We start from the raw sequence: 57,671 nt of genomic DNA, 5'->3' as shown, positions 1-57,671 counted from the left end.
GGATGAGTCATTCTGATAAAGTAGAAAATTTACCTCAAGGTTTTGAAGTTTTAGCCACAAGTGAAAATAGCCCTTTTTGTGTTTTTGGAAACGAAGATAAGAAATTCTTTGCTCTACAATTTCACCCAGAAGTACAACACAGCGAATTTGGCAAAAATATCTTAAAAAATTTTGCTAAATATGCTTGCAATTGTGAAAGTGTTTGGAATATGGGTTCTTTTGCAAAAACTCAAGCAGAAAAAATCCGTGAAGAAGTAGGCAATGATAAAGTGCTTTGTGCTGTAAGTGGCGGAGTAGATAGTAGCGTAGTTGCTGCACTTTTAGCTAGCGCTATAAAAGAGCAAGTTATAGTAGTTTTTGTAGATAATGGACTTTTAAGAAGTGGAGAAAAAGAACAAGTTGAATTTATGTTTAAAAACACTTTAGGCATCGATCTCATCAGCATTGATGCAAGTGAAATTTTCTTAAGTCGCTTAGCTAATGTCACAGATCCTGAACAAAAAAGAAAAATCATAGGAAATACCTTTATAGAAGTTTTTGAAGAAGAAGCAAAAAAACATAAAGATGTAAAATATCTTGCCCAAGGCACACTTTATACTGATATCATAGAAAGTTCTGTTGTAGGTGCAAGCAAAACCATTAAAAGCCATCATAATGTAGGGGGCTTACCTGAAAAAATGAATCTTAAACTCATAGAGCCTTTAAAAGAAATTTTTAAAGATGAAGTGCGTGCCTTAGGACTTGAGCTTGGACTTAGCAAAGAAGTAGTTTATCGTCATCCTTTCCCTGGGCCAGGTCTTGCTATACGCATTATGGGAGAAGTAAATCGCGCTAGCTTAGAACTATTACGCAAGGCTGATGTAATTTTACTTGAGGAACTTAAAAGTACAGGTTGGTATGATAAAACTTGGCAAGCATTTTGCGTACTTTTAAATGTTAAAAGCGTTGGAGTTATGGGGGATAACCGCACTTATGATAATGCAGTTTGTATACGCGTTGTAGATGCAAGTGATGGTATGACAGCTACCTTCTCGCATTTACCTTACGAAATTTTAGAAAACATAAGTCGCCGTATCATCAATGAAGTAGAAGGTATAAATCGCGTTGTTTATGATATCTCAAGCAAACCACCTGCAACTATAGAATGGGAATAATCCATTTTTTCTAGCTCTTATTTTTAATATAAAATTTTTATAAAAATAAGGCTAGAATTTATTTAAGAAATTTCAAGGAAGAAATATGCATGGAAAAATAGCTATTTATATGGATTCTACAGGACGTGGAACCGTTACAAACTCAGCAAATACCTTTTTTGACTTTAATCGCCAAATTTGGAATGATAAAAAAAGTATGCCAAGTGTTGGTATGCTTGTGGAATTTAGAACTCTTTCTAGCGAAAAAAAAGCAGAAGACGGCAAACTCGTTCAAACAAGCAAAACCATAACAGGTATAAAACCTTCAAAATTTCAAGAATTCAAAGAAGGGGATTTTATCACTGAGCATGATTTTTGGAAAACTGATAATGATGATGAATTAGAAGACTTGCAAAACTCAAGAAGAAGTGCTTATATAACAGAACTCTATAGAACAACAGACTTTGACACTATAGAAAAAATTCCTCTTTCTTTTACTATACCTCAAGCTATACAAAAATATTTTGCCCATGAAATTTTATCCGTAGAAACGCTTCAAGCCAATCTACAAGATGAAAAGGAAATTCCTTGTATACTTGATTATCTTATACTTAAAAGATTTTTATTTAAAGCTTATGATACTTTAATTTTTATGGATAATAGCATAGACCAAACCCAATTTAGCGCATTAAAAAGCATCATGATGCATTTAGAGAATTCGTATAAGCAAATGATGGCTGATCAAAAACCAAATATCACTAAAATTTTTAACGAAACTTTTTTATCTTTGCAGTGTCATTACCAAGCTTTAGTAGCCACCATAGATACAAGAAAAAATCGTCTAGCCTCACTTGAAGCACAAATGAAAACTTTACAATCTGAAATAAATCTTAAAAGCAATGCGACCGATGCAGACCCTGAAAAACTTAAAGCACGACAAGAAAGATTGGCTAAACTACAAAAAGAAGCAGAATACTACAGAACAACACTAAAAAGACTTGATGCTATAAGGGAAGATTTTTATAAGAAAAATTACAATATTTTCGAAAATGCTTTTAAACTTTCACGAGAAAAACTCTTTAAAAAAATTGTCACAGGTTTAAATCTATGTGCAACCATAATGGATGTCAAAATTTGGCACTTATCTTTAAAATCATCAGGGGTTAAAAATTCTTATTTTACTATGAGTAATATAGAAAATTCTTTCTGTTCTCTTTCTTTTGCAGAACATTACTTAAGTCGCTTAAATAAATCCGCTCTAAATCCTTTTGATCAAAAACTTTTAGTGTATATTCAAAAAATCACAAAAGAACAAAGAAAAAAATTTTTAGTTGTCACATCGGATTTAGATTTATTATGCAAATTAAAAATTGAAAACTTTTCACAAAATCCGTATTATTTAGTAAAATACGCACCTAAAAAAGTAAATTATCAATCTTTAATGCGTGATAACACCTTTGATATAGTCTATATTGATGAAAAACATGTTTGGGAAAATGTTGCCGATATTATTTTACAAGGAAAGCATTTTGACAAATCAGGAAAAACCAAATTTAAATTGATTTAAGACATAGAAATTTAAGCTAAATTAAGTTATAATTTCCTTGCCTAAACAGTTTGTAGTATTTAAAGTGATCCAACACATTTTTATTAACTGCGATTGTGTGATTTACCGTGTTCTGTGGCATCGTTTGAGCTTTGAAAAAAGTGAGAAGTTGCAGCCTTTAAAAATTACCTAGCGGTTTTCTTTGACTTTTTGGGGTCAATCTTTGTTAAACGGCTGTTTGGGTTTAAAAGGAGATATAAATGAAAATAATGATTTTGGGTAGTGGTGCAAGAGAATATTCTATTGCTTTAGCCTTAAGAAGAGTAGACAAAAATTTAGAGTTTTATTTTGCTCCTGGAAATGGCGCTACCGAAAGTCTTGGAACAAATTTAAACCTAAAAGATCCAGTAGTTTTAGCAACCTATGCAAAAGAAAAAGGTTTTGATCTTTGTATAGTAGGAAGTGAAAATTTTTTAGCTGAAGGGGTTGTAGATATTTTTAAACAACAAGGACTTGCTATTTTTGGGCCAAGTAAAGCTGCTGCAATGCTTGAAACCTCAAAATCTTTTATGAAAAGCTTTCTTAAAAAATACCGTATCAAAACAGCCAAATTTTTAAACACAAATGACATTGAAAAAGCAAAAAATTTTATATATAGTTTAACCCCTCCTATAGTAGTAAAAGCCGATGGACTTTGCGCAGGAAAAGGTGTTATCATAGCTAAAACTCATGAAGAAGCCATAGAAGAAACGGCTAAAATGCTGAGCGGAGAAAGCTTTGGAGATGCTGGAAAACTCGTTGTAATTGAAGAATTTTTAGATGGTTATGAATTAAGCATTTTTGCAGTATGTGATGGCAATGATTTTGTTTTACTTCCTGCAGCACAAGATCACAAAAAATTACTCGATAATGATCAAGGGCCAAATACTGGTGGAATGGGTGCTTACGCTCCTAGCTCTTTGGCAAATGAAAGCTTGCTTAGAAAAGTTCAAAAAGATATTATTTTACCAACTTTAGCAGGTATGAAAAAAGAAGGAGCGGAATTTTGTGGTGTTTTATTTATAGGTGCTATGATCGTTGGAAATAAACCTTACGTATTAGAATTTAACGTTCGCTTTGGCGATCCTGAATGTGAAGTTTTAATGCCTTTAATCGAAGATCCTTTAGAACTTATTTTAGCTGCTACTCAAAGACGCTTAAGACACTCAAAAATCAAAATCAAAAAAGAATTTGCAGTAGGGGTTGTATGCGCAAGTGAAAACTATCCTTACAAAAGTTCACCAAAAAGTGAAATTACTGTAAATAACATTCCTGAAAACTCTCATATTTCTTATGCTGGAGTAAGCCTAGAAGATGGCAAATTAATGGCTGATGGTGGAAGAGTTTTAGTTTGCGTTGGCACAGGAAAAAGTATAGAAGAAGCGCAAAAAAATGCTTATAAACTTTGTGATAATGTAAATTTCAAAGGAAAACAATACAGAAAAGACATCGCTCATCAGGTTCTGAAATGAAAGAAAATTTACAAGACCGCTTAGAGCGTGAAAATCTAAAAATAGCAAGTTTTGGAAAAAGAGTTCTAGCTTTTTTAATCGATGATATGGTTATTTCTTTGATTGTGTTTATCATTTTTTATGATCGTCTAATCCAAGCAAAAGATTTATTTGAAACAACTCAAATTGTAGGAAATTTTTACCTTGGCTTCATCTTGCTTCATTTTAGTTATCAAGCAATTTTTACTTATCTTTATGGAGCAAGTTTGGGAAAAATATTATGCAAAATTATCATCTTGGATGAAAATCTTCTTGACAAACCCAATCTCATTCAAAGTTGCATCAGGTCTGCCGTAAGACAAGTTAGTGCTATGGCGTTTATGCTTGGATTTGCTTGGGCTTTAAGCAATGATTTACGCAAAGCTTGGGAGGATTATCTAGCAAGGACAATAGTAGTCGATGTGGCGTAAATTTTCCCTATTGCTAGGAACTAGCATAGCTTTAAATGCAGCACAAGTTGATATTTACGCTCTTGATGCAAAAAAAGAAGGTGATATTCTTACTGCGAACAATGATGTTATTATTTTTTCTGATTTTTATTTCATCACTGCCAATAAAGCAATTTACAATGAAAAAACCGGAGATGTTGAGCTTTTTGGCGATGTTAACATCCTAAGGGGACAAAACGAAAGATCACATTCTGATTATGCTAAAATCAACCTAAATTCCAATCAAGCCGATTTTAGTAATTTTTTCTTTTCCAATAACAATCTTGAAGTATGGTTTCAAAGCAAAACAAGCCATCTAAATGATAAAGTCTTTGAAAGCAAAGTTTCAGCAGTTTCAAGCTGCAATGTTGAAGATCCTGATTGGGAAATTCGTTTTTCAAAAGGCTGGCTTAACCGGGAAACCAATTTTGTTCATCTTTACAATGCAAGATTATATGTTAAAAATACCCCAGTTTTTTATCTACCTTATTTTGGATTTAGCGCTGATACTCATAGACAAAGCGGGCTTTTAATCCCAAAAATCGTTTTAAAAAGTAGCGAAGGCTTATACTATGAACAACCTATTTATATAGCCACTCAAGAAAATTGGGATTTAGAACTTGATCCACAAATTCGAACAAACCGTGGTTTTGGACTTTATTCTACTTTAAGATTTCTTGATTCTCCATATTCAACAGGAGAATTAAATTTTGGTGCTTTTAGGGAAAATAGCTCCTATTTTCACGATGAAAATTTGAAAAATCAAACCCACTATGGAATAGAACTAAAATACTCAAGAGATGATTTAATCAAATCTTTACTCAGTGATAATTTTCAAGAAGGCCTATGGATAGATGCAACCTATCTCAACGATGTGGATTATTTAAATTTAGGAAGTAGGGATTATCGAGATCTTAACTCGCTTGTAACCTCCAAAATCAATTATTTTTTAGCTGATGAAAACAATTTTTATGGAGCTTATGCAAGATATTATATCGACACATCTAAACTTAGCAACAATACAACCTTGCAAGAATATCCAAGCTTTCAATATCATAGATTTTTAAATAACCTTTTTGATGAACGCCTGCGTTATTCATTTGATGCTTCATTTCATAATTTTTACCGACCTGCTGGTTCTTATGCAAATGAGCTAAATTTAGACTTGCCTATCTCGTATCACAACGCTTTTTTTGGAGACTTTTTACACTTTACTTTTACAGAAAGATTTTATGCTTCTTTTGTAAATTATAGCAACGATCCCGAAAGAAACCATGAGCATTATTTCAGAAACACTCATGATTTTAATCTCTACACCGATCTTTCAAAAGCTTATGAAAATTTCTTTCATACTTTAAATTTAGGGGTGAATTACATTTTACCAGGAGCAAAATCAGGTAAAATCACGCAAGATTATCTTGAAGAATACGACAAAGAAAACGAACATACAAGTCTTTATGCTGTGCAATATTTCTATAACAACGAAGGACAAAAAAAACTCAAACACAGAATTTCACTTGACTATCTCAATAAACAAAATGAATTCTATGAACTTGAAAATCTTTTAACTTATTATTTTAATGAAAACATCAATCTCAACAGCGAAGTGCTTTACTCTTATGAGCAAAGTCGCTTTACCAATGTCATCAGCCAAATAGAAGTCAATACAAATTCAAAATTTAATTGGATGTTTTCTCATGCTTATCAAAACGATGAGTATGGAAAATATAGCTTTATTGGTACAAGAGCAAATTATATTGCCACACCTAATTACAATTTATTTGGTGGAATTTGGTTTGATACTCAAAGAGCTCATGCAAACATGTGGGAACTTGGCTATACCTACCAAAGAAAATGTTGGAACTATTCTTTAATGTATAGAGAAAGAATCGATCCACAACTCACAAGTGGTGGCATCACAGCTAAAAATCAAAGCGGAGTTTATTTTATTTTCAACTTCTATCCTTTAGGAGGAGTAAAATACGATTTCTCTTTAGCAGAAAGTGAAAACAAAATTTAAAAAGGATGAAATTTGCTAAATATTTTAAAAAATTTTACGAATTTATTATCTGGTAAAAAAGGAAAAATAATGCAATACAGCATAGAAATTAACAAAAATACAGAAATATTTGATATAGACAAAGTCGCCAAACAAGCTGCCGGTGCTGTTTTAATGAGACAAGGCAAAAGCGTTGTTCTAGCTACAGTTGCAAGAGAAGAAAAACAAGTTGAAGAAGATTTTTTACCTCTAACCGTCCAATACATCGAAAAAGCTTATGCCGCAGGAAAAATCCCTGGTGGTTATGTCAAAAGAGAAACCAAGCCAAGCGATGCAGAAACCTTAACAGCACGCATTATTGATAGAAGCTTACGCCCTCTTTTTCCAAAAGGCTATGCTTATCCGACTCAAATCGTTGTGATGGTTCTCTCAGCTGATCCTAAAGTAGATTTACAAGTAATGAGCTTAAATGCCGCAAGCGTGGCACTTTATCTTAGTGATATACCTATGAAAGCTCCAGTATGTGGTGTGCGTATAGGAAAGATAGATGGAAATTTCATACTCAATCCAAACAATGAAGAGCTTCAAAATAGCACCCTAGATCTCTATGTAGCAGGTGTAAAAGATGAGCTTTTGATGATAGAAATGAGAGCCTTACCTGATCAAAAAGAAAATGAAATCTTTATCGAAGCTCCTTATGCTGATGTTTTAACTCAAACCACTTCACAAAATATGAATGAACTTAGCGAAGATGAAATTTTAGAAGCTCTAAATTTAGCTCAAAAAGCTATATTAAATGGTTCAAATGCTTATGAAGAAGCCTTTAGCAAACACAAAAAAAATTCTCAAATCGAACTAAAAAATGAGATTGAACATCCTGAAATTTTAGCTTTTATAGAAAATAATTTCCAAAAACAAATCAAAGAAGCCATCAATCAAATGGCAAAAAGCGAAAGAGCAAGCGAACTAAATAAAATCGCTAAAGAAATTTTAAATCTTGAAATCACTAAAGACTGGAGCGAAGAAAGTGTCTTAAATACCTTAGCTAAAGTCAAACGCAAACTTATTCGTGAGCAAATTTTAAATGAAGGCAAAAGAGCTGATGGTAGAAGTTTAAACGAGGTTCGTCCTATTAGTATAGAAACCAACATCTTACCAAACGCTCATGGTTCTTGTCTTTTCACTCGTGGACAAACTCAAGCCCTAGTGGTTGCAACCTTAGGCGGAGAAAACGATTCTCAAATGATAGACTTGCTTACAGAAAAAAATCCTATAAGCGAACGCTTTATGGTAAATTATAATTTTCCAGGTTTTTCAGTAGGCGAAGCAAGTCCTATCAAAGCTCCAGGAAGAAGAGAACTAGGACATGGAAATTTAGCCAAAAGAGCACTTTATCCAAGTGTGGATGAAAACTATCCTTATGTAATCCGCTTAGTCAGTGAAATTTTAGAAAGCAATGGCTCAAGTTCCATGGCAACGGTTTGTGGCGGATCTTTAGCCTTAAAAGCAGCAGGAGTGCCAAGCTTAAAACTTGTTGCAGGAGTAGCCATGGGGCTTATCTTTGAAGATAACAAGTATGCTGTTTTAACAGATATCATGGGACTTGAAGATCATGATGGGGATATGGACTTTAAAGTAGCAGGAAGCAAAGACGGCGTTACTGCTCTTCAAATGGATATAAAACTAGGTGGAATCGATCAAGAAATACTAAAACAAGCTTTATATCAAGCCAAAGAAGGAAGAATTCACATTCTAAATATCATGGAAGAAGCCGCCAAAGAAATCATAGTCAATGAAGAAGTTTTACCTAAACTTGAGCTTTTTAGCGTTGATCCTTCAAAAATCGTTGATATCATAGGACAAGCCGGAAAAACCATCAAAGAAATCGTAGAAAAATTTGGCGTTTCTATAGACTTAGATCGCGAAAAAGGTGAAGTAAAAATAGCAGGTAGTCAAAACGAGCAAATCAAAGCCGCAAAAGACTACATCATAAACATCACAAGCTCTCAAAAAGGAACTAAAAAAGGCCCTAAAGACAAAGATATATCAGGCTTTGAACTTGGGCAAGAATTTCAAGGTATTGTTAAAAAAATCGCTCCTTTTGGAGCCTTTGTGGAACTTAAAAATGGTGTTGATGGTTTATTGCATAGTTCAAAAAGCAAGCATCTTAATTTAAGCGAAAACCAAAGCTTAAAAGTTAAAATCAGCGAAATTAAAAACGGAAAAATTTCTGTGGATTTGTGTGAGTGAGTGAATTTCTAACTCATCCTTTTGAGCCTTTTTTTGACAAAGATTCTAAAATCTTAATTTTAGGATCTTTTCCTTCGGTAAAATCAAGACAAGATGGCTTTTATTATCAACACCCAAGAAATCGTTTTTGGCCTATACTAGAAACACTTTTTGATGTAAGATTAGAAAATATCACAGAACAACAAGCCTTTTTAAGAAAAAAACATATCGCTCTTTGGGATGTACTTCAAAGTTGCAAGATAAAAAATTCAGATGATAAAACCATAAGTTATGCAAAAGCCAATGATTTAAACCTAATCCTTTCTCAAACCAAAATTCAAGCCATTTTTACTACAGGACAAAGTGCTTATAGATTTTTTGTTAAATTCCACCCTCACTTAGAAGCCATAGCTCTACCCTCAACTTCTCCTGCAAATTTAAATTTTTCTTTTGAACAGCTTTTGCAAAACTATGAAATAATCAAAAAATTTACAAAATAACAAACTAAGCATTACCCCCAAGTAAAACAAGAAAAAAGCTATTTAATATCTAGCTTTTGCGTGTTATCCTTGAATTCAAATTCCACTCTCTTAGCTCCAAAACCTTTAGCAATAGCTTCTAAAGTATCCTTAGCACTTTTATGAATTTTGCTTTCTAAATTTTGGATAAGATTTAAAGACAAGTCTTTAACCTCATCTTTGGCTTCTTTTATGAGTTTGTTTTTATCACTTTCGCTAAAACTAATCCCCGTACTATTGATAGAATCAGGCAGTAAAAAAGGTAAAAATTTAGCATTTTTTTCATCATAAAATTTCATATCTATGATGCTGTGTTTGTATCTACACTCTGGCATGATGATCTTATAAGCATCGTCCCCTAAAGGCAAAATATCAAAGTTTTTATCCCTTAAATCATACAAGAAAGTGATCTCAAATTCAAAAATCAAAGCAATCTGTCTTTCACTCAAAGACCATCCTAAAAGATTTTTCCAAATTCCATTAAAAGCGCTGTCTTTTTTAGTGACAATCTCTTTACTAAAAACTTGAAAAACACTTAATTCTCCTATGGATTTAAGCTGCATGATATCGCTAAAACTTTGCGTACTTTTTTCTTCTATTTTAGGGCTTTTATACTGCCTAAAAAGCACTACAAACAAAAGCACAAGCAAAATCATCACTAAAACAAATAAAATCATTTCCATTTTAAACCTTTCTAAATTTATAAACCTTGATTTGAAAAGATATATTTTTTCTCAAACGCCAAGAAAATAAAAGCATTAATGATAAAAATCAAACACACAAAAGTAAAAACAAATTCCACGCTAAAATGTGAAGCCATAATCCCTCCGCCAAAAGCTCCACAAAAATTTCCCAAAAATTGACAAGTTTGATTAAAACCAAAAATCACACTTAAATTTTTAGCACTCACACTTTTTTTAAGCAAGGCATTCACACAAGGCAAAAGCCCTCCAAGTCCTACACCTATAAGTAAACGCACGAAAATAAGCGTATAAACATTACTTACTACAGCCTGCAAATAAAAGCAAATTCCACAAAATATCAAAGCTCCAAAAATAATCTTACTAGGCCCTATCTTATCGGCGATTTTTCCAAGTTTTGGTGCGAAAAAAAGATTGCTAATCCCACTTGCAGCCACTACTATACCCGCCCAAAGAGCCAAATTTCCACCTTGATGAATTTGCTCAACATAGATACTTAAAATCGGCATCACTCCAAAAGTACCAAATTGTATCACAAAAGTAGTGATAAAAAGAACGATAATAAGGGTTTTGTTTTCTTTCACTTTTTGAGTATTTTTCTTCGCCTCTTTTTGAATTTTTCTCTCATGGATGAAAAAATAAATCGTCACAAAAGAACAAGCGATCAAAAAAGCCACCATATCAAAAACCGTACTAATACTAAAAAATTCAGTCACAAAGCCACCAAACAAAGGCCCAAGCAAACTTCCACTTATAGAAGCCGTAGAAAGAGTTCCTAAAGCATAAGCGACTTTTTCTTTAGGTGCTATCACAGCAATAAACACAACAGCAGCAGAAGTAAAACCCGAAATTATCCCTGTTAAACCCCGCACAAAAACTACTTCTAAAGCACTATGAGCAAAGCTAAGCCATAAAGTTAAAACCGACATCCCAAAACTTGCACGAAGAAGCATATTTTTATAACCATACTTTGCACCCAAAAAAGCCCACAAAGGTGAAAAAACAGCCATAAAAAGTGGAGTGATCCCAAAAGCAAGCCCTGAGTAAAACGCTATTTCACTCGTATCAACATGTCCTAGTTCTTTGATATAAAAAGGCAAAATCGGAGCGATTTGACTAAGCCCCATACTTGTGGTAAAAACACCAAACCAACACACAAGCAAAGTTCTATTGAAATTTTCCATGGATTTATTGTATGATATTTTTTATAATTTTTAATTAAAACTCAAGGATAAAAATGAAAAAAATACTCTTTATATGCTTAGGCAATATATGCCGTTCGCCTATGGCAGAATTTATCATGAAAGATCTTGTCAAAAAAGCAAATTTAGAAAAAGAATTTTTTATAAGCAGTGCTGGAACTTCAGGAGAACACGATGGAGAAGGTATGCACTATGGCACCAAAAACAAACTTGCTCAACTTAACATAGAACACAAAAACTTCACAAGCAAAAAACTCACTCAAAAGCTTTGCGATGAAAGCGATTTTTTAATCACCATGGACAATTCTAACTTCAAAAATGTTTTAAAAAACTTCACCAACACCCAAAACAAAGTTTTAAAAATCACTGATTTTAGTCCTAGTCTAAACTACGATGAAGTCCCTGATCCTTGGTATAGTGGGAATTTTGATGAAACTTATAAAATTTTATCCCTAGCTTGTAAAAATTTACTTGTTTTTTTATCAAAATAATTTAAAACAACATATATTACTTCTCGTTTACTTTTTAGGCTTATACTTCTAAACGAACCGAAAAACATTCATAAGAAAAACTCCTTAAAATTACACGCCTAGCTTAAATCCCTTTAGCTAGGCTTTTCTTTAGATGTTTTTATCCTTCGGATTTAAAATTTTTACTATTTTAAGTGCTTCTTAAGAAAAAACTCCAAATTTATGTGCTACAATTACAATGTTTTATTAATTTTTGACAAGGAGAATTCTCATGAAACTAGTTAAACTTAGTTTAGTTGCAGCTCTTGCTGCAAGTGCTTTTTCAGCAGCTAACGCTACTCCACTTGAAGAAGCGATCAAAGATATCGATGTATCTGGAGTATTAAGATACAGATATGAAAGTAGCAATCCATGGAGCAATGCAAATTTTGGTTCTGGTATTTCTGGAAAACAAGATCATAAATACAGAGCACAAGTTAACTTCAGCGGTGCTATATCAGACAACTTTAAAGCTTTCGTTCAATTTGACTACAACTCACAAGATGGTGGTTATGGCACAGATAGCATCAGTAACACAAGCGATACTTTAACAGTTCGTCAATTATATTTAACTTATACAAATGAAGATGTTGCTACAAGCGTAATCGCTGGTAAACAACAACTAAACACTATCTGGACTGACAATGGTATCGATGGTTTAGTTGGAACAGGTGTTAAAGTAGTAAACAACAGCATCGATGGTTTAACTCTAGCTGCTTTTGCAATGGATAGCTTCAATGAAGCTTCAGATACTACTGTAACAATTACTCAAGATGGTAGTCAAAAAATTACAGGAGTTCAATTTAATCGTGGAAATCCTAAAGGTGATAGTGATGTAAGTGGTGCTTTAGATTGGAGCAAAAATATTTATGGTGCTGCAGCTATCGGCTCTTATGATATCGCTGGTGGACAATTCAACCCACAATTATGGTTAGCTTATATGAGTGATAATGCATTCTTATATGCTTTAGATGCAGCTTATAGCACAACTATCTTTGATGGAATTAACTGGACTATCGAAGGTGCTTACCTAGGAAATTCTGTAGATAATAAACTTAAAGATAGATTAGATGCAGCAAATGGTAATTTCTTTGCTTTAAGAGGCACTGTTGAGGTAAATGGTTGGGATGCAAGTCTTGGTGGTTTATACTATGGTAAAAAAGATAAAATTACTGTAACTACAATCGAAGATCAAGGTAATCTTGGCTCTTTACTAGCAGGTGAGGAAATTTTCTATACTAGAGGATCTAACCTAAATGGTGATTTAGGTAGAAATATCTTCGGTTATGTAACTGGTGGATATACTTTCAACGAAGCAGTTCGCGTTGGTGCTGATTTTGTATACGGTGGAACAAAAACAAATATAATTGGTCAAGGTGGTAAAAAACTTGAAGCTGTTGCAAGAGTAGATTACAAATACTCTCCAAAACTTAACTTCTCAGCATTCTACTCTTATGTAAATGTTGATACAGATCCTGAAAGCACTCATCATGATGCTGTAAAACTTCAAGCTCTTTACAAATTCTAAGAAGCTTTTAAGTCTAACTTCAAGGCGGGGTTTTGCTCCGCCTTTTTTTATGCCTGATTTTTAAAACTTAAATTTATATAAAAAGATTTTCCCAAGCTAAAAAGCTTTAGGAAAATTAAGACTTAAACCAATTAGCGATTTTTTCAAAAAGTCCTTTTTGCTCTTGATGCATACCATCTTTGATACCAAAACTTTCACTTAGTTTTTCTAAAAGTTCTTTTTGTTCATCGTTTAAAGAAGTTGGGAATTTGATAGAAATTTGAACGATTTGATTTCCCATGCGAAAACTATGAACATCTTTTACCCCTTCTTTTTCAAGAACAAATCTTTGTCCATCTTTAGCACCCTTTGGTAAATTTAAGGTCGCTTCACCGCGTATGGTGGGTACTTTTATACTCTCTCCTAAGATAGCCTGGGTAAAAAACACTGGAAATTCTATATATATATCATCATCATCTCTTATAAAAGTATCATCTTCAGCAGCGATGATCTTAACATACATATCCCCTCTAGTACCATTTTTTAAGATATTGCCTTTAGCATTGACACGAAGCTTCATACCTGTATCTACACCTTCTGGGATATTAAGCTCGACACTATCTTTGCTTTCATTATAACCCAAACCTTTACAATCACTACATTTTTCACTAGCTTTTTCTCCAATTCCTTGACAATCAGGGCAAGTTTGTGCAAAAGTGATAAAACCTTGAGAAACTCCAACTTGTCCTCTACCTTGACACTTTGGACAAGTTTGAAGCTTTCCATCTTTAGCCCCTGTTCCATTACAAGTTTTACAAGAGCATTTATAAGTAAAGTCTATATTTTTCTTACAACCAAAAACCGCTTCTTTAAAACTTAATTTTAAATTAACGATAAAATCTGAAGGGATTTTCTCATCATTTGAACTTTTTCTACGACGCGATGAGCCAAAGCCTTCTCCAAAAAAACTAGAAAATATATCTCCTAAATCCTCAAAACCACCAAAACCTGAGCTACTAGAACCAAATCCACCGCCTTTTAAAGCATCTTTTCCGTATCTATCATAAATAGCTCGCTTTTCATCATTGCTTAAAACTTCATAGGCTTCATTAACAAGCTTGAATTTATCTTCTGCTTCTTTATCACCTTGGTTTCTATCAGGATGATATTTTAAAGCCATTTTTCTATAGGCTTTTTTTATGGTTTCTTTATCAGCATTTTGCGTGATTTCAAGAATTTCATAATAACTTATTTCCACATTATTCCTTTAAAAAATTTAAAATTTTACTAGAATTTTAATTTTAAAAATTCAAAAATATAATTTTAGCAAAAATAAAATCAATAATTTATCAAATTTTAAATAAAATTATGTAAAGATTTTAAAGACTACATAAAAATTTACAAGGACACTAGAATGATTAATGTGTTGATGATAGAAGATGATCCTGACTTTGCACAATTATTATCTGAATATTTAGCGCAATTTAATATTAAAATCACAAATTTTGAAAATCCTAAAAGTGCTTTAAATGTGGGTATTCAAGGCTATGATTGTCTGATTTTAGATTTAACTTTACCTGGAATTGATGGTCTTGAAGTCTGTAGAGAAATCCGACAAAAAAGCAATATTCCTATTATCATCTCATCGGCTAGAGGTGACTTAAGCGATAAAGTTGTGGGGCTTCAAATCGGTGCTGATGATTATCTACCAAAGCCTTACGATCCAAAAGAAATGTATGCAAGGATTATGAGTCTTATTCGTCGCACAAAAAGAGTTGAACACACTAATAATGAAAATATTAACTCTGCTTTCAAAATTGATGAAAGAAGACATGAGATCACCTATGAAGATAAGGTTTTAACACTTACTCCTGCTGAATTTGAAATTTTAGAATACCTTATCCAACAACACGGATATAGTGTTTCAAGAGAACAGCTTGTAAGTCGCTGTAAAAATCTAAAAGATAAAGATTCTAAAAGCCTTGATGTTATCATCGGTCGTTTAAGGGTAAAAATAGGAGATAGTTCAAAATCTCCAAAACATATTTTTTCTGTTAGAGGTATAGGATATAAACTGATAGGATGACAAAAAATTATTCTATTCATACCAAACTGATTATTTTATTTGTTGTTACTTTTTTCTTGGTTTGTGTGCTTTTTATCGTTCTTTTAAAAATAGAAGGGAATACCTATAATGAAGAAGAAAGTTTAAAACAAGAAAATCTTATAAAAAATTTACTCATCTCCTATGAAAACACTTCAGGTGTTGAAATAGGAGCTTATCTTGGAAACAGCGGTTTTAACGCTATACAAAATCCCAATCTTGTAAAAGCTATAAGAAATAATGGACAATCACTTTTTAAAGCAGGCGGAGAGCTTTGTACTCTTTCTTCTTTAAAATATCATAGCAATCTTTATTTTGATGTTCAATGTAAAGATTTTGATGGCTTGTATGAAGAAAATACTAGTGATAGGGTTTATAATCTTTTATTGATAGGATTTTTCTCTTTTTCTTTGTTGGTTGTTTTTATGTATTTTTCTGTATTAAAATCCTTAGAACCTTTAAAAAAATTAAGAAGACAAGTTGCCGAAGTTGCAAATTGGGAACAACCTGATTTTCTAGACTATCAAGAAGATGAAGTAGGCAAGATCGCCTTTGAATTTCAAAAAGCTTTCAAGAAAAACCAAGAATTAATCCAATCAAGACAACTTTTCCTAAGAACAATCATGCATGAGTTAAAAACCCCTATAGGAAAAGGGAGAATCATTTCTGAAATGATCAAAGAAGACAGACAAAAAGAAAGACTTATCGCTATATTTTTACGCATGGATTCTTTGATCAATGAATTTGCCAAAATCGAAAATTTATTTTCAAAAAACTACAACTTACACTTTAAACCTAGTCGTTTTAGCACTATACTTGAAGAAGCTAAAGAACACCTTATGATAGATGATTTTAATAAAGTTGTAAAAGTCGATATAAGATATGACGCTTTAATCAATGTTGATATGGAAATTTTCTCTGTAATTTTAAAAAATCTTATCGATAATGCCTTAAAATACTCAAACAATGGTACTTGTGAGCTTTTTTGTTGTAAAGAATGTTTTACCATTAAAAATCCAGGCAAACCTTTAGCAGAGCCTATAGAGCATTATCTTGAAGCTTTTACAAGAGAAAAACACAATCAAGTCAAAGGTATGGGACTAGGACTTTATATAGTTTCAGAGGTATGTAAACTGCATAATTTTGATTTGATTTATTTTTATGATGATGGAAAGCATTGCTTTAAAATTTTCTTTGGAGATAAAGAAAAATAATGGTAAAAGGCCTGGAAAAATTCAATGAACTTGTTGAAAGTTTTGCAAATTTACCTACCATAGGAAAAAAAACCGCCATAAGGCTTGCTTATCACCTTTGCATAAATAATCAAATTGATGGTATGAAACTCGCACACAATATAGAAAATGCTATCCGCTTTATAAAACCTTGTGAGCAATGCGGTGCTTTAAGCGAAAATGAGCTTTGCGAAATTTGTAGCGATGAAGAAAGAAATAAAAACATTTTATGTATAGTTGAAAGCCCAAAAGATATATTAACACTCGAAGAGAGTCAAAGTTACAATGGGCTATATTTTGTTTTAGATGAGTTAAATGAAGAAAAACTTGAAAAACTAAAGCAAATCATACTTAAGCTAAATATCTCTGAGCTCATTTTTGCATTGACACATAGCATTAATTCTGATGCAACTATCTTTTTTATAGAGGATAAATTTAAAGGCTTAAACCTAACTTTTAGTAAAATCGCTCAAGGAATTCCAAGTGGTGTAAATTTAGAAAATGTGGATTTAATCTCTTTAAATAAAGCTATGAATTTTAGAACAAAAATTTAGTAATTTTTATAAGAAATATCGGCTAATTCTTGCAAAGAAAAATCCGCAATCTTTTCATAAGCAAAACCTTCCTTGCTTAAAAAATCAAGTAAAGTTTTTTCCATGATTTTAGCTCCTTGTATAAGCTCATCTGAAAGCTTAAAACTCATCGCTTCAATACGCTTTGGCACACAAGCTAAGATGTGTGTTTTAGGCAAATCTCCTGCAAGTTCCATGTATTGTAAGGTTTGAAGCATTTCTATTTCATGGGCACTTCCACTCCAGCTAATTTTATTAGGCATAGCATCATAAGGAAAGAAAAATACATCTCCTATACTCGCACCTTGCGCTTCTATACAGTCTAAAACGATAAGTCTATCGTATCGAGCGATGATATAGCTAAGCTGCAAAGCCAAAGTTCCACCATCAACAAAATCTAAAGTAAATTCAGAATGAGTGAATTTGTAGTTTTTTTCAAGTTGTTTGCAAAGATGAACGCCTAAGCCTTCATCCGCAAACATGATATTACCTATTCCAAGGACTAAGAATTTCAATGCTTTTCTTCTTTTACAAATTTATATCCGCTAATAATAGCATCCATAGCACCATCTTTACCTTTTACTGCGTTAAAAATCGCCATGTAAATATGTACTGGCACAAAAATCATAATTACCCACATCAAAATTCTATGATAAGTTCTTACATCGGCCAAACCGCCCATTGCAGCTTCAAGCGGTCTTAAAATATGATATAAAAGCCCACCTAAGCCCTCATGGTAAGTATGAGTATAAAGAATAAGCCCTGTAAGAATGATACCTAATATCACAAGATAAAAGAAAAAATAAGTTACAAATTGCAAAGGATTATAAACCCCTTTTAAATGCGGATGTTTTCCTAAGAAAATGTAAAATTTTACTTGTTCTATCCATAATTTGATATTAAAAATATCCCATACACTTCTGCGTTCTTTTGCGCTTACCTTATCGCAGAAAAACAAATATACTTTAAAAATAATACAAGCGATTAAAACAAAACCCACCGCTTGATGTACTAAGCGGTATTTTGCTTGCATAAAATTTACGGGCTCACCGTTACTAATAGGGCTTTGGAACACATAGGAAAGATAATACCCTGTGCCAATAAGAATCACTATAGCAATAGCTCTTACCCAGTGCGTTAAACGCAAACCTATGCTAAATTCATATTCAGCTTTTCTTTGCAATTTTTCTTCTTTGTTTTGCATGAAAGCCTCCTTATAAATTGACATTCACTTTATATTCACTTAGATTATTGCCCTTAGTATCCATTACATGCACCGCACAAGCAATACAAGGATCATAAGAGTGAATTTTTCTAATGATTTCAAGTGGTTGTTTTACATCAGCGATTTTAAGTCCTATCAAACATTGCTCATAACTTCCACCTACGCCATTTGCGTCTTTTGGACTTGCATTCCAAGTAGAAGGCACCACAGCTTGCCAATTTTCAATAACACCATTTTTAATTCTACACCAATGGCTTAATGTTCCGCGTGGCACATGCCCCATATAGCGTCCTTTGTATTCTTTAGAATTATCGATCACATAAGGAGCACAAGTACTCTGGTCTACTTTTAAATTTTCAACTAAATTATTAAACGCTTTTAAAGCATTATTTGCAACGATTTTTGCTTCAATACAACGAGCAGCTGTTCTTCCAAGTGTGCTAAATACAGCATTTAAAGGAAGTCCTGTTTCTTTTAAGAACTCATCTACCACAGGAACAACATTTTGATTACCTTTAGCATAATTTACAACGATATTTGCTAAAGGTCCTACTTGCATAGGATTTCCTTCATAGCGTGGAGCTTTAATCCAGCTATATTTACCCTTAGTATCAAACACTTTAGAATGGACATTATTTCCATGATGATCTACGCTTTCTCCATCTACAAGTCCTGTATAATTTGGATTTGTTTTGCCATCATAAGGATGTAAAGGTTCATTGTCTGCATACCAAGAATGAGTTGCCTCTTCAGTAATCTTATCTTCTTCTACTTCATAAACCTTGCTTAAATCTCCATTTTTGATAATACCACTTTCAAAAAGCCATTCATCTCTTCCGATTTGGAATTCTTTAAAGGTATAAAGATTATTTACCCCTATATCATTTAAAACACTTGCTTCATGTGCATAAGCTTTTCCTGCCATCACAAGATCAGGATAATACGCACGATTAACAAAGTCTTGCACTTCTTGGAATTTAACCATATATTCACCCATTCTTGCAGGATCGAGTAAATCCATAACGCAAGTTACACCACCAACGGTTAAGCTTTGTGGATGTGGATTTTTAGCTCCAAAAATCGCCATACATTGAGCAATGATTCTTTGAATTCTTAAACATTCTAGATAGTGAGAAAGAACGATTAAATTTTGCTCAGGACTTAAACGATAAGTTGGATGACCATAGTACGCATTAGCAAAAGGTCCTAAATTTCCTTTATCTACAAAAGTTTTAAGTCTTTGTTGCACTTCAAGAAGTTTATCCGAACCTGTTGCATAAGGATTTGGAGTGTATTTAAAAGCTTCATCGCTTGCTTTTTTAACATCAGCATTTAAAGCACTTACCACATCAGCCCAATCAAGCCCATGAAGTTGATAAAAATGCACAATATGATCGTGTAAAAATAAAGCCGCATTCATTAAAGTTCTTGTTAAAAGCGCATTTAAAGGCGGAGTAATACCCAAAGCATTTTCAACAGCAACTATACCTGCTTTATAATGTGAAAAAGTACAAACTCCGCAAATTCTTTGCGTCATAAAACCCGCATCTCTTGGATCACGCCCTTTTACTATGGTTTCAATACCACGCCACAAAGTAGAGCCCGCATAAGCTTCTTTTACCACATTGTTATCATCAACAACAACTTCAACTCTTAAATGCCCTTCAATTCTTGTAATAGGATCTACGATTATTTTTTGACTCATTTTTATTCCTTATCTTTTTGCATGGAAGATATAACTGCGTGTGCTGCTATAGCAACGCCTGTGAGTGTAAGCACACCTATACCGATTTTATCTGAAACACTATCCGCACCCAAACCAAAAACAGTATCAAATTTACGACTAGCCATAGGCTCTTCAAAAGGTCCCATAGTATCCCAAAAATTAGGCTCAGAACAACCTATACAACCATGCCCTGCTTGAATAGGCCAAGAAGTGTGCTGGTTAAATCTCTCTCTTGAGCAGTTATTAAAAGTATAAGGTCCTTTACAACCTACTTTATAAAGACAAAAACCTTGTTTTGCTCCTTCATCTCCAAAAGCATGTACAAATTCACCCGCATCAAAATGTCCGCGTCTTTCACAAAGATCATGAATTCTTAAACCATAAGCCCATTTTGGTCTATTATACACATCAAGTGCTGGTAACTCACCAAATAATAAATAATGAAGTACATTACCCACTATATTTTTTTCACTTGGAGGACAGCCTGGAACATTGATCACAGTTTTACTTGTTACTTTGCTTAAAGGCTGCGCGTTGCTAGGATTTGGTCTTGCGGCTTGAATTCCTCCAAAGCTAGAACAGGTTCCTATAGCAAAAATCGCCAAAGCATTTTCACTTGCCATTTTTGAAAGCTCATAGCCTGTTTTTCCATGTGCACCTATGGTTAAAAAATGCTCCGTATCACCCATAGGGATACCACCTTCAACCATTAAAATGTATTTATTTTTATGCTTTTGAATGGCATTTTCTAAATTTTCTTCAGCTTGCCAACCTGCTGCAGCCATCACTGTTTCGTGATATTCTAAAGAAATATAATCAAAAATCAAACTATCAATCGTTGGAGTATCACTTCTTAACAAACTCTCACTACAGCCTGTACACTCAGCCATATGAAGCCACACAACAGGAAGCCTATCAGCAAGCTCAGCAGCTTTTGCCACCATAGGAGTAAAACTCGCTGGCAAAGCCAAAAATGCCGTCATAGCACCTGCCCATTTCATAAAATCCCTTCTAGAAAAACCTGACTTTTCTAATGCTTTTGTAATACTATCATTGTCTTTCAAAGAAGGAAGCTTTTCAAGAGTCGATAAACGCGACTCTATTTGATGATAATCAATCATTATATTTCCTTTGTAACATGAAATTTATTCTCTATAATAATAAAATAAAGGAAGTTAAAATAAAGTTAAAAACTTACTATCATAAGCAAATATTAGCATCACTCTTAATTAAAGCTTAATCATAAGCCTTTTTTAAGTTTGCGAATCAAAAATCTTGCAGGATGAATAGCGTGGATGTATTTTTTTTCTAAACACAAGGGTTCATTATTTATCAATGCACACAAATACCTTGCCGCTAAAACACTTGTACTAAAACCCCTTGACCCATGAGCAAAATTAAAATACAAATTACAAGACATTTTAGCTGGTTTTTGCTCCTTATTTTTTGTCCATAATAAAGCTTTATATTCTTCTTTATAAAACGCTTCATCATAAGCATTTCCAACTATCATAAAGCGATCACTCGAATAAGATCTAAAACCTACTTTAGAACCTATGATTTCTAATTTTGTATTTTTATCCATAAAATCGGCTATATTTTCTATATTTTGTTTATCATCTTCTTCTTTTGATTCTAAACTTGCATTAAGCCTATCATAACTTGCACCAATTACTTGCAAATCATCTTTTACAGGGCAAATATAAGCCTTAGAAGATAAAGGAAATGGGGTATCTAAAAAAGGTTTTAGATGTGTAACTTGACCTCTTACTTTGCTTAATTTCATCTCATCATAAAAAACAAAATCTTTTGTATCTGCACCCATAGCATAAATCAAAACCGCATAATCACTTTTAACAATATCATTTTTAAATTTTAAAGTAAAACACTCATTTTCAAATTTATAAGCTTGAAATTCATGATTAAAATATATACAAGCTTTACTTTTTTCAAAAAGATTTTTAACCAAATTTTTTGGAAAAATCACTCCACCCTCTTCTAAAAAAGCTTGATTTTTTGAAATTTTAAACAAAACATTTTCTCTTTGTGTGTCAAATCTTTCTTGCATCAAATCATTATGTGCAAACTCCACCACACCCTTAAATTCTAAATCTAAAATTTGTCTATAAAAACGGCTTGCTTCTATAAAAGAAAGCTCTGAAAACTCCCCTAAATTTACCTTAGGTTTTAAGATTAAAGAGCTTAAAATTCCACTTTCATTTCCACTTGCACCCTTGCCTAATTCTAAATATTTTTCAAAAACATCTATCTCAAAACCCCTTAAACTAAGTTCATAAGCTAAAACAGCGCTTGATATACCCGCACCAATAATAGCTACTTTTTTATTTTTTAAAGATGAAAATGTTCTTGAAAAATACGCTTCTTTGTCTTTAAACTCAAGCTCATTTTCCAAATAAGCTTTAATCATTTCTCTTTTTCTAAAACCTTTGGTTTTTTCTACTCTAAAACCATATTTTTTTAAATTTTTTTGCAAAAAACTTGCCGAAGAAAAGGTGCAAATTTGTGTATTTTTTTTAGAAAGTCTTGCCACTTCAAAGATTAAATTTTCATCAAACATTTGCAAGTTTTTATTTGGAGAAAATCCATCTAAATACCAAACATCAGCTTTAAAATCCAATTCTTTTAAAACAGCTATATCTTCAAAAACAAGATCTAAAAAACAATCTTCAAAATAAAAACGATAAATTCCTTCTTTAGCCTTAGGATAAAATTTTAAAAATTGTTCTAAAAGCTCTTTAAACTCTTCATAAAATTCTAGTTTTTGATAAATTTCTCTTAATTGTTCTTTTTCGATATAAAAAGCTTCTACGCTAATATAAAAAAGTTTTTTAGGACGCTTAGAAGGGGTAGTTTCTAAAAGGCGTTTCAAAGTAAGAAAAAAATTTAAACCTATACCAAAACCACTCTCTGCGATAATAAAATTTTCTTGATTTTTCCATTCAAAAGAATGAGTGTAAACAAATTTGCTTTCATTTAAGCCATCTTTGGAATTAAAATAAAAATCATCAAAATCCAAAGAAAAAGGAGTATTATCCTTAAAAATTAGCTTAGCTTTTTTCATCGGTTGTTATAAAAATAACTCTCAACTCCATCGGCAATACCCTTAACCAATAAATCTTGAAAAGCTTTATTGGCGATTCTTTTGCCTTCATTTGGATGTGTAATATAGCCAATTTCAATCAAAATTGCAGGCATTTGTGCACCTACTAAAACCCAAAAAGGTGCTTCTCTTACACCGCCATCTACAATTTTATACTTTTTGCGTGTTTGAGTGAGTATATTTTTTTGTACATCAATGGCTAGTTTATTTGAAGCAACGATTTTTTCACGATTTAAGAAATTTAAAATACTTTGTTTTGAGAAATAATTAATCTCTTCAAAATCCCCTTGATTTTCTTTTTCTGCTGCCTTTTTACTTCTTTCACTTCTTGCAGGACTTAAAAAGAAAGTTTCCACGCCTTCGCTACTTTTGGCTTTTGTGGCATTTGGTGCTGCGTTAGCATGTATAGAAATAAACAAATCCGCTCTTTTATCATTGGCATATTTGGTTCTATCACGAAGATTGATAAATTTATCCGAACTTCTAGTATAAAGCACTTTATAACCGCGTTTTTTAAGTTCATTTCCAAGTTTTAAAGCCGTACTTAAAACTATATCTTTTTCTTTTAAACTTCCTTTTTTATCACTTAAAGCACCGCTATCTTTTCCACCATGCCCCGCATCGATAACCACAAGCTTTCCTGATTTGTAATTTGTATTTAAAGTTTTACTAGAACTTTGAGTTGCTTTTTTGTTTGCATTTTGATTTGTAGTTTGTATATAAAAACCTAAAGTGAGATTATTATTATCCAACTCCTTTAAAAGTTTAAATTCTTTAGGAGCACTCAAAACCACACGAACGGTTTTTGGATTGTATTGAGTAACTGTAATCACATTTTGTCCAAAAGTAAAGCTTTTTCTATTACCTTCTAACACACCCTTAAAACTTACAACATATCGGAATTTTTGATCTTTGGTATCAAATACTGCTATTTCTTTTTCATCTAAATCATCGCTTAAATTTAACACCACAGCATTAGAAATTTTATCCACATCTAAAACATATAAAGGTTTTTGATTTTCTTTTTCATTATTGGTTTTTTTATCTTGTTTTTTTGTTTCTAAAACTTTGGTTTTAATTTCTGTTTTTTGATCTTGCTTTTTCTCTGAAATTTTACTAACTTGCTCAGTCTTTTTTTGACTAGTAGTTTCTTTTGAAAAAATTATTTTTTCTTCTTTAAAAGATATATCAATAGGAATTTTTTCTTTAGCATAAACCACTATGCGTATGGTTTTGGGATTAAACTGTGAAATCACTAAACGATAGTCATCAAATTTAAACTCTTTTTTACCCCCTTCTAAAACCCCATCAAAATCACTAATAAAACGATAGTTTCCTTTTTCGTCTAAAGCAAAACTTTTTAATTGATCCTTATCCAAATCTGCATTTAGTTCAAACTCTACACCTTGGTTTGTTTTACTTGACTTTAAAACATAAATTTTATCATCGCTTTTTGCTTTAGAAACGATACTGCTCTTTGGTGCTTGCGAAGTTTTAGAATTTGTTTTTTCTGTATTTTTTATTTGTTCGTTAGATGATTTTTTTTCATTTTTTTGAACTGTTTTTATAGGTTCAAAAGTTGTTTTTTCAGTGTCTTGAGAAATATTTTGAACCTTAATATCTTTAATAACAGCCTTTCTTAAAGCATTAATACTTGCTTCACTTATACCACTTTCTTTTAACTCATTAGCATATGACTTGTCATCTAAATTTAAAGTATTTGAACTGATGATCAATCTTTTTAAAATTTCAATTTTAGTTTTTTCATCTTCATGAATAACACTTTGTATATAAAGGCTTTTGAGCTGATGGTGAAATTTTACTTGCACTTCACTTTTAGAACCGATAAAATTTTTATCAAAATTTGCAAGTTCATTTTCATAAGCTCCAAAAAGAGTTGTGAAAGCAAATACTAAAAATACAAAAATTTTAGCCATTATTCACCATTAACCAATTTTTCCATAAGTTCTTTAACACTGATAAGCTTATCTAAACGATATCCATTTGCACCTGTAAAGAAAAGTCCTGTTTCTTTTTTGCCTGACCACGCATCAAAAAGCCTATCTGCTATACAATACCCTACTTTAGTCGCCTCTTTTCCACGTCCACAAGGCGCTACACAATTGCTTATACAATTAATCTTTGGACCCATTCTTTTATCTACCAAATTTAAAAGATTGGTTCTAACTCCACGAGCAGGATAGCCCACAGGAGATTTAATAAGCTCTATATCTTCTTCTTTAGAAGCTAGCAAAACGCTTTTAAACTCTTCACTCGCATCACATTCAAAAGTTCCTATGAAACGCGTTCCCATTTGAACACCACTAGCCCCTAAAGAAATAGCATTTTCTATATCTTTTTTATCCCAAATTCCACCTGCAGCAATCACGGGAAAAGACCCCCAATTTTTAGCCTCTTCTACCACAGGAGCGATTAATTTTTCTAGCTGATAATTTGGATCTAAGCACTGCTCATAAGTAAAACCTTGATGACCTCCACTTTTTGGCCCTTCTAAAACCACTGCATCAGGCAAGCGATTGTAACGGCTTTGCCATCTTTTGCAAATAATTTTTAAAGCCTTTGCAGATGAAATGATAGGCACTAAAGCCACATCAGGAAAATCTGCAGTAAATTCAGGTAAATTTGTAGGAAGTCCAGCACCTGAAACAATCACATTAAAACCAACCTCACAAGCATCGCGTGCTATTCTTGCATAATCATTACTTGCACATAAGATATTACACCCCAAAGGTGCATCGCCACAAACTTTTCTTGCATTATTAATCAAAGCTTGCAAACCCTTGCGTGAGTAAAAATTTTCACTTCCATAAGGCTTAGCGTTTAATTCTTTACTTGCATACTTTCTTTCTTCATAATATCCTGTTCCCACAGAAGAAATAATCCCAAGTCCACCATTTAAAGAAACTGCAGAAGCTAATCTATCCCAGCTTATGCCTAGTCCCATTCCCCCTTGAAAAATGGGATATTTTATAGTATGTTTTCCTATTTGTAAGGGTTGTAAATTCATTCTTTTACCTTTAATTTTGCAAATTTTCTTTTACCTATTTGTAAGATGTATTCTCCTTGTTCTAAATACATTTGCTCGTCGCTAACTTTTTGAGAATTTACACTTACTGCATTAGCACTGATGCTTCTTCTTGCCGCAGAAGTAGAACTTTCCAAACCACATTCAACCAAAGCCTTAGCAAGCCAAATTTTTCCTTGTATTTCAAACTCAGCCATATCACTTGGCAAAGCATTTTGAGAATGAATTCTATCAAATTCAGACTTAGCATTATTAGCCTCTTCTTTGGAGTGAAAACGCTCTGTAATCTCTAAAGCCAAATTTTCTTTAGCTTTTTTAGGATGTAAATTGCTTTGTTCTATATCTTTTTTTATTTGCGCAATTTCTTCTAGACTTTTTTGACTTAAAAGTTCATAATATCTAAACATCAATTCATCACTAATACTTAAAATTTTAGCATACATATCATTAGCTTTTTCTGTAACACCAATGTAATTATTTAAACTCTTACTCATTTTGTTTACACCGTCTAAACCTTCGAGTAAAGGCATCATAATCACAGCTTGTTCTTTTCCTATGTTATAAACTCTTTGAAGCTGTCTTCCCATCAAAAGATTAAATTTTTGATCCGTTCCACCCATTTCAATATCGCTTTTTAAAGCCACACTATCATATCCTTGAAGTAAAGGATACAAAAACTCGCAAATCGAAATAGGACTTTGCTCTTTAAATCTCTTGGTAAAATCGTCACGCTCAAGCATTCTAGCTACACTAAAAGTTGAAGTAAGCTCTACTATACCCGCAGCTCCAAGTTCATTAAGCCAAGTAGAATTAAACTTAATCTGTGTTTTTTCTTTATCCAAAACCTTAAAAACCTGCGTTTCATAAGTTTTAGCATTGATTAAAACTTGCTCTTTATCCAGCTTTTTACGCGTTGCACTTTTTCCACTTGGATCGCCAATTTGTCCTGTAAAATCTCCAATCAAAAACTGCACAATAGCTCCATGTTTTTGCAAAAAAGCCATTTTTGTTAAAACCACGCTATGACCTAAATGTAAATCAGGCGCTGTAGGATCAAACCCCGCCTTTATAAAGAAATTTTCACCCTTTTCATAATAATTTTTAATTAATTTTTCTATTCTTTCTTCATCAATAAGCTCTGCACAACCACGCTTAACTTCTGCTAATATTTTTTTTATATCCATAATAAACCTTTTTAACCTTCTTTATAAGCATCATTTAAAGATGTAAAATCTAAAATCTTGCAACGAGATTTTAACCTATCCTTGACACTATCTGGATTAATATTATCAGGAATTTCCATTGTAATCTCAAAATAATCTACCGCCGAATTTAAATCACTTGATAAATTAATTGTTAATAGATTTATCTGCATTTTAGCTAAAAATGCCAAAAATTCCGCTAAAACACCTTTTTTATTTTCCAAAGAAAAAATCAATTTATAAGATTTAGGGATGTTAGAATCCCATTTTATAAATACCATATCTTGATTATTATCTATCATTTTATCAGCTCTATCGCAAAGCTTATGATGGACAATAGCGTTACCACCTTTAACAAAAGCTAAAACAGCATCACCTCTTTTTGGATGGCAGCAAAAATCAAAATCCACATTAGCAATTTTATGGTTACAATATAGAGTAAAATTTCCTATTTTTTGTTCTTTAATCTCATATTTATCAAACCAATATGACTTCTTGGCGTATTTTTTAAGACCATTAACTATATCTTTCAAATAGGCACTATCTGTTGCTGCTTGTCTAATACGTCTGGCTAAATTTTCTTTTTCTATCCAAGTTTCAATTCTGTTTTTATCAACTCCAAAAATAAAACTTAACATATTAATAGAACTTGCTAGATTAATCTCTCTGATTTTTTGCTTGCAAAATTCCCTTATACTTGCTTTTGCTTTTCCTGTTTTAACACTATCTATCCAAGAACAGCGATAAAATTTATCATTGCTAGTAACCACTCGCACAATATCGCCATTTTTAAGCTCGGTTAACAAAGGCACTTTAATACGATTTACATAAGCACTTTTTGCATGAAGCCCTACTTTGGTATGCACTTCATAAGCAAAATCAAGAACCGTTGCACCACGAGGCAAAGTGAAAATTTCTCCCTTAGGAGAATAAACTGCGACATCTTCAACATAAAGACTATCTTTAGCATATTCATAAAGTTCAATAGCATTATAATCTTCTGCATTTTCAAGATTGTTTATACTTTGCATTGAAATATCTGTAAGCCAATCAAGACGAGGCGCAACCACACTGCCATCTTCTTTATATTTCCAATGCGCTGCTATACCAAATTCCGCAATTTTATGCATATCAAAAGTTCGAATTTGTGCTTCTATAATACTTTTAGCATCAAAAAGTGTGGTATGTATGGTTTGATAACCATTTTGTTTAGGCAAGGCTATATAATCCTTAAAACGCGAAACCAAGGGATTAAAATGTGTATGTAAAATTCCCAAAGCTAAATAACAATCACTTACTTTTTCAACCAAAATTCTTACCCCAAGCAAATCAAGAACTTCTTCAATACCAATGCCTTTTCTTTGCATTTTAAGATAAATAGAATAGCTATGTTTAATGCGTTTTTGAATTTCAAAACTACCTTGTCTAAAGCCATTGCTCAAAAATAAAAGTTCGATTTTGGAAATAAATTCATTTAAACCTAATTGCATTTCTTGATTATTAGAGTTGATATAATTGTCAATAAGCTTATACTCATCTGGCATAAGATATTTAAAACTAAGATCTTCCAAATAATTTTTTATGCTTGAAATACCAAGTCTATGGGCTATTGGGGCATATACAACTAAAGTTTCTTCGCTGATTCTTTTTTGCTTATCTTCTCTTAGAATATCAAGAGTAAGCATATTATGCAGCCTATCGCATAACTTCACAATCAAAACCCCAACATCTTCAATACTTGCTAAAAGCATATTTCTGAAAGTCAAGGCTGATTTAGTTAAACTTTTTTTAGATTTTGATGAAATGAGATTATCTTCTCTAATTTCTATAATTTTAGTAAGCCCTAAAACAAGTTTTAAAACCTCAGAACCAAACTGCTCTCTAAGTTCTTCTTCAGTACAGTTTGTATCTTCGATCACATCATGCAATAAAGCAGCTAAAATATTGCTTTTATTTTCACTTAAAAATCCAACCAGTGTTGCTACTAAAAGAGGATGTACCGCATAAGGCTCTCCACTTTTTCTAAACTGCCCTTCATGGCAAAATATACAGTAATCTACCGCTTTTTCAAGAATGGCATCATGGCCACAAATTTCGAAAAGCAAAACCTTAGCAGCTTCTAAATCTTTACAATTTTTTACATTATCGATTAATTGTTCAAGCAATAATTCTTCATCGATTGGTTTCAACTAAACCCTCTAAAGTGATTTTATTTTCTGCAATTTCATATAAAGCTATATCTGCTAGTTTATTTTTATTTTTATCAAAGTCTACCAAAGGGGTTGCTCCATTTGCCAATTGTTCCGCTCTTTTTGCTACCACTAAAGAAAGGCGATATCTATCATTACCCATTTTTTCCAAAGCTTTTGCCGCTACTTCTTCTATTCTTTTATCCATAATTTTCTCCTTAATTATTTTTAACGGTTGAACAAAGGCTAGTATCACCTTGTATGATTTTAAGTAAATTACCCTCTTCAAACATATTACAAACCACAATAGGAAGTTTGTTATCTTTAGCTAAAGCTATAGCTGTATCATCCATCACTTTAATATTATCTTGCATAGCCTCATCATAACTCAAAGTATTTAAAAATACTGCATCATCAAATTGTTTTGGATCTTTATCATAAACTCCATTAACTTTTGTAGCTTTTATTACCATATCTGCATCAATTTCCACAGCTCTTAAAATAGCTGTTGTATCCGTAGTAAAATAAGGGTTTCCAGTACCTGCAGCAAAAACCACAACACGACCCTTTTCTAAGTGTCTTTGCGCTCTTCTCATAATATAAGTTTCACAAAATGCTTCCATCTGAATGGCGCTTTGAACCCTAACTTCAAGTCCAGAGCTTTCCAAAGCTTCTTGTATAGCAATAGCATTGATAACCGTAGCAAGCATCCCCATATGATCTCCACTTGTCCTTTTAATCAATCCGCCCTTAGCAGCACTTACTCCGCGAATAATATTACCACCGCCTATAACTATGCCTACTTCTATTTGATTTTTTATAAGTTCTTTAATCTCTGAAGCTATGAATTTTAAAATAGAATTTTCTATACCAAAGCCATTTTCACCTGCTAAAGCCTCTCCTGAAAATTTTACTAAAACTCTTTTTCTCTCTTGCATTATTTCTCCTTATTTAACTTGAAATTATATTTTAAATTCCATTAAATTTAGCTAATTTAAGCTAATGAGTTCCAAAGGATTGATATGAAAATTTTTTTGAGTTACTTCAAAAGTAAGATCATTTTTTATTCTACCCACTACGGCACCTTTTTTAATATTCTTACCAACTTTAATATTAGGAGCAATCTTATCTAAATGTGCGTATATTGTATGTATGCCATTATCATGTTCAACAATAACAACTCGAGCTAGCATACTAGTATCTTTAGCAAAAACTATTTTTCCATCTAGCACATTTTTAACAACTGCATCGCTTTTATTGCTTCTTAAAACTACATTCTCGTTAAAAATTTTAAGATTGTAAACAGGATCAACATAATTTCCAAATTTTTGCTTCACAGTAAAAGAATCCAATGGAGCTATGGTTTTTTTTCCTGTGTAACGCTTGACTGAACTTCCTTGATAGCTTGAACCTAATTGTCTTATTTTTTGATTATTTTTTACTATTTTAGTATCATTTTTGTTTAAATTTGCACCTTCTTTATTATTAATAATTTTTAATTGATTTAATGTTTTTCTAAGCTCTTCTTGCTGAGCTTGTAAGTCATCGAGTTTTTTTGCATATATGGTTCGATCTGTTTTTTGTTTATTAATTTCGCTAATTTGTTTTTGTTTTAAACTTTGAAGCTTGACTAATTGAGCGTTGTAATCCTTAAGACTATCATTGATTTTCTTAATCTGAGCTTGTTTATCATCAATAAGTCTGCTTATTCCCTCATAATCTTTAGAAATTTTAAAAATTTCTTCATTTAAAACTTTGTTTAAACTCCCTAAAATTTCAAAAGCCACAAAACTTTCTTCACTTTCGATATAGCCTTGAGGAATAGGTAAATCATAGGCAAAATCTTTAGCCATCAAAGATATAAGCTTACTTTCCATATTTGATTTACTTTTAAGCAAATCTTCATTTTGGCTTGCAAGGGTGTTTAACTCTTGATTTTGAGCCTTAGCACTTGCTTCAAGCTTAGAAGTTTGTGAATTTAAGCTTTCAATTTGCAAACTTAAATCTTTCAAACTTTTTTCACCATTTAAAATATCACTAGCCAAATCTTCAAGTTTTTTATTTAGCTGTTCTTGTATGCGTTTATTTTCTTCTAAACTTTTTGTTTTTTCATTTATAGTGTTTGCTAAACTTATATCAACAAACAAAAAAAAACAAAAAAAGATAAGAATATTTTTTCTCATCTTTTAACCTTGAACATAACCGTATTTACACACAACAAGCAAATAAACAAAGTAGCTAAAAAAATTAAAGTCAAATGCAAAATAAAATTAATAGGTGGAAAAATAATATCTACAGCCTTTAAGCTTTCTTGGATAATAGAAAGATCAAAAATTTGGGTAAAAAAGGCAAGTAAAATAACAAAAGCAATAAAACAATCAACCACAACCACCTTATAAAGCATAAAAGATCTAAACCAAAACGGAGCTCCAAATAAACACATAATTTCAATACGATCGGTATGTTCATAAAGCCAAATTCTCATCTGCTTTAAAAACAAAACAAAGGCAAGTAAAATAATGATAAACAAAAATAACCAAAAAACAAATTTCATCAAAATAAGCAAAGAGTATATCTTATCATGGGTTTTGGAAAAAGTTTCAACCTTACTAACACCTACAATATTTAAAAGTTGATTTTTAATCGAATTTAGTTCATTTTGATCGGGCAAAGAATTTAATTTTAAAGTATAAAATTTTGGTAGAGAATCTTTTAAAACTTTCAAATTCTTTTCAGAAACATCATTTTTCAAACGATCAATTAAACCCTTAGGATCTAAAGATTCAAGTCCAGCAAAAAATGGTACTTTTGTTTTTACTACATTCTGATCAAGTTCAGTTTTGCTGACAACTATAATATTATAATCTTTATTAACAAGTTCTTCATAATGCTTTAAAGTTGCATTTGTAACCAAAATAAATTCAAAAGCAAACATCATAAAAAGTAAAGGTAAAATTAAAGATAAATGTGTTTTAAAAAATTTCATTCATTTTTCCATTTTCTATATTAAAACGACGATAATCCACTCTTAAATTACTAGGAATTCTATGTGTTACCACTATAACACAAGTTCCTAAAAGCTCTCTAGCAGACTTTAAAAGAGTCCATATAATATCAGAAGAATACTCGTCCAAATTTCCCGTTGGCTCATCGCAAAGCAAAAGCTTTGGATTATGAGCTAAAGCCCTAGCCATAGCGACGCGTTGTTGCTCACCACCGCTAAGTTGATTAGGCAATTTATCTGCTTTAAAAGTTAAATTTACATGCTTTAAAAGCTTAGCAGCTTGATCATGACATACTTTTTTGCTATAACCTTTAATCATTAAAGGCAACATAACATTTTTTTCAACACTATATTCTTGTACAAGTTTATAATCTTGAAAAATAATCCCTATTCTTTGACGTAATTTTAAAAGTTCTAAATTTCCAATTTTATTCATCAAAGATCCACATACTTCAAGTTTACCAGAAATAGGTTCTAAATCTCCATAAAAAGACTTTAAAAGCGTACTCTTACCACTCCCACTTTTACCCGTAATAAAAACAAAATCATCATCCTTAAAAGCAAAACTCGCTTCTTTAATAACTAGTTCATCATAACCTAAAGTAAGTTTATTTGCTTGGATTAAATTAGGCATCCTTTTTCCTTAATTTCCCTTTTTAAATTTTTAAATTATGCTTTATTTTTACTTAATTTTCAAGAAAAATTATATTTTAAACTGAACTTTTAAAATTTCTTTTAATTCATTTATCGCTTTAATATTTTCTTGAATTTTAAATGGCTCTTTAAAAGCAAAATCAATCGTTTTATCAAGATGCAAATAACAATGTTCAGGCTTATTAAAAGCTCCAAAAGCAACCTTTAAAAGCAAATTCTCATCTTGTTTATAGATGCTTTCAAAATGCAAGAAAAAATCATCTTTTTTTATAGTAATATTTTTAAAGTTCTGCTCTATTTTTTTCAAATCCTCTTTAGAAAATTTAACCGATGAGAGATTAAATTCATTTAACTCATAGTTTTTACACTCTTGGTTAAAATTCCACACCCAAAGATCATATATATTTTTTTCTTGCTTTTTCCATCTATCTTCATATTTGCTTGAAATTTCTAAATTTTCATTTTTTCTAAGGCTAAATTTTGGAGCAGGAAAAGTCAAAAATTGTTCTAGAGTAAAATTAAAATACTCAAAACTATCTGTTCTAAGCTCAAAACGACCATTTTGGGTTAAAACCCTAGCACATTCTTTGCAAAAATCTTTCCCAATAACTCGCCTATGAGGCTTTTTGTCCCAAGGAACAGGAAAATGTAAAAAAATCTTTTCAACTGATTTTGATTTTAATACACTCAATAACAATCTCGCATCACTTTGGATTAGCAAAATATTATTTACATTTTGTGCTTTAGCAAGTTTAGCCACTTGAGTTAAAGCTGGGTTGTAAATTTCCACCCCTAAAATTAAAACATTTGGATTTTCTTTTGCTTGATAAAGCAAATGTCTTCCTGATCCAAAGCCTATTTCTATATAAATTTTACCTTGAAGTCTAGATAAAAGCTCATTAAAATTATCAACAATAAATGGTGTTTTTTCAATTAAAGCATTGTTTTTAAGTCCAAAAGCTTCATTGATAATATCCTCACAAAAACCTTCTTTAAAGATTTTTAAAGCCTTTTGCAAATAACCTATTTTAGAAGGTTTTGTATGTTTATCGCCTTTAATCACAAAACCATTTTGTGCTTTTTTAATCTGCAGAAAAAAACTCTCTTCTTGAACCTTTGTATAAATAAGACTAACATTATCATTCTTAGCAAGCCAAAGAAATTCAACATCATCCTTGCTATAAGGCAGATTTATTTCTTTGATCTTTTTGCTTTTAAAATTTGGCACTACTGAGCCGCCTTAACTTTGCTTGAAGGTTCTGAACGAAGCCCAGCTGAATCAATAGCAATAACTTCATAACTATATTCCACCCCTGGCAAAGCTTTTACATCTTTTAATCGCTTTTCTTTAATGCCTTTAAAAACTGCATTTTGCTCCCCGCCATAGCGTCTTACTTCATACTCAACAGCTCTAGTATCATTATCACTCCATTCTAAATTTATCCCTTCGCTTGTACTTTGAGCCAAAATAATACTAGGAGCCAAAGGGTTGCCTAAAGTTTTACCTTCTACACCATCTTTTGGCATAGGACTTTCAAGACCATCTTTATCCACCATTGTTACTTTATAATATTTGCTTTTACCTGCTCCTTCTACTATATCCTCATAAGAATTTTTATCAGTCTTTGCCAAAACACTAAAAGGAAGGAAGCTTGAGCTCGTAGAATAAACTTTATAATAAGAAAAATCTTCATACGTAGGAGCATCCCAAGTTAAAATGATTTTACTAGAACCATCTGTGCTAGCACTTAAATGCTCAACTTGAGGAGGTAAAGCCTTGCTTGTAGAACTTATAACTTGACTTGACCCACTCTTTATCCCATTAAAACTCACAGCAATAATTCTATAACTTGAATTTTCATTAGGCTTTAAATCACTATCGATGTATTCAGCGTTTAAACGATTTTTTACTTCTGCAATTTTTTTAAATTCTTTATCATCACCTTTGGTTCTTTCAATAATATAAGAATCAACCCTAAAATCAGGATGCGGACGCCAAATAAGTTTAATACGATTAGGCAAATTAGTCACAGCTTGAACAAAAGGAACAGCTTCAAGTCTTGGAGCTGTGCTCACTTCTATAACCTTGCCATCTTCTGAAATTTGTCCTTGCTCATTAAAGCTTTTCATCATATAACGATACTTAGTACCAGGCTCTAATTTAGTATCTACATAATGAGTTTGAAACTTATCTTTAATAGTGCCTACAAGTTTAAAATCAGGATTTTCATCACTAGAACGATACAAATAAAATCCTTTAATATTTTCATTATATAAAGGCTCCCATTCAAAAGCAATATTACTCATATCACTAAGACTTTTTAAACTTTCAACCTTTGGCAAGCTTTCATTTACAGCAGGCTCTTTACTTGAAGCTAGCGAATTCATTTGCGAAACACTACAAGCGCTAAGCAAAAGAGTTAAAAAACTCAAGTAAAAACTCAAGCGAAATCTTTTCATCATTCTCTCCTAAATTAATTTGTTCAAACATAATATTTTTAAAATCTTCCATCAAAGGTGCTTTAACAAAAATTTGTTCTTTGGTTTTTGGATGGATAAAATACAAAAAATAAGCATGTAACATTATCCTACAATCATACTTACCCTTATAACCATACAAACTATCACCTAAAATATAGCGATTTAAACTAGCCAAATGCGCTCTAATTTGATGAGTTCTTCCTGTAAAAAGCTTAGCAGCCATCAAAGTTAAATTTTCAGTTTTTACTACATTTATAAAAGCTGATTTTGCGTTTTTACTGAATTTATTTTCCTTATCTATGGCTATTTTTTTAATAGCATTAGAAGGCGAACGCATTAAAAATTTTTCTACTATAATTTTATCTTCTTTTAGTGGCAAATCAATTAACGCAAGGTAAATTCTTCCCATGCTTTTATCTGCAAGCTGTTCACTTAATTGTTGATGGGTGAAATTATTTTTCGCTATTAGTATAGCTCCGCTTGTATCTTTATCTAATCTATGGACAAGACCAGCTCTTATCTCTCCTCCTAAATTTGATAAAGTATATTTTTTTTCTATTAACCAATCCACCAAAGTGGCATTTTTAACGCTACTTGCTCCATGAACGACTAAATTTGAAGGTTTATTTAAAACAAGCAAGTCTTCATCTTCATATAACACATCAATATCAAAATCCACTTCAAACTGAGGTTTTATCTCATTGCAAAGCTTTAAACTTGCAATAGAAATAATATCACCATTTTTAAGCTTAAATGAATTTTTATCTTGAATTTTATCATTAACCTGTACACAATCTTTTTCTATAAGTAAAGCAACTTGATTGCGACTTTGGTTTAATTTTTTAGCCAAAAATACATCAAGCCTTGAATTTTCATCTACTAAAAAAGTTTGCATTTTTTCCTTAGAGGTTTTGATAAATTTAAAATTTTAGTTTATAATTATAGCTTTATATTACCAACTGAAGGCAAATTTTGTTTAGATTAGATAGAAGAATTTTAACTCATTTTGACTATATGCAACCCATTTTATTTTTACCCATAATTCTTATTTCATTTTTCTTAATCTTTGAAGCTAATCCTTTTTTAGCAGAAAAACAGTTTGTTTATGCCTGTGTGGGATTGTTTGCTTTTATGGTTTTTTTCTTCTTTCCCATAAGGAAATTTATTTGGATTATTCCTGTTGCTTATTGGATTAATATTTTTTTATTGCTAAGCGTAGATATTTTTGGGGTTGAAAAATTAGGTGCTAAAAGATGGCTTGAAATTCCTTTTACTCACTTTACTATACAACCTTCTGAAATTTTTAAACCTAGTTTTATTTTAATGCTTGCCTATCTTATTTATCAAAATCCTCCTCCAAAAAATGGATACAAACTTAAACAATTCATCAAACTTAGCTTTTACATCATCTTGCCTTTTTTGCTAATTGCAAAAGAACCTGATTTAGGAAGTGCTATGGTTTTACTACTTGTTGGTTTTGGAGTGCTTTTTATCATGGGAGTTCATTATAAAATTTGGTTAAGTATTGTTATAGCTATAAGTGTTAGCTCTCCTATTATTTATACACATCTTTTAAAACCCTACCAAAAGCAAAGAATTCATGATTTTATTTCAGAAAAACCAAGTTATCAAGTAGCCCAATCAATGATAGCTATTGGAAATGGTGGTTTAACCGGAAAATCTCAAGATGAAGCTACGCAAACTCATTTTAAATTTTTACCTATTTCAACTAGTGATTTTATTTTCGCTTACATGATAGAAAGATTTGGATTTATTGGGGGATTGACATTAATTATATTTTATATTTTACTTATTTTTCATCTACTTAGTTTAAATTATAAACTTAAAGATGATTATTTTGCTAGAGTTGCTATTAATTGTGTTGCATTATTTATTTTTATTTATGCGGCAGTAAATATTTCAATGACTATAGGTTTTGCACCAGTAGTTGGGATCCCTTTGCCTTTTTTTAGTTATGGTGGAAGTTCTTTTACTATTTTTATGATTTTTTTTGGAATTTTACAGCATTTAATCACTTTTAGATATTTTTGGACGGATATAAAGGCTAAATAAAATATTTTTAAGCATTAATAAGATATAATTTTATCTTTTAATTCAACTTAGGCGGATTTATAGCTCAGTTGGTTAGAGCAACCGGCTCATAACCGGTTGGTCGCAGGTTCGAGTCCTGCTAAATCCACCATTCTACATATAAGCTATAGACTCTTTCTTTAAAAAATAACTTTTAGTTCTTTAAATATTTCAATCTTATATAAAAAAGTATGTGATGTGATTTTTTGAAAGATAAAGTGGTGGTTAGAGGCAGAATCGAACTGCCGACACGCAGATTTTCAGTCTGCTGCTCTACCGACTGAGCTATCCAACCACAATGTTTGATAAAGTAAAAATGTAATTGTATCTTTTTTTCTTTAATTTAAGTTTAAATACAAAAATAAAATTTTATTTCCCTTAAAGTTTTAATAAGATAGAATACCCGCTTTAGATCATTATCAAATGGAAATTTTTTGAAACAATTTGGACTAGATAGACGAACTTTTAAAATTTTACTAGCTGGTTATATTATTATTGCATTGTTTGGGGCTTTATTGCTACATTCAAGCTGGGCACATACAACTCCTATTGATTTTTTGGATGCCTTTTTTACAAGCACATCTGCTGTTAGTATGACAGGATTAGTAGTTAAGAACACTGCGGTTGATTTTACCTTAGCAGGACAAATTATTATCTTAGCTTTGGTGCAAATTGGAGGCTTGGGATATATGGGTATAGGTTTATTTGTTTATATACTCATACGCAAAAAAGTTGGTTTTAGTGCAAGAAATTTACTAAAAGAGTCTTTATTTTATCCATCAATGGATGGTTTATTTAAATTTTTTAAAAAGGTTTTGCTGTTCATTTTTACTATAGAATTGATAGGCGCTATACTTCTCACCATGCGTTTTACCCTTGAAATGAATTTTAAGAAAGCTTTATGGTTTGGAATTTTTCATTCTATTAGCGCTTTTAATAATTCTGGATTTACTATATTTGAACATGGACTTATAGCTTATAAACATGATATAGCAATTAATCTTATTATCACTTCTTTGATTATTATTGGAGGGCTTGGATATTTTGTTTTGGTTGAATTATACTTTTTTCAAAGAAAAAAATTGCAAAATTTAAGCCTACATACAAAAATGGTTGTTGTTGCAAGTATTTTTCTTATTTTCTCTTCAACGCTTATTATTTTTGCTTTTGAATACTCAAATCCTCAAACTATAGGACATTTTTCATTTTTTGATAAAATTTTAAGCTCATATTTTATCGCTATTAATTACCGCACAGCAGGATTTAATACCTTAGATATGGGACATTTGCATGATGCAAGCTTATTTTTTGGATCATTGTTTATGGTTATTGGTGGTGCACCAGGTGGAACAGCTGGGGGTATGAAAGTAACAACTGTAATGGTTTTATTACTCTATGCTTATTGGAGTATCCGCGATGGAAGAGTTAGAATTTTTGGACATGAAATTCCAAGAGAAACTATATCTAAAGCTTTTATTATAGCTGTAGGTTCAGCTGTTTATATAGTAATAGCTGTTATTTTGCTTTCCTTGCTAGAGTCAAAATTTGATTTTATAGCCTTGCTTTTTGAAACTTCTTCGGCTTTTGCAACCGTAGGAATTTCAGTAGGAAATGGTGGAAATTTATCTTTATGCGCTTTGTTTAGTGATCCTAGCAAGGTGATTATCATCATTATGATGCTAAGTGGTAGGATAGGTGTTTTTGCTTTTTTACTCTCGGTATTCAAACAAGACAAAGCTATTCATTTAAAATTCCCTGAAGGAAAGGTTAATTTATAAAGGTAAAATCGTGAAAAATCTTAATTATGGAATCATAGGACTTGGAAAATTTGGATCAGTTGTAGCAGATGAACTCATTGCTGGAGGTCATACTGTTATCGTTGCGGATAAAGATGAGGAAGCTTTAAAAAGTATACAAAATCCTCCAAGCTATGCTTATATTTTAGATTCTACAAATATTTCAGCCCTAAAAGAAGCAGGCTTTCATGATGTTGAAGTTGTTATTGTTAGCATAGGAGAAAATGTTGAAAAATCAATCCTTACTCTTATGGCGCTTAAAGATATAGGTGTTAAAAATATCATTGCTAAAGCAACCTCTAATATCCATGGTCAAATTCTTTCTAAGTTAGGTGCAACAAAGGTTATTTATCCTGAAAAAGAAAGTGCTAAAAGACTAGTAAAAGAATTTTTAACTAAAGATGCTGATTATGAAGTTTTTGATCTTTCAGCAAATACTATACGAGCTATTAAGATCAATATAGATGAAAAATTAGCAGGAAATTCTTTAAAACATGTAGCACAAAATATGAAAGTGATTTCTTATAAAAAATTAAATAGCGACTGGGAAATACTACCTGATTTAGAAACCACGACAGTTTATAGTGGAGATGTTGTAATTCTCCTTGGAACAGTTAAGGAACTTAGAGAATTTGAACACTAAGCAAGATTTAAAGCCTTGCAAGCCTTTACAAAACGCTTTAAGGCTGTTTTTTCTTTGGTAGAAATTTTATGATATATAACTTCATCTAAATAATATCTAACATCTTTTATATCTAAATCCCTTGTTTTGGCATATTTTTGAAGTATATAATAGGGAATTTTAATCTTTGTTTTTGGAAATTTTTTCAAAATTTGTTTATATAAAGCTTTTTTTTGCACACAAGAAAATCTAGCAAAAACAAAAGGCAATCCTGTTTTTTCGTGCCATTTTGCACATAAATCGATATATTTAGAAGGATCTTTTAGATAAAGCTTTAAAGCCTTATCACCTATAATTACTTTTCCATCTTGTTTTAATACTTTAGCCAGAGCGTTTGAAGTTGCTGAACTTGGATCTTTGGCATTTGATGTATTTTTTTCTACTAATACACTTAAAACTCTTTTATTAGCACAAATACCCAAATCTAAATTTTTATATTTTTTTCTAGCACTTTCTATGCTTGAAATGATAGCTGCATCAATTCTTCTATAAAATAAATCTTTATTTAGCTTACTTGGAACTCCTTTTTTATACTCCATACTTGCTTTATAACCATTAGGTAGGGGATATTTCTTAAGATATATATGTAAAGGTAAAAGATTAATATAATCAATTTTTCCAAAAATCATCTCTTTTAAAGAGTGTTAAACACTCTATCTCCTGCATCTCCAAGCCCTGGGATAATATAACCTTTTTCATTTAAACCTTCATCAATACAAGCCACAAAAACTTCTACATCATCATGCATTTGGCTAAATTTTTTCAAACCTTGTGGAGCAGCAAGTATGGATATAAATTTTATTTTTTTAACTCCTTGGCTTTTTAAAAAATTACAAGCCTCTATAGCAGTCCCACCTGTAGCAAACATAGGATCTATAACAATAGCAGTGCGTTTTTTTGCATCTTTGGGAAGTTTTTGAAAATAAAAATCCGCCTTTAAAGTTTCTTCATTTCTCACAAACCCCAAAAACCCAACACTTGCATCAGGAATCATCTTAAAAACACTTTCAAGCGTTCCTAATACAGCTCTTAAAATAGGACAAATCATAATCTTTTCATCAAGTTTTTTTACTGTAGTTTTTTGTATAGGTGTTGAAATTTCAATTTCTTTTAAAGAAAAATCTTTACTCGCTTCAAAAAGCAAAAAAGATGAAATTTCATCGATTAACATACGAAATTGAAAGGGCTTTGTCTCTTTAGCCCTTAAAATTCCTAATTTATGTTCGATCAATGGATGATTGATACAATGAATATTTTTCATTTTAAGCTTTCAAAATAAGCTTTCTCATCAAAATTTTTCACCTTAGCCACACCATCTTTTACCGCAGCTGCTGCTACAGCTGTACTTACTGCAGCTTTTACTCTTTCATCAAAAGGTTTTGGTATAACATAATCTCTTCCAAATTCTAAAGTGCTTAAATTATAAGCTTTTTTAACCGCATCGCTTACAGGAAGTTTTGCAAGATCTGCTAATGCTTTAGCAGCCGCTACTTTCATATTTTCAGTGATTTTACTTGCACGCACATCTAAAGCCCCACGGAAAATAAAAGGAAAACCTAAAACATTATTGATTTGATTTGGATAATCACTTCTTCCTGTTCCTACAATCGCATCTTTTCTAAGTCTAGCTACATCTTCAGGCATCACTTCAGGAATAGGATTTGCCAAAGCAAAAATCACAGGATCTTTTGCCATGCTTAAAACCATTTCATCATCAAGAATTTTTGGTGCACTAAGTCCTAGGAAAACATCAGCTCCTTTTAAAACTTCTTTTAAAGTCTTTTCCTTAGAATCAACAGCAAATTCAAGCTTTTGAGGAGTTAAATCATTTCTATCTTTAGAAATCACTCCTTTGCTATCTACTAAAATAATATTTTCGACCCCTAAATTTCTATACATTTTAGCACTTGCTATACCTGCGGCACCTGCACCACTTACAACTACTTTGATGTCTTTAAATTTTTTACCACTTATTTCCATAGCATTCATAAGTCCTGCAGTTGAAATAATAGCCGTTCCATGTTGATCATCATGCATTACAGGAATTCCTAAATCTTGCAAAGCCGCTTCAATTTCAAAACATTTTGGCGCAGCAATATCTTCTAAATTGATCCCGCCCACAGTTGGAGCCAAAGACTTGCAAAAATTTACAATCTCTTCTATACTATGAACATCAATTTCTATATCATAAGCATTGACATTTGCAAATTTTTTAAACAAACAAGCCTTACCTTCCATAACAGGTTTTGAAGCCTGTGCTCCTATGTTTCCAAGTCCTAAAACAGCAGAACCATCACTAACTATAGCTACTAAATTAGCCTTATTTGTATAAGTATAAGCAAGCTCATTATCTTTAGCGATTTCAAGACAAGGTTCTGCAACTCCTGGGCTATACGCCAAAGATAGATCATGGCTTGTAGCCATTGGCTTACTTGGTACAATATCAATTTTCCCACCTAAATGGTATTTTAAAGCTTCTTCTTTTAAATTCATTTTATTTTCCTCTAACTTTTAAAAAATTTTCTATTCTTTTTTTGCACTCATCAACCTCTAAAAATTCTAATACTTCAAAAATACTAGGACTTACCGCACTCCCTGTTAAAGCTATGCGTATAGGCTGAGCCAAATCTTTTAACTTTGCTTCTTTTTTTTCTAAAAAATCATTTGTAAAATCTTCAAAATCTTTACCTGTTTTTTGATCTTTAAGTGTATTAGCAAATGCTTGGAGCAATTCTAAATTATTTTTGTTAATAAATTTTTGTACTGCATTTTCATCATAATTTTGCGGCGCATTAACTATACTTTTTGCACCATTGATAATATCATGCAAGGTTTTTGCACGCTCTCTTAATAAATCAAGTAAAAATCCTGCCTTTTCATAAACAGATAAATCAAAGCCAAGATCCTTAAGCTGACGGTTAATCTCTTCAAAAGGCAAAGTTTTAATATAATGAGCGTTAAGCCATTCAAGCTTTTTAGCATTATAACAAGATGCGCTTTTATTAATATGATAAGGGTCAAAAAGTTTTTTCAAATCTTCTAATGAAAAAACCTCATCATCACCATGACTCCAACCTAAACGCACAAGAAAATTAAGCAAAGCTTGAGGTAAAATTCCCATTTCTTTGTATTCCATAACATCAGTTGCCCCATGTCTTTTTGAAAGCTTTTTACCATCTTCTCCATGTATCATAGCCACATGAAAAAATTTAGGAATTTTAAAACCCAATGCCTCATAAAGCACAATTTGTTTAGGAGTATTTGAAAGATGATCATCTCCGCGAATCACATCACTTACCCCCATTAAAGCATCATCAATAACAACAGTAAAATTATAAGTTGGAGTTCCATCACTTCTTGCAATGATAAAATCATCCATTATATCCTCTGCTTTAAATCTCACCTCGCCTTTAACCCCATCTTCAAAAACAATCTCACCGCTTTGAGGTGCTTTAATACGCACAACAGGCTCTATACCCTGAGGTGGCGTGCCTGTAAATTCTCTATATCTTCCATCATATCTTGGGCGCTCTTTGGCAGCTTCTTGCTTGGCGCGCAATTCTTCTAATTCTTCTTTACTCATATAACAATAATACGCTTTACTTTCATCTAAAAGCTTTTTAACATATTCTTTATAAAGATCAAAACGCTCTGATTGGTAAGTTACTTCTCCATCATGTTCTAAACCGCACCATTTAAAAGCTTCAATAATTGCTTTAGTAGCTTCTTTGGAATTTCTTTTTAAATCCGTATCTTCAATACGAAGTAAAAAATTTCCACCATTTTTTCTAGCGTATAAATAATTATAAAGAGCTGTTCTAAGTCCACCTATGTGCAAATACCCTGTTGGGCTTGGAGCAAAACGCGTTGTAAGTTTTTCGTGCATTTTTTGCCTTTTCTTAAATTTTTATTGATATAATGCGATATTTATACTTAAATAAAGGTTTGAAATGAAAAAAATTTTATTAAGTTTTGCATTTTTTGCAAGTTTAGCTAGTGCAAATACCATTAATGCTATAGCTGTAGTTGTAGACAAAGAGCCTATCACAACTTATGATATAGATCAAACTATGAAAGCACTTAAAATTGATAGAAATAAAGCTTTAGGCGTACTCATCAATGAAAAAATGGAAATTTCACAAATGAAACAACTAGGTATTGTAGTCAATGATCTAGAGCTTGATGATGCTATAAATAAAATGCTTGCTCAAAACAAAACGACTTTAAATGCTTTCAAAGCAAATTTAAAATCCAAAAATCAAAGCTATGAACAATTTCGTGCAAATTTTAAAAAAGACTTAGAAAAAAGAAAGCTTTATGAAAAAATCGCAAGTATGGCAAAAACTGATTTTAGTGATGATGGAGCAAAAAAATTTTTCGAACAAAATAAAGATAAATTCACTTTTTATACACAAATTAATGCAAATATTTATCTATCAAACAATCCTCAAACTTTAGAAAATATCAAAAATACAAAAAAAACAATCCTTAAACCACAAAATGCATCTTTAAACACAAGTAATGCCGATCCAAGACTTTTAGGGCTTTTATCACAAATTCCTGTTGGAGGCTTTTCCCCTGTTTTAAATGGAAAAAATGGCTATGAACTCTATGAAGTTAAAAGCAGAGATGGGGCACAAACTCCTGAATATGAACAAGTTAAAAATGAAGTTTTAAACGCTTATGTAAGTGAACAAAGACAAAATTTTATACAGGATTATTTTGATAAACTCCGCTCTAAAATCAATATAGAATATTTAAGATAAAAATTACAATTAAAATTTCCCTTTAATAGGGAAATTTTAATGTCTTGCAAGATAATTTGTATCGTAATTATTATTAATAAAATCAGGATTTTCCATCATAGAAAGATGAAAATCTTTGGTTGTTTTTATCCCACTTATAAGCAACTCATCTAAAGCTACTTTCATTTTTGCAATAGCTTTATTGCGATCTTCTGCCCAAACTACAAGTTTGCCTATCATAGAATCATAATAAGGAGGCACGCTATAGTCTTGATAACAATGACTTTCCATTCTGACATTGCGTCCTGCTGGTGGAATGTATTTAGTAATCTTACCTGGACTTGGCAAGAAAGTTTTGGAATCTTCGGCTGTGATTCTACATTCTATAGAATGCCCATTTAATTTAATACTTTCTTGAGATGGTAAAGCATAACCTTCTGCTACTTTAATCATTTGTTCTATGATATCAATCCCACTTACCATTTCACTTACACAGTGTTCAACTTGCAAACGCGTATTCATTTCTATAAAATAAAAATCCAAATTTTTATCTACCAAAAACTCAAAAGTTCCCGCACCTTCATAGCCTATAGCTTTAGCCGCTTTAACAGCAGTTTCATGAAGCCTAGTACGTGTTTTTTCATCAAGTAAAATTGCAGGGGACTCTTCTATAAGTTTTTGATGGCGTCTTTGCATAGAACAATCTCTTTCGCCCACATGGATCACATTACCAAAACTATCTCCTATAACCTGCACTTCTATATGACGTGGATTTTGTATGTATTTTTCCATATACATAGTTCCATCACCAAATGCTGTCATAGCCTCACTTTCAGCCGACCAATACGCTTTTTCAAGATCTTTTTCATTTTCAACCACACGCATACCACGACCACCACCACCTGCGGCTGCTTTTAAAATCACAGGATAGCCTATTTCTTTGGCAAGTTTTTTAGCTGCTTCAGCTCCGGCTAAAGCTCCATCACTTCCTGGGATTACAGGTACGCCTGCTCTTTGCATTACTTGTTTAGCTTTTGATTTATCACTCATTAAATTCATAGCTTCTACAGAAGGACCTATGAATTTAATGTTATGTTTAGCACAAATTTCAACAAAATTTTGATTTTCGCTTAAAAATCCATATCCTGGAAAAATCGCATCTGCTTCAGCAATTTCAGCTGCTGTAATAATAGCTGGGATATTTAAATAGCTTTCAGAACTTCTTGCTTTGCCTATACAAATGCTTGCATCAGCGTATTTTAAATACAAAGCATCTTTATCTGCTTCAGAGTACACACAAATTGCTTTTTTACCCATTTCTTTAATCGTTCTTAAAGCACGCAGTGCTATTTCTCCACGATTAGCAATTAATATGCTTTTAATTTCCATTTTATAATTTCTCCACCGCAAATAAAGGCATTCCAAATTCTACAGGCTGACCATCAGCAACTAAAATTTCAGCGATCCTACAATCAAATTCCGCTTCAATTTCATTCATGATTTTCATCGCTTCGATAATAGCTATAGTATCGCCTTTTTTAACCGTACTACCTACTTTTACAAAAGGTGCTGCACCTGGACTTGGAGCTTGATAGAAAGTTCCTACCATAGGGCTATTTATACTTGGTTTGTTTGATTTTACACTTTGACTAGGTTGAGCTTCGTTTACAACGCTTACATTGATAGGTTGTGGAGCTGGAACTGGAGGACAAACAGGAGCTGGAACATCGCAGCACATATCTCTTTCAAGTTCTATTTCAAAACCATCTTGTTCTTTGATCTTAATTTTACTAATATTTGCTTCAGCAAAAAGGTTTACTAACTCTTTAATTTCTTCTTTTGTCATAAAATTCTCCTACAAAATTTAAGAACTTAACCTTGTATTATATAAAAAAACTTGAAATTTAACTTTAAAAAAGAAAAAAATCATAAAAAATATAGATTTTTTAGGTTATAATCCTTACAAACAATTACAAATATTAAAAGGTTAAAAATGGGCTTAAAAGCGGATAATTGGATAAGAAAAATGGCATTAGAACACAAGATGATCGAACCATTTTGCGAAGCAAATATAGGAAAAGGTGTGGTAAGCTATGGACTTTCAAGCTATGGTTATGATATACGCGTAGGACGTGAGTTTAAAATTTTTACCAATGTTAATTCAACTGTAGTGGATCCAAAAAATTTCGTAGAAGAAAATGTAGTAGATTTTGAAGGTGATGTATGTATAGTTCCTGCAAATTCTTTTACCCTAGCTAGAACTATAGAGTATTTTAAAATGCCTGATGATGTCTTAGCTATTTGTCTTGGCAAAAGCACTTATGCAAGATGTGGTATCATCGTCAATGTTACCCCTTTTGAACCAGGTTTTGAAGGACATATTACTATAGAAATTTCAAATACTACGCCTTTACCTGCAAAAATTTATGCTAATGAAGGCATAGCACAAGTGTTGTTTTTACAAGGTGATGAAAAATGTGACACCACTTATAAAGATAAAAAAGGCAAGTATCAAGCTCAAACGGGCATAACCTTGCCAAGAATTTTAAAATAGGAACACTTGTTGCTTTAATTTTAAAAAACTTAAGCAAAGGAAGGCAAAATGTTTAACAAAAAAAATATCTTAATCACAGGCGGAACAGGCTCTTTTGGAAAAACCTATACTAAGGTTTTGCTAGAAAATTATAAACCTAATAAAATCATCATTTATTCTCGTGATGAGCTTAAACAATTTGAAATGGCAAGCGTTTTTAACGCTTCTTGCATGCGTTATTTCATAGGAGATGTAAGAGACAAAGAGCGTTTAAGCACTGCTATGCGTGATGTGGATTTTGTTATACATGCTGCTGCGATGAAGCATGTGCCTATTGCTGAATATAACCCTATGGAATGTATAAAAACAAACATCCACGGCGCGCAAAATGTCATAGATGCTTGTTTTGAAAATGGGGTTAAAAAATGTATCGCTCTTAGTACGGATAAGGCTTGCAATCCTGTAAATTTATACGGTGCAACCAAACTTGCAAGCGATAAGCTTTTTGTCGCTGCAAACAACATAGCAGGTAACAAGCAAACACGCTTTGGTGTTACAAGATATGGCAATGTTGTAGGTTCAAGAGGTTCAGTGGTGCCTTTCTTTAAAAAACTCATCAGCGAAGGAGCTAAAGAACTTCCTATCACCGATACGAGAATGACTCGTTTTTGGATCAGCCTTGAAGATGGAGTAAAATTTGTACTGAGTAATTTTGAAAGAATGCATGGAGGAGAAATCTTTATCCCTAAAATTCCTTCGATGAAAATCACCGATCTAGCCCATGCTCTAGCTCCTAATTTAAGCCATAAAATCATAGGCATAAGAGCAGGAGAAAAACTACATGAAATCATGATTTCAAGCGATGATAGTCATTTAACCTATGAATTTGAAAACTACTATGCTATAAGCCCGAGTATTAAATTTGTAGATAAAGATAATGACTTTAGTATCAATGCCCTAGGCGAAAAAGGACAAAAAGTAAAAGATGGTTTTTCTTATAGCTCGGATAATAATCCTTTATGGGCAAGCGAAAAAGAACTTTTAGAAATCATCAATCACACCGAAGGTTTTTAAAATGCTTACTTATTCTCATCAAAACATCGATCAAAGCGATATAGATGCGCTTACAAAAGCTTTAAAAGATGAAATTTTAACAGGGGGTAAAAAGGTAGATGAATTTGAAGAAGCCCTTTGTGAATATGTGGGCGTAAAACACGCTTGTGTATTAAACTCAGCCACTTCAGCCCTTCATCTTGCCTATACAGCACTAGGCATCAAAGAAAAAATCGTTTTAACCACTCCTTTAACCTTCGCTGCTACGGCTAATGCGGCTTTAATAGCTGGAGCTAAGGTAGAGTTTATCGACATTAAAAACGATGGCAATATTGATGAAAAAAAACTAGAAGCAAGACTTTTAAAAGATAGTAAAAATATAGGAGCTATTAGCGTGGTGGATTTTGGGGGAAATAGCGTTGAAATAGATGAAATTTCAAGCCTTGCTAAAAAATACAATATCCCTTTAATCGATGATGCAAGCCATGCTTTAGGTGCCTTATATAAAAGTGAAAAAGTAGGAAAAAAAGCCGATCTTTCTATCTTTTCTTTTCATCCTGTTAAACCCATCACTACTTTTGAAGGCGGGGCTGTGGTGAGTGATAATGAAGAGCTTATCACCAAAATCAAGCTTTTAAAAAGCCATGGTATAATTAAAAAAAGGCTTTGGGATAGCGATATGGTAGAACTTGGCTATAATTACCGCTTAAGCGATGTTGCTTGTGCTTTAGGGATAAACCAGCTTAAAAAACTCGATCACAATCTTGAAAAAAGAGAAGAAATCGCAAGTTTTTACGATAAAGAATTTGAAAAAAATCCTTATTTTTCCACGATAAAAATCAAAAATTATAAAAAAAGCTCAAGACATTTATACCCTATCTTGCTTTTTCCTGAATTTTATTGTCAAAAAGAAGAACTTTTTGAAAGCTTACTTCATGCAGGAATTGGCGTACAGGTACATTATAAACCAACTTATGAATTTAGTTTTTATAAAAAACTCTTAGGAGAAATCAGACTCCAAAATGCGGATAATTTTTACAAAGCCGAGCTTAGCATACCTTGTCATCAAGAAATGAATCTAAAGGATGCAAAATTTGTAAAAGATACTTTATTTAGCATTCTTGAAAAAGTTAAAAAGGAATATTGTGGATAAGCTAGACTTTAGAAGTCAAGATTTTAGCCAAACTGGAAAGGCTATGTATGAACTAGCTTGTGAACTTTTTCCCATCCCTCGAAGTATCACAGGGCAAGGTTTTAGAGCTAGCTTAGAAATTTTAAATAAAACTCTGGGCGGGGGGGGGATACTCAAATTTCACTCTATAAAAAGTGGCACAAAGGTTTTTGACTGGATAGTCCCTGATGAATGGAACGCCAAAGAAGCCTATATCATCACTCCAGAAGGAGAAAAAATTTGTGATTTTAAAAAGCATAATTTACACCTTCTAAATTATAGCGAAGCTATCGATAAAGAAATCGAACTTGAAGAACTTCAAAATCATCTTTACTCCATAGAAGAAATGCCCGATGCTATTCCTTATGTAACGAGTTATTACAAAAGACGTTGGGGATTTTGTCTCACGCATAATGAAAGAAAAAAACTCAAAAAAGGCAAATACAAAGTCTATATCAATGCGAAACATGATGAAAATGGGGTTTTGGATTATGCTGATTTTATCCTACCTAGTACGCAAAATTCAAAAGATGAAATTTTAATTTCAACCTATCTTTGTCATCCTTCCATGGCAAATAACGAGCTTAGTGGCCCTGTGGTGGCTATTTTCCTAGCAAAATGGCTTTTGAGTTTAAAAGAAAGAAGATATAATTACCGCTTTGTCATCATCCCTGAAACCATAGGCTCTATAGTCTACCTTAGCAAACATTTAGAACATTTAAAAAAACATGTTAAAGCAGGCTTTGTGCTTTCTTGCTTAGGCGATGATCATACTTACTCACTCATACACACGCCCAAAGAAAACACTCTAAGCGATAAAGTCGCCCTGCATACGCTCAAAAATAAAGAAAATTTCAAAGCTTTTAGTTTTCTAGATCGTGGAAGTGATGAAAGACAATACAATGCTCCACTTGTAAATCTTGGCATAGTAGGGGTATGTCGCACAAGATACGGTGACTATGATGGATATCATAACTCAAAAGACGATCTCAATTTTATCTCTGAAAAAGGTTTAATGGGTGGACTTCAAAGTATGCAAGAAATGATTTTAAATCTAGAAATCAACGCTGTATATGAAAACACCATAGTATGCGAACCCAATCTTGGTAAAAGAGGACTATATCACACCCTTAGCACTGCTAATGACATTCCTTTGGCTTGTAATTTTTTGGCTTACTGTGATGGGGAAAATGATATCATCGATATAGCTAATATCTTAAATATGCAAGCTTATGAATTTAAAGAACTTTTGGAAAAAATAAAATTTTATGGACTGGTAAAATGAAATATTTTTTAGAACACAATGGCAAAAAATACTCCGATAAGGATTTAATAGATGCTTTTTATCAACTAGGTATAAAAAGGGGTGATATTTTATGCGTACATACAGAACTTATGAAATTTGGCAAAGCTTTGCTTACTAAAAATGATTTTTTAAAAACCTTACTTGAATGCTTTTTTAAAGTGCTAGGCAAGGAAGGCACTCTTCTAATGCCAACCTTTACTTATAGTTTTTGCAAAAATGAAGTTTATGATAAAGTGCATTCTAAAGGCAAAGTGGGAGTGCTGAATGAATTTTTTAGAACTAGCGGGGGGGGGGTTAGGCGAACTAGCGACCCTATTTTTTCCTTTGCTGTGAAGGGTGCTAAAGCGGATATTTTTTTAAAAGAAAACTCAAGCTGTTTTGGAAAGGATAGTGTATATGAAATTTTAACTAGGGAAGGTGGGAAATTTATGCTTTTAGGCTTGAATTATGGACACGCCCTAACGCATTATGCTGAAGAGAGAAATACCAGCTTTTGCAGGTATTTTAAGGAATTTAAGGGCTTTGTGATTGACGAGCTAGGACAAAAAAGAGAAAAAAGGATAAATTATTATGTAAGAGACTTGGAAAAAGCCTATGTATGCAGCCTTGATAAGATAAATGAAATCGTGCGGCAAACAAGGTATTACAAAAGCATAAAATTTGCAGGAGATTTTCTAGAAAGCTATGATGCTAAAGAATATGTCAAAGCCATAGGCAACGCCCTTAAGCAGGATAAATTTGCCATATATGAAAAGCTTCTTTTATGAAAAATATTTAAAGGTAGTTTATGAAATATTTACTTGAATTTGAAAATAAAAAATACTCCACTTACGACTTCATAGAAACTTTTTACAAACTAGGACTACAAAAAGGCGATACCTTGTGTGTGCATACTGAACTTTTTAATTTCGGTTTTCCCTTGCTTTCTAGAAATGAATTTTTACAGACTATATTAGATTGTTTTTTTGAAGTTATAGGTAAAGAAGGCACTTTGATCATGCCAACCTTTACTTATAGTTTTTGCAAAAATGAAGTTTATGACAAAATAAATTCCAAAACAAAAATGGGAGCATTAAATGAATATTTTCGCAAACAAACAGGAGTAAAACGCACAAACGATCCTATATTTTCTTTTGCTATAAAAGGAGCAAAAGAAGAATTATTTTTAAAAGATACAACAAGTTGTTTTGGGGAAAATTGTGTTTATGAGGTTTTAACCAAAGAGAATGGAAAATATATGACATTTGGAGGTCAAGGACACACACTAACACATTATGCAGAAGAACAATTTAATGTATTTTACAGATATCATAAAATTTTCTCTGGAATTTTAATTGATGAAAACAATATATCATACAATAAAACCATTAGTTATTATGTTAGAAAACTTGACATATCTTCTGAGCCCAATTTAATTAACATTATCAATATTGTTAATAATACTAAAAATTTTAAAAAAAACAATTTTGCAGGAGATCATATAAATATTTACAACGCTAAAGAATATATAGAAATTTTATGGAAAAAATTAGATATAAACCAAACAATTCTAATAGAAAATTATGATACAATATATTAATTTTCAACATTCTCAAGAAAGTGGTATACAATGGAAAAACAATTTTATGAAATTTTAGAAAATATACTTGAAACCAAAGTAGATGAAAATACAAATTTAAGCATGGAAAACTGCAAGAACTGGACTTCTTTAGCTCATATTGATATCATCATGAGTTTAGAAGAAGAATTTGAAATCAAATTTAACAAAGAAGATTTAAGTCTCTTAAAATCTCAAAGCACTTTACTAGAAAAAATTCAAACCCTAAAGGCAGAAAAATGAAAGAAAATATTGAAAAATTATTTCAAGCCATCGCTCAAAAAAATCCTATCCATTCTAAATATCTTAAAAAAATTGAATTTTCACAAGAAGACGAAGAAGAATTTGATAAATTAATTTCTTATTATATTCAAGATGGTATCAGTATAAAAGAACAATGCGATTGTTATTTATTGATCCTTAACGATACTTTAGAAGAAACAAAATTTTTCATAGAAAATGGGGCTTATCGTTATTCTAGCTTTGATGAAGTTAAGGATAAAGTTTATTTTAATGAAAGCTATATGAAACAATACATGATAGGCCTAGCTCTTTCTTCTTTTGTTTGGATAGCTCATATTAAAGTGAGAAAGTATTTTTCGCAATATTTAAAAAATTTTACTCCAAAAACAACTTATTTTGAAATAGGCCCTGGCCATGGAGAATATTTTGCAAGAGCAGTTAAAAGTGGTAAATTTTCCGCCTTTTATGGACTTGATATCTCTCCAACAAGTTGCGAACTTACTCAAAAAATGGTAAAACAACAAGTAGGGGGATTGATTACAAAATGTGATTTTTTATGTCAAGATTTTTTTACTTATGATTTTAATAAAAAAGCTGATTTGATAGTGATTGGAGAAGTGCTAGAACACGTAGAAAAACCTCTTGAATTCCTTAAAAGATCTAAAGAGCTTCTTAGCGATGGAGGGGAAATTTTTGCAACTATTCCTATCAATGCTCCTGCTATTGATCATATTTATTTATTTTCCCATCCTGATGAAGTTAAAGATTTGATAGAAAAATCAGGCTTAAAATTTAAAGCTTATGAATGTTTTATGGCAAATAATTATAGTTTGGAAAAAGCATTGAAATTTAAAAATGCTATCACTATGGCAGTAGTTTTAAATGCTTAATACAACACTCAATTTACCCCTTCATCATATAGGCGTGGCTTGTAAAAATTTAGAAAAAGAAAGGGAATGTTTTTTTAAACTAGGTTTTTATAAAGAATCAGAATTTATAGATGAAAAACAAGGGGTAAGAGGCGAATTTATCATTCCTTGTAATGAAGCATTTCCACAGTATAGATTTGAACTTTTGCAAAATTTAAACGATAAAGGACCACTAGATAGCTATTTGAAAAATAATACCAAAATGTATCATTTAGCCTATGAAAGTAAAAATATCGCCCAAGATTTAATTCTTTTGGAACAACAAGGAGGCATTTGTATTGTTCCTATTATGCAAGCAAGCTATTTTGCTAAACTTTGTTTTATCATGATGCCAAATAGGCTTTTAATCGAACTTGTGGAGCTAAAATGAATCTTTTTTCACCCCATTTAAAACGCAATGAGCTTATAAAATTCGCCAAAGAATTAGACTTTAGCAAAAGTCAAGATCTTCTTATTAATGTCCATAGAAATCATGCTTTTGAAGGAGTGCAAAGTATCATTGCTCCTTTTTTACATTTTGCCAATTTAAGAGCTGATTTTAATTTCAGCTCTTATGATGATAGCTTGAGTTTTGATAACTTTAAAGAAGCTAGTTTAGAACTTTTATGGCTAGATTTAACCCGCTATAAAAATAATGTGCAAAATTTTATAGAAGAAAGACTTTTAGAACTAAGAAAAATTTCACAAAACCCTATTTTAGTTCTTAGTTTAGGAGAATTTAAAACAGATAAAAAAATTTTAAATTGTGAAATTTTTAACATAGAAAAACTCATAAAAGAGTATTTTGATGAAGAAGATATTTTAGACTTAGCTAAAGAAGAACTTACAGGCTCTAAGCTTAATAATAAAGCCTTGATTTTTTTAGCACAAATTTTAGGACTTAGCCTCATCCCTGCACTCGTAAAACCCGCTCTTAAAGCTCTTGTACTTGATCTTGATAATACCTTGTATCAAGGAATTTTAGGTGAAGAGGGTATAGATAATCTTAATTTAAGTCCTTTGCACAAAACCTTACAAGAAAAAATTAAAACTTTTAAAAAACAAGGGTTTTTACTTGCCCTAGCTTCAAAAAATGAAGAAAAAGACGCAAAAAAACTTTTTGAAATAAGAAAAGATTTCATCTTACAATGGGATGATTTTGATGCTAGAATGATTAATTGGGAGCCAAAGGGTGAAAATATCTTAAAAATTGCTAAAAAATTTAATATAAATACTAACGCTATGCTTTTTATAGATGATAATATCGCCGAGCTTGAAAATACCAAATTTACAGGCGTTAAAACACTTTTATGCGATGAAAATATACTTTATAAAATCAAACTTTTTCCTAATCTTTTAAAACTTTCAAATACCAAAGAAGATCAAATTCGTGCCAAAGATATAGCAGCCAATGCTTTAAGAGAAGAGCTTAAAAGCTTAAGCGATGAAGAATATTTTCAAAATCTTGAAATCAGCTTAAATTTTAGCAAAAATGATCTGCAAAATATCCCTCGCATTAGCGAACTTTTAGGCAAAACCAATCAATTTATCGCTAATTACACACGCTTAAATCAAGAAAAAGTCGCACAACACATGCAAAAAGAACTCATTGTAAGTGTGAGTATGAGTGATAAATTAAGCGATAGTGGGATTATCGCTATTTTTGTTTTTTCTTGTAAAGAAGGAAATTTATTTATCGATGATCTTTGCATTTCTTGTAGGGCTTTAGGTAGAAAACTTGAAACTAGAATGTTTTTTAAAGCCTTTGAACTAGCTTTACATTTCTTTGATCTTAAAAACAATAATGCAAGGCTTTACTATCAAAAAGGCGAAAGAAATATGCCATTTTTGAGCTTTTTAGAACAAATTTCCAAAGAATTTGAAAAAAACTCAGCCCTTATTCCATTTCAAAATTTAAACTTCAAAGGACTTATAATCCATGAAAACTAGATTTGATAAAGCTAAAATTTCAGGCATTTGCGTAAGCGTACCTGAACATAAAATTTGCATTGATGATGAGTTAGAAAGCGTTTTTTCAAACGATATCAAAACCCTTAAAAGAATGAAAAAAGTCATAGGTTTAAACACGCGTTATATTTGCGATGAAAACACTTGCGTAAGCGATCTTGGAAAACACGCAGCCAATACACTTTTACAAGGTTTAAATATAGATAAAAATAGCCTTGATGCACTCATCGTAGTAACTCAAAGTCCTGATTTTTTCATGCCTTCTACGGCTTGTTATTTACACCAACTTTTAAATTTAAGCTCCAAAACTGTAGCTTTTGATTTAGGGCAAGCTTGTGCAGGGTATTTATACGGCTTATTTGTCGCTCATTCTTTAATACAAAGTGGCTTAGGTAAAATTTTACTCATTTGTGGAGATACTTTAAGCAAATTCATCCACCCTAAAAATATGAATTTAGCCCCTATTTTTGGTGATGGAGTAAGTGCAACTTTAATTGAAAAAACGGATTTTAACGAAGCTTTTTTTGAGCTTGGAAGCGATGGAAAATATTTTGATAAACTCATCATTCCAAAAGGTGCGATGAGAATACCTAAAGCAGATATTTTCAACGATGATTCACTCATGCAAACTGAGGAGTTTAGACAATTAGAAAATCTTTATATGGACGGAGCAAATATTTTCAATATGGCTTTGGAATGCGAACCTAAAAGCTTTAAAGAAATTTTAGAATTTTCTAAAGTAGATGAAAAAGACATTGCTTTTCATCTTTTTCATCAATCTAATGCGTATTTGGTTGATTGTATTAAAGAAGAATTAAAACTTAATGATGATAAAGTTCCTAATTTCATCATGAAAAAATACGCTAATTTAAGCGCTTGTTCACTACCTGCTCTACTTTGCGAACTAGATACTCCAAAAGAATTTAAAGCGAGTTTAAGTGCTTTTGGTGCAGGGCTTAGCTGGGGAAGTGCGGTGCTAAATTTCAAAGATTTATACACAAAAGATATTTTAATTTACACAAAGGAGAAATAATGACAAAAACTGAATTTTTAGAAGAGCTTAAAGAAGCTATGCATAGAGATGAAGACTTAAATGAAGATATGCTACTTGATGATATAGACGAGTGGGATAGTTTGGCTTTTGTATCTGTGATGGTGCTTTATAAAAATCTTTTTGCTTTAAAAATCACAGCCGAGGACTTGAAAAATTGTCAAAAAGTGAGTGATTTAATCGATTTAGCAAAGCTTGATTAAAACCTTTAAGGTTTTAATCTTTTATCTCTAATTCAAATTTATCTCCCGCATCTTTAAATATAAACACTTTATTTCCACAAGGATAAGAGATGGAATTTTCTTGCATTAAAGATTTTCTTTTTTGTAATTTTTCAAGCATTAAAGGAAGTTCTTTTCTAAATAAGGCTTTATCAGGTATACCACAACCATGATCTAAATTTTTAATAAATTTTCCATCAATTTTATTTTCATCTATCAAATTTAAGCTTACATCGTAACCTAAAATTTTTAATATTTGCATGGTTTGTTGTTTAAAATTGGCAGGCGTTAGAGGATCTTTATCGCTATGATAACTCACATAAATAATATTTTTATTTTTTTGACTTTGCAAAATCAAATGATCCTTATTTAACAATGTTCTAATAAAATAATTTTCATTATTAAAAAAATAAGGTGAATTTTCTTTA

At 31.8% G+C, this 57,671-nt stretch carries 55 protein-coding genes and 2 tRNA genes (1 of these 57 running past the window's edge); 29 read left to right on the top strand and 28 right to left on the bottom strand.

Features of this window, described 5'->3' with window-relative positions; translation table 11 throughout:
• The 7 genes from guaA to AJ889_RS05880 all read left to right on the top strand — a co-directional run.
• Positions 1-1,154 carry the 3' portion of a glutamine-hydrolyzing GMP synthase gene (guaA, locus tag AJ889_RS05910; protein ID WP_002859310.1) on the top strand. Its footprint begins 382 nt before the window's first position, so the window shows 1,154 of its 1,536 coding nt (coding positions 383-1,536); its start codon lies beyond the left edge, outside the window; its stop codon occupies positions 1,152-1,154.
• Positions 1,155-1,239: 85 nt separating this feature from the next.
• Positions 1,240-2,700 (top strand): hypothetical protein, encoded by a 1,461-nt coding sequence (locus AJ889_RS05905; RefSeq protein WP_002853236.1) that lies wholly within the window; start codon positions 1,240-1,242, stop codon positions 2,698-2,700.
• Positions 2,701-2,939: 239 nt separating this feature from the next.
• Positions 2,940-4,190: a phosphoribosylamine--glycine ligase gene (gene purD / locus AJ889_RS05900; RefSeq protein WP_002898449.1), complete on the top strand. Its 1,251-nt coding sequence runs from the start codon at positions 2,940-2,942 to the stop codon at positions 4,188-4,190.
• Positions 4,187-4,639 carry an RDD family protein gene (locus AJ889_RS05895; protein WP_002853161.1) on the top strand — a complete coding sequence of 151 codons (453 nt, stop codon included), beginning with the start codon at positions 4,187-4,189 and terminating at the stop codon, positions 4,637-4,639. The genes purD and AJ889_RS05895 overlap by 4 nt, the downstream gene beginning before the upstream one ends.
• Entirely contained in the window at positions 4,629-6,677 is a 2,049-nt protein-coding gene (locus tag AJ889_RS05890; RefSeq protein WP_002886025.1) for an LPS-assembly protein LptD, read from the top strand. The genes AJ889_RS05895 and AJ889_RS05890 overlap by 11 nt, the downstream gene beginning before the upstream one ends.
• A gap of 69 nt (positions 6,678-6,746) precedes the next feature.
• A complete protein-coding gene (locus tag AJ889_RS05885) occupies positions 6,747-8,906 on the top strand; it encodes a polyribonucleotide nucleotidyltransferase (RefSeq protein ID WP_002886028.1) in 2,160 nt (719 codons plus the stop codon).
• Complete coding sequence (locus AJ889_RS05880) at positions 8,903-9,385, top strand: DNA-deoxyinosine glycosylase (RefSeq protein ID WP_002860465.1); 483 nt, start codon at positions 8,903-8,905, stop codon at positions 9,383-9,385. Before AJ889_RS05885 ends, AJ889_RS05880 begins: the two co-directional genes overlap by 4 nt.
• A gap of 38 nt (positions 9,386-9,423) precedes the next feature.
• Here the strand turns inward: AJ889_RS05880 and AJ889_RS05875 are convergent, their stop codons facing one another.
• Both AJ889_RS05875 and AJ889_RS05870 read right to left on the bottom strand, forming a co-directional pair.
• Positions 9,424-10,086: a DUF4230 domain-containing protein gene (locus AJ889_RS05875; protein ID WP_002875861.1), complete on the bottom strand. Its 663-nt coding sequence runs from the start codon at positions 10,084-10,086 to the stop codon at positions 9,424-9,426.
• A 17-nt stretch (positions 10,087-10,103) separates the two neighbouring features.
• Positions 10,104-11,288 (bottom strand): MFS transporter, encoded by a 1,185-nt coding sequence (locus AJ889_RS05870; RefSeq protein ID WP_002914237.1) that lies wholly within the window; start codon positions 11,286-11,288, stop codon positions 10,104-10,106.
• Positions 11,289-11,341: 53 nt separating this feature from the next.
• Here AJ889_RS05870 and AJ889_RS05865 point away from each other — a divergent pair, with 53 nt between their 5' ends.
• Together AJ889_RS05865 and porA are read left to right on the top strand one after the other, a co-directional pair.
• Positions 11,342-11,797, top strand: a complete 456-nt coding sequence (locus AJ889_RS05865; RefSeq protein WP_002853170.1) for a low molecular weight protein-tyrosine-phosphatase — start codon at positions 11,342-11,344, stop codon at positions 11,795-11,797.
• A gap of 250 nt (positions 11,798-12,047) precedes the next feature.
• Positions 12,048-13,343 carry a group 2 major outer membrane porin protein PorA gene (gene porA / locus AJ889_RS05860; protein WP_070293302.1) on the top strand — a complete coding sequence of 432 codons (1,296 nt, stop codon included), beginning with the start codon at positions 12,048-12,050 and terminating at the stop codon, positions 13,341-13,343.
• A gap of 115 nt (positions 13,344-13,458) precedes the next feature.
• Here the strand turns inward: porA and dnaJ are convergent, their stop codons facing one another.
• Positions 13,459-14,580: a molecular chaperone DnaJ gene (gene dnaJ, locus AJ889_RS05855; protein ID WP_032585023.1), complete on the bottom strand. Its 1,122-nt coding sequence runs from the start codon at positions 14,578-14,580 to the stop codon at positions 13,459-13,461.
• 156 nt (positions 14,581-14,736) lie between these two features.
• Here dnaJ and AJ889_RS05850 point away from each other — a divergent pair, with 156 nt between their 5' ends.
• Genes AJ889_RS05850 through recR form a run of 3 tightly spaced genes read left to right on the top strand, consistent with a single transcriptional unit; the run spans position 14,737 to position 17,212 of the window.
• Complete coding sequence (locus tag AJ889_RS05850; RefSeq protein WP_002853168.1) at positions 14,737-15,408, top strand: response regulator transcription factor; 672 nt, start codon at positions 14,737-14,739, stop codon at positions 15,406-15,408.
• Entirely contained in the window at positions 15,405-16,640 is a 1,236-nt protein-coding gene (locus AJ889_RS05845) for an ArsS family sensor histidine kinase (RefSeq protein ID WP_032585022.1), read from the top strand. Before AJ889_RS05850 ends, AJ889_RS05845 begins: the two co-directional genes overlap by 4 nt.
• Positions 16,640-17,212 carry a recombination mediator RecR gene (gene recR / locus AJ889_RS05840; RefSeq protein WP_002853446.1) on the top strand — a complete coding sequence of 191 codons (573 nt, stop codon included), beginning with the start codon at positions 16,640-16,642 and terminating at the stop codon, positions 17,210-17,212. Before AJ889_RS05845 ends, recR begins: the two co-directional genes overlap by 1 nt.
• Here the strand turns inward: recR and AJ889_RS05835 are convergent.
• The 17 genes from AJ889_RS05835 to AJ889_RS05755 all read right to left on the bottom strand — a co-directional run bounded on the left by AJ889_RS05835 (position 17,209) and on the right by AJ889_RS05755 (position 36,773).
• A complete protein-coding gene (locus tag AJ889_RS05835; RefSeq protein WP_002859319.1) occupies positions 17,209-17,745 on the bottom strand; it encodes a HyaD/HybD family hydrogenase maturation endopeptidase in 537 nt (178 codons plus the stop codon). The genes recR and AJ889_RS05835 overlap by 4 nt on opposite strands.
• Entirely contained in the window at positions 17,742-18,434 is a 693-nt protein-coding gene (cybH, locus tag AJ889_RS05830) for a Ni/Fe-hydrogenase, b-type cytochrome subunit (RefSeq protein ID WP_002853700.1), read from the bottom strand. The genes AJ889_RS05835 and cybH overlap by 4 nt, the downstream gene beginning before the upstream one ends.
• Positions 18,435-18,444: 10 nt before the next feature.
• On the bottom strand, positions 18,445-20,160 hold the full coding sequence (locus tag AJ889_RS05825; protein ID WP_002875863.1) for a nickel-dependent hydrogenase large subunit: 1,716 nt from the start codon (positions 20,158-20,160) through the stop codon (positions 18,445-18,447).
• Between the two features lie 2 nt (positions 20,161-20,162).
• A complete protein-coding gene (locus tag AJ889_RS05820) occupies positions 20,163-21,302 on the bottom strand; it encodes a hydrogenase small subunit (protein WP_002854042.1) in 1,140 nt (379 codons plus the stop codon).
• Between the two features lie 119 nt (positions 21,303-21,421).
• Positions 21,422-23,263, bottom strand: a complete 1,842-nt coding sequence (gene mnmC, locus AJ889_RS05815) for a bifunctional tRNA (5-methylaminomethyl-2-thiouridine)(34)-methyltransferase MnmD/FAD-dependent 5-carboxymethylaminomethyl-2-thiouridine(34) oxidoreductase MnmC (protein WP_002875864.1) — start codon at positions 23,261-23,263, stop codon at positions 21,422-21,424.
• Positions 23,260-25,239: an N-acetylmuramoyl-L-alanine amidase gene (locus AJ889_RS05810; RefSeq protein ID WP_002860473.1), complete on the bottom strand. Its 1,980-nt coding sequence runs from the start codon at positions 25,237-25,239 to the stop codon at positions 23,260-23,262. Before AJ889_RS05810 ends, mnmC begins: the two co-directional genes overlap by 4 nt.
• A complete protein-coding gene (locus tag AJ889_RS05805) occupies positions 25,239-26,330 on the bottom strand; it encodes a nitronate monooxygenase (protein WP_002857924.1) in 1,092 nt (363 codons plus the stop codon). The genes AJ889_RS05810 and AJ889_RS05805 overlap by 1 nt, the downstream gene beginning before the upstream one ends.
• Positions 26,327-27,532, bottom strand: coding sequence for a tyrosine--tRNA ligase (gene tyrS / locus AJ889_RS05800; protein WP_002859323.1), 1,206 nt, complete (start codon positions 27,530-27,532; stop codon positions 26,327-26,329). Before tyrS ends, AJ889_RS05805 begins: the two co-directional genes overlap by 4 nt.
• Positions 27,533-27,543: 11 nt before the next feature.
• Positions 27,544-29,739, bottom strand: a complete 2,196-nt coding sequence (locus AJ889_RS05795) for a bifunctional (p)ppGpp synthetase/guanosine-3',5'-bis(diphosphate) 3'-pyrophosphohydrolase (protein WP_002869669.1) — start codon at positions 29,737-29,739, stop codon at positions 27,544-27,546.
• Positions 29,723-29,947 (bottom strand): DNA-directed RNA polymerase subunit omega, encoded by a 225-nt coding sequence (locus AJ889_RS05790; protein WP_002853464.1) that lies wholly within the window; start codon positions 29,945-29,947, stop codon positions 29,723-29,725. The genes AJ889_RS05795 and AJ889_RS05790 overlap by 17 nt, the downstream gene beginning before the upstream one ends.
• Positions 29,948-29,957: 10 nt before the next feature.
• Positions 29,958-30,677, bottom strand: a complete 720-nt coding sequence (gene pyrH / locus AJ889_RS05785) for a UMP kinase (RefSeq protein WP_002858454.1) — start codon at positions 30,675-30,677, stop codon at positions 29,958-29,960.
• 51 nt (positions 30,678-30,728) lie between these two features.
• On the bottom strand, positions 30,729-31,922 hold the full coding sequence (locus AJ889_RS05780) for a murein hydrolase activator EnvC (protein WP_002918282.1): 1,194 nt from the start codon (positions 31,920-31,922) through the stop codon (positions 30,729-30,731).
• On the bottom strand, positions 31,919-32,725 hold the full coding sequence (locus AJ889_RS05775) for an ABC transporter permease (RefSeq protein WP_002860478.1): 807 nt from the start codon (positions 32,723-32,725) through the stop codon (positions 31,919-31,921). The genes AJ889_RS05780 and AJ889_RS05775 overlap by 4 nt, the downstream gene beginning before the upstream one ends.
• Entirely contained in the window at positions 32,712-33,377 is a 666-nt protein-coding gene (locus AJ889_RS05770) for a cell division ATP-binding protein FtsE (protein WP_002856386.1), read from the bottom strand. The genes AJ889_RS05775 and AJ889_RS05770 overlap by 14 nt, the downstream gene beginning before the upstream one ends.
• Before the next feature lie 69 nt (positions 33,378-33,446).
• A complete protein-coding gene (trmB, locus tag AJ889_RS05765; RefSeq protein WP_002918273.1) occupies positions 33,447-34,625 on the bottom strand; it encodes a tRNA (guanosine(46)-N7)-methyltransferase TrmB in 1,179 nt (392 codons plus the stop codon).
• Positions 34,625-35,860: a fibronectin type III domain-containing protein gene (locus AJ889_RS05760; RefSeq protein WP_074470783.1), complete on the bottom strand. Its 1,236-nt coding sequence runs from the start codon at positions 35,858-35,860 to the stop codon at positions 34,625-34,627. Before AJ889_RS05760 ends, trmB begins: the two co-directional genes overlap by 1 nt.
• On the bottom strand, positions 35,805-36,773 hold the full coding sequence (locus AJ889_RS05755; RefSeq protein ID WP_002918268.1) for an RluA family pseudouridine synthase: 969 nt from the start codon (positions 36,771-36,773) through the stop codon (positions 35,805-35,807). The genes AJ889_RS05760 and AJ889_RS05755 overlap by 56 nt, the downstream gene beginning before the upstream one ends.
• Positions 36,774-36,850: 77 nt before the next feature.
• On the opposite strand from AJ889_RS05755, the gene AJ889_RS05750 reads away from it, so the two are divergent.
• Together AJ889_RS05750 and AJ889_RS05745 are read left to right on the top strand one after the other, a co-directional pair.
• Positions 36,851-37,951, top strand: coding sequence for an FtsW/RodA/SpoVE family cell cycle protein (locus AJ889_RS05750; RefSeq protein WP_002853654.1), 1,101 nt, complete (start codon positions 36,851-36,853; stop codon positions 37,949-37,951).
• A gap of 53 nt (positions 37,952-38,004) precedes the next feature.
• A tRNA-Ile gene (locus tag AJ889_RS05745) sits at positions 38,005-38,081 on the top strand.
• A gap of 107 nt (positions 38,082-38,188) precedes the next feature.
• Here the strand turns inward: AJ889_RS05745 and AJ889_RS05740 are convergent.
• A tRNA-Phe gene (locus tag AJ889_RS05740) sits at positions 38,189-38,264 on the bottom strand.
• 139 nt (positions 38,265-38,403) lie between these two features.
• On the opposite strand from AJ889_RS05740, the gene AJ889_RS05735 reads away from it, so the two are divergent.
• On the top strand, positions 38,404-39,747 hold the full coding sequence (locus tag AJ889_RS05735) for a TrkH family potassium uptake protein (protein WP_002869974.1): 1,344 nt from the start codon (positions 38,404-38,406) through the stop codon (positions 39,745-39,747).
• Between the two features lie 10 nt (positions 39,748-39,757).
• Positions 39,758-40,408 (top strand): TrkA family potassium uptake protein, encoded by a 651-nt coding sequence (locus tag AJ889_RS05730; protein WP_002853664.1) that lies wholly within the window; start codon positions 39,758-39,760, stop codon positions 40,406-40,408.
• Here the strand turns inward: AJ889_RS05730 and AJ889_RS05725 are convergent.
• From AJ889_RS05725 to gltX, 4 genes are read right to left on the bottom strand one after another with little or no spacing between them, the layout of a single operon-like run.
• The gene (locus AJ889_RS05725) at positions 40,405-41,076 is read right to left on the bottom strand and encodes an MqnA/MqnD/SBP family protein (RefSeq protein WP_002869975.1); all 672 of its coding nucleotides are present in this window, start codon (positions 41,074-41,076) and stop codon (positions 40,405-40,407) included. The two genes, AJ889_RS05730 and AJ889_RS05725, sit on opposite strands and share 4 nt — an antisense overlap.
• A gap of 5 nt (positions 41,077-41,081) precedes the next feature.
• Entirely contained in the window at positions 41,082-41,708 is a 627-nt protein-coding gene (upp, locus tag AJ889_RS05720; RefSeq protein WP_002872453.1) for a uracil phosphoribosyltransferase, read from the bottom strand.
• Positions 41,705-42,940: a malic enzyme-like NAD(P)-binding protein gene (locus tag AJ889_RS05715; RefSeq protein WP_002859330.1), complete on the bottom strand. Its 1,236-nt coding sequence runs from the start codon at positions 42,938-42,940 to the stop codon at positions 41,705-41,707. The genes upp and AJ889_RS05715 overlap by 4 nt, the downstream gene beginning before the upstream one ends.
• Before the next feature lies 1 nt (position 42,941).
• Positions 42,942-44,333 (bottom strand): glutamate--tRNA ligase, encoded by a 1,392-nt coding sequence (gene gltX, locus AJ889_RS05710; RefSeq protein ID WP_002859331.1) that lies wholly within the window; start codon positions 44,331-44,333, stop codon positions 42,942-42,944.
• Positions 44,334-44,397: 64 nt separating this feature from the next.
• Between gltX and salC the strand changes: the two genes are divergently transcribed.
• Entirely contained in the window at positions 44,398-45,213 is an 816-nt protein-coding gene (gene salC / locus AJ889_RS05705) for a peptidylprolyl isomerase SalC (RefSeq protein WP_002859332.1), read from the top strand.
• Between the two features lie 36 nt (positions 45,214-45,249).
• Here the strand turns inward: salC and AJ889_RS05700 are convergent, their stop codons facing one another.
• Positions 45,250-46,581 carry an acetyl-CoA carboxylase biotin carboxylase subunit gene (locus AJ889_RS05700; protein WP_002860484.1) on the bottom strand — a complete coding sequence of 444 codons (1,332 nt, stop codon included), beginning with the start codon at positions 46,579-46,581 and terminating at the stop codon, positions 45,250-45,252.
• Position 46,582: 1 nt separating this feature from the next.
• A complete protein-coding gene (accB, locus tag AJ889_RS05695) occupies positions 46,583-47,038 on the bottom strand; it encodes an acetyl-CoA carboxylase biotin carboxyl carrier protein (RefSeq protein WP_002853623.1) in 456 nt (151 codons plus the stop codon).
• A 147-nt stretch (positions 47,039-47,185) separates the two neighbouring features.
• Here accB and dcd point away from each other — a divergent pair, with 147 nt between their 5' ends.
• From dcd to AJ889_RS05635, 12 genes are read left to right on the top strand one after another with little or no spacing between them, the layout of a single operon-like run.
• Entirely contained in the window at positions 47,186-47,746 is a 561-nt protein-coding gene (gene dcd / locus AJ889_RS05690; RefSeq protein WP_002859334.1) for a dCTP deaminase, read from the top strand.
• Between the two features lie 48 nt (positions 47,747-47,794).
• On the top strand, positions 47,795-48,799 hold the full coding sequence (gene pseB / locus AJ889_RS05685) for a UDP-N-acetylglucosamine 4,6-dehydratase (inverting) (RefSeq protein ID WP_002872451.1): 1,005 nt from the start codon (positions 47,795-47,797) through the stop codon (positions 48,797-48,799).
• Position 48,800: 1 nt separating this feature from the next.
• Positions 48,801-49,931 (top strand): UDP-4-amino-4,6-dideoxy-N-acetyl-beta-L-altrosamine transaminase, encoded by a 1,131-nt coding sequence (gene pseC, locus AJ889_RS05680; protein ID WP_002872450.1) that lies wholly within the window; start codon positions 48,801-48,803, stop codon positions 49,929-49,931.
• Positions 49,924-51,234, top strand: coding sequence for a DUF4910 domain-containing protein (locus tag AJ889_RS05675; RefSeq protein ID WP_052796933.1), 1,311 nt, complete (start codon positions 49,924-49,926; stop codon positions 51,232-51,234). Before pseC ends, AJ889_RS05675 begins: the two co-directional genes overlap by 8 nt.
• A complete protein-coding gene (locus tag AJ889_RS05670) occupies positions 51,231-52,022 on the top strand; it encodes an AAC(3) family N-acetyltransferase (protein ID WP_002855993.1) in 792 nt (263 codons plus the stop codon). Before AJ889_RS05675 ends, AJ889_RS05670 begins: the two co-directional genes overlap by 4 nt.
• A 20-nt stretch (positions 52,023-52,042) precedes the next feature.
• Positions 52,043-52,834 (top strand): N-acetyltransferase LegH, encoded by a 792-nt coding sequence (gene legH / locus AJ889_RS05665; RefSeq protein WP_002856586.1) that lies wholly within the window; start codon positions 52,043-52,045, stop codon positions 52,832-52,834.
• 30 nt (positions 52,835-52,864) lie between these two features.
• Positions 52,865-53,095: an acyl carrier protein gene (locus AJ889_RS05660; protein ID WP_002803470.1), complete on the top strand. Its 231-nt coding sequence runs from the start codon at positions 52,865-52,867 to the stop codon at positions 53,093-53,095.
• Entirely contained in the window at positions 53,092-53,985 is an 894-nt protein-coding gene (locus AJ889_RS05655) for a class I SAM-dependent methyltransferase (RefSeq protein ID WP_070293300.1), read from the top strand. The genes AJ889_RS05660 and AJ889_RS05655 overlap by 4 nt, the downstream gene beginning before the upstream one ends.
• Positions 53,978-54,394: a VOC family protein gene (locus tag AJ889_RS05650; protein WP_002791673.1), complete on the top strand. Its 417-nt coding sequence runs from the start codon at positions 53,978-53,980 to the stop codon at positions 54,392-54,394. The genes AJ889_RS05655 and AJ889_RS05650 overlap by 8 nt, the downstream gene beginning before the upstream one ends.
• Entirely contained in the window at positions 54,391-55,953 is a 1,563-nt protein-coding gene (locus tag AJ889_RS05645; RefSeq protein WP_002873091.1) for an HAD family hydrolase, read from the top strand. Before AJ889_RS05650 ends, AJ889_RS05645 begins: the two co-directional genes overlap by 4 nt.
• Complete coding sequence (locus AJ889_RS05640; RefSeq protein WP_002873090.1) at positions 55,943-57,004, top strand: beta-ketoacyl-ACP synthase III; 1,062 nt, start codon at positions 55,943-55,945, stop codon at positions 57,002-57,004. Before AJ889_RS05645 ends, AJ889_RS05640 begins: the two co-directional genes overlap by 11 nt.
• Positions 57,004-57,225 (top strand): acyl carrier protein, encoded by a 222-nt coding sequence (locus tag AJ889_RS05635; protein WP_002786077.1) that lies wholly within the window; start codon positions 57,004-57,006, stop codon positions 57,223-57,225. Before AJ889_RS05640 ends, AJ889_RS05635 begins: the two co-directional genes overlap by 1 nt.
• Before the next feature lie 13 nt (positions 57,226-57,238).
• Here AJ889_RS05635 and AJ889_RS05630 read toward each other — a convergent pair.
• The coding region (locus AJ889_RS05630) for a DUF2920 family protein (protein ID WP_070293298.1) at positions 57,239-57,671 on the bottom strand (433 nt) is incomplete at its 5' end.

Source organism: Campylobacter sp. BCW_6468, from assembly GCF_001762865.1.
Lineage (GTDB): Bacteria > Campylobacterota > Campylobacteria > Campylobacterales > Campylobacteraceae > Campylobacter_D > Campylobacter_D jejuni.
Note: the sequence above shows the minus strand (reverse complement) of the source record. Positions and strands in the feature narration are given on the sequence as shown.

Excerpts from the sequence above, each read along its gene's own strand:
- AJ889_RS05870 (WP_002914237.1), bottom strand. The coding sequence starts at position 11,288 with ATGGAAAATTTCAATAGAACTTTGCTTGTGTGTTGGTTTGGTGTTTTT.
- tyrS (WP_002859323.1), bottom strand. The coding sequence starts at position 27,532 with ATGGATATAAAAAAAATATTAGCAGAAGTTAAGCGTGGTTGTGCAGAG.
- AJ889_RS05850 (WP_002853168.1), top strand. The coding sequence starts at position 14,737 with ATGATTAATGTGTTGATGATAGAAGATGATCCTGACTTTGCACAATTA.
- porA (WP_070293302.1), top strand. The coding sequence starts at position 12,048 with ATGAAACTAGTTAAACTTAGTTTAGTTGCAGCTCTTGCTGCAAGTGCT.
- AJ889_RS05810 (WP_002860473.1), bottom strand. The coding sequence starts at position 25,239 with ATGGCTAAAATTTTTGTATTTTTAGTATTTGCTTTCACAACTCTTTTT.
- purD (WP_002898449.1), top strand. The coding sequence starts at position 2,940 with ATGAAAATAATGATTTTGGGTAGTGGTGCAAGAGAATATTCTATTGCT.
- AJ889_RS05805 (WP_002857924.1), bottom strand. The coding sequence starts at position 26,330 with ATGAATTTACAACCCTTACAAATAGGAAAACATACTATAAAATATCCC.
- AJ889_RS05790 (WP_002853464.1), bottom strand. The coding sequence starts at position 29,947 with ATGGATAAAAGAATAGAAGAAGTAGCGGCAAAAGCTTTGGAAAAAATG.
- AJ889_RS05845 (WP_032585022.1), top strand. The coding sequence starts at position 15,405 with ATGACAAAAAATTATTCTATTCATACCAAACTGATTATTTTATTTGTT.
- salC (WP_002859332.1), top strand. The coding sequence starts at position 44,398 with ATGAAAAAAATTTTATTAAGTTTTGCATTTTTTGCAAGTTTAGCTAGT.
- pyrH (WP_002858454.1), bottom strand. The coding sequence starts at position 30,677 with ATGCAAGAGAGAAAAAGAGTTTTAGTAAAATTTTCAGGAGAGGCTTTA.
- AJ889_RS05825 (WP_002875863.1), bottom strand. The coding sequence starts at position 20,160 with ATGAGTCAAAAAATAATCGTAGATCCTATTACAAGAATTGAAGGGCAT.
- AJ889_RS05895 (WP_002853161.1), top strand. The coding sequence starts at position 4,187 with ATGAAAGAAAATTTACAAGACCGCTTAGAGCGTGAAAATCTAAAAATA.
- AJ889_RS05760 (WP_074470783.1), bottom strand. The coding sequence starts at position 35,860 with ATGATGAAAAGATTTCGCTTGAGTTTTTACTTGAGTTTTTTAACTCTT.
- AJ889_RS05700 (WP_002860484.1), bottom strand. The coding sequence starts at position 46,581 with ATGGAAATTAAAAGCATATTAATTGCTAATCGTGGAGAAATAGCACTG.
- AJ889_RS05670 (WP_002855993.1), top strand. The coding sequence starts at position 51,231 with ATGAAATATTTTTTAGAACACAATGGCAAAAAATACTCCGATAAGGAT.
- AJ889_RS05865 (WP_002853170.1), top strand. The coding sequence starts at position 11,342 with ATGAAAAAAATACTCTTTATATGCTTAGGCAATATATGCCGTTCGCCT.
- mnmC (WP_002875864.1), bottom strand. The coding sequence starts at position 23,263 with ATGAAAAAAGCTAAGCTAATTTTTAAGGATAATACTCCTTTTTCTTTG.
- AJ889_RS05725 (WP_002869975.1), bottom strand. The coding sequence starts at position 41,076 with ATGATTTTTGGAAAAATTGATTATATTAATCTTTTACCTTTACATATA.
- legH (WP_002856586.1), top strand. The coding sequence starts at position 52,043 with ATGAAATATTTACTTGAATTTGAAAATAAAAAATACTCCACTTACGAC.
- dcd (WP_002859334.1), top strand. The coding sequence starts at position 47,186 with ATGGGCTTAAAAGCGGATAATTGGATAAGAAAAATGGCATTAGAACAC.
- cybH (WP_002853700.1), bottom strand. The coding sequence starts at position 18,434 with ATGCAAAACAAAGAAGAAAAATTGCAAAGAAAAGCTGAATATGAATTT.
- AJ889_RS05650 (WP_002791673.1), top strand. The coding sequence starts at position 53,978 with ATGCTTAATACAACACTCAATTTACCCCTTCATCATATAGGCGTGGCT.
- gltX (WP_002859331.1), bottom strand. The coding sequence starts at position 44,333 with ATGCACGAAAAACTTACAACGCGTTTTGCTCCAAGCCCAACAGGGTAT.
- AJ889_RS05905 (WP_002853236.1), top strand. The coding sequence starts at position 1,240 with ATGCATGGAAAAATAGCTATTTATATGGATTCTACAGGACGTGGAACC.
- AJ889_RS05645 (WP_002873091.1), top strand. The coding sequence starts at position 54,391 with ATGAATCTTTTTTCACCCCATTTAAAACGCAATGAGCTTATAAAATTC.
- AJ889_RS05820 (WP_002854042.1), bottom strand. The coding sequence starts at position 21,302 with ATGATTGATTATCATCAAATAGAGTCGCGTTTATCGACTCTTGAAAAG.
- AJ889_RS05655 (WP_070293300.1), top strand. The coding sequence starts at position 53,092 with ATGAAAGAAAATATTGAAAAATTATTTCAAGCCATCGCTCAAAAAAAT.
- AJ889_RS05660 (WP_002803470.1), top strand. The coding sequence starts at position 52,865 with ATGGAAAAACAATTTTATGAAATTTTAGAAAATATACTTGAAACCAAA.
- pseC (WP_002872450.1), top strand. The coding sequence starts at position 48,801 with ATGCTTACTTATTCTCATCAAAACATCGATCAAAGCGATATAGATGCG.
- upp (WP_002872453.1), bottom strand. The coding sequence starts at position 41,708 with ATGAAAAATATTCATTGTATCAATCATCCATTGATCGAACATAAATTA.
- AJ889_RS05755 (WP_002918268.1), bottom strand. The coding sequence starts at position 36,773 with ATGCAAACTTTTTTAGTAGATGAAAATTCAAGGCTTGATGTATTTTTG.
- AJ889_RS05635 (WP_002786077.1), top strand. The coding sequence starts at position 57,004 with ATGACAAAAACTGAATTTTTAGAAGAGCTTAAAGAAGCTATGCATAGA.
- AJ889_RS05890 (WP_002886025.1), top strand. The coding sequence starts at position 4,629 with ATGTGGCGTAAATTTTCCCTATTGCTAGGAACTAGCATAGCTTTAAAT.
- pseB (WP_002872451.1), top strand. The coding sequence starts at position 47,795 with ATGTTTAACAAAAAAAATATCTTAATCACAGGCGGAACAGGCTCTTTT.
- accB (WP_002853623.1), bottom strand. The coding sequence starts at position 47,038 with ATGACAAAAGAAGAAATTAAAGAGTTAGTAAACCTTTTTGCTGAAGCA.
- recR (WP_002853446.1), top strand. The coding sequence starts at position 16,640 with ATGGTAAAAGGCCTGGAAAAATTCAATGAACTTGTTGAAAGTTTTGCA.
- AJ889_RS05885 (WP_002886028.1), top strand. The coding sequence starts at position 6,747 with ATGCAATACAGCATAGAAATTAACAAAAATACAGAAATATTTGATATA.
- AJ889_RS05875 (WP_002875861.1), bottom strand. The coding sequence starts at position 10,086 with ATGGAAATGATTTTATTTGTTTTAGTGATGATTTTGCTTGTGCTTTTG.
- AJ889_RS05780 (WP_002918282.1), bottom strand. The coding sequence starts at position 31,922 with ATGAGAAAAAATATTCTTATCTTTTTTTGTTTTTTTTTGTTTGTTGAT.
- AJ889_RS05715 (WP_002859330.1), bottom strand. The coding sequence starts at position 42,940 with ATGAATTTAAAAGAAGAAGCTTTAAAATACCATTTAGGTGGGAAAATT.
- AJ889_RS05770 (WP_002856386.1), bottom strand. The coding sequence starts at position 33,377 with ATGCCTAATTTAATCCAAGCAAATAAACTTACTTTAGGTTATGATGAA.
- AJ889_RS05775 (WP_002860478.1), bottom strand. The coding sequence starts at position 32,725 with ATGAAATTTTTTAAAACACATTTATCTTTAATTTTACCTTTACTTTTT.
- AJ889_RS05640 (WP_002873090.1), top strand. The coding sequence starts at position 55,943 with ATGAAAACTAGATTTGATAAAGCTAAAATTTCAGGCATTTGCGTAAGC.